Source organism: Campylobacter sp. 110 (assembly GCF_002383965.1).
Lineage (GTDB): Bacteria > Campylobacterota > Campylobacteria > Campylobacterales > Campylobacteraceae > Campylobacter_D > Campylobacter_D coli.
Genome location: NZ_NXBD01000042.1, coordinates 1 through 57,671, shown reverse-complemented (window position 1 = coordinate 57,671; position 57,671 = coordinate 1). Strand labels below are relative to the sequence as shown.

Here is a 57,671-nt window from a genome sequence, read left to right as displayed (position 1 = left end):
CCAAGGTGCGTGCTCTCTTGAAGAGCCACTACCAAAATTTTCAAAACTCACTAAGATAGAAGCGTTTTGGTATTCTTTTTTATTGAGATTAAAATCCATATTTAAAATACTTTCTTTATCATCTAAATAACGCAAATCATGGAACAAATGCTTGCCAAAACCCTGCTTAGACACTGCAAGTAAAAATTGCTTAGGTATAATTTGATCTGTGTCGATATTGGCATATTCTAAAGGACAAGCTATACCTTTATGAGTAGTAAATTTTTGCATATTAAACTCCTAAATATTTTCTATTATCACAAATAAAGCCTTCTATGGCACAGGCTGCTGCGCTTGCAGGACTCATTAAGTGGGTGATAGAACCCTTACCTTGTCTGCCTACAAAATTACGATTTGAAGTTGAAGCAACTCTTTGTCCCGCACTTGCTTTATCATCATTCATACCAAGACACATTGAACACCCTGCATATCTCCACTCACACCCTGCTTCGATAAAAATTTTATCAAGTCCTAAATTTTCAGCTTCTTTTCTCACTTGCATAGAACCAGGCACGATTAAAGCTTTAACATCCTTGTGAATTTTACGCCCTTTTAAAATATCCGCAGCTATCTTAAGATCTTCTAAACGCCCATTTGTACAAGAACCTATGAAAACAATATCGATTTTTACCCCTTCTAAGCTTTGATCTTGCTCCAAATTCACATAATCTAAAGCATCAAGTAAAGATTTTTGATCGCTTGGATTGCTAAAATCACTGACTTTTGGAATTCTTTCATTTATAGCAATAACTTGAGAAGGATTAGTTCCATAGCTGATTTGCGGTTGAATTTGGCTTGCATCAAGGACTATACTTTCATCATATTGTGCACCCTCATCGCTTTTTAAACTCTTCCAATACTCACAATGCTTTTCAAATTCTTCTCCCTTTGGAGCAAATTCTTTCCCTTTTATATACTCAAAAGTAATCTCATCAGGAGCTATCATACCGACTTTTGCTCCAAATTCTATAGCCATATTACAAAGAGTCATTCTAGCTTCCATGCTCAAACTTTCTATCAACTCTCCACAAAATTCTATAGCATAGCCTGTACCTTTTGCGGTACCGTATTTTGATATAAGATATAAAATCAAATCCTTAGCATAAACACCCTTTTGAAACTGACCCTTACATTCTATTTTCATAGTTTTAAGTTTGGCTTGTTTTAAAGTTTGCGTAGCCATTACATGCTCGACCTCGCTTGTGCCTATACCAAAAGCCAAAGCTCCAAAGGCCCCGTGTGTTGCAGTGTGAGAATCCCCACAAACCAAAGTTACACCCGGTAAAGTAAAACCAAGCTCGGGACTTACTATATGTACTATACCTTGATTTTTATCGCCTAGGCCTAAAAGTCTGACTCCAAATTCTTTAGTATTTTGCATCAAAGTCGTAATTTGCTCTTTTGCCATACCTGAACAAGCATCCAAATCTGTGCTTTTAGTCGATACATCATGATCTATAGTTGCTAAAGTCAAATCTGATCTTGCCATTTTGCGATTTGCCATTTTAAGACCTGAAAAAGCTTGAGGGCTTGTTACTTCGTGGATTAAATGTCTATCGATATAAAGTATAGGAAGTTCATTTTCCTTTTGATAAACCACATGAGAATCAAACACTTTTTCATATAAAGTTTTAGCCATTGTTATTCTCCTTTAAAATTTCTACTATACAATCCCCCATTTCATCGGTACTTAAATAAGAATTCGCATTTAAATCCTTAGTCATTTTTCCACGCTCTAAAGCTATGGCTATGGCATTTTCTATATCCCTTGCAGCTTTTTCTTCTTTAAAGCTATATTTTAACATCAAAGCAGCACTTAAAATTTGAGCTATAGGATTGGCTATATTTAAATGAGCTATATCAGGAGCCGAGCCACCTGCTGGCTCATAAAGTCCAAAACCTTTATCGTTTAAACTTGCTGAACTTAACAAACCCAAAGATCCATTAATGGCAGCTAACTCATCACTCAAAATATCACCAAAAAGATTTGAACAAAGCATAACATCAAAAATGCTAGGATTTTTTACAATCTGCATCGCAGCATTATCCACATACATGTACTCTAAGTTTATATCTTGATAATCTTTTGCAACATTTGCCACCACTTCTCGCCACAAAATAGAACTTGCTAAAACATTCGCCTTGTCGATTAAATGCACTTTTTTCTTTCTTATTCTTGCACTTTCAAAAGCAAGGCGTGTGATCCTTTCTATCTCTGCTTTAGTGTAAATTTCAGTATCATAAGCACTTTCTTTGCCCAATTCTTGCTTACCAAAATAAATCCCGCCTGTAAGCTCTCTAACGCACAAGATATCCACACCTTTTTGGATAATTTCATCTTTTAAAGGCGAAGCATGTCTTAAGCTTTCATAAATTTTACAAGGACGCAAATTTGCAAATAAATTAAAATGCTTTCTTAAAGGTAAAAGCGAAGCTCTTTCAGGTCTTTGATCTATAGGTAGATTGTCCCACTTAGGCCCTCCTACCGAACCAAACAAAATAGCATCGCTTTGCTCACAAAGCTTTAAAGTCTCATCGCTTAATGCTACCCCATACGCATCTATACTTGCCCCGCCTATTTTTGCTTCTTTTGTTTCTAATTTAAAGCCATGTTTTTGAGCGACAAAATTTAAAATTTTTAAAGCCTCTTTCATCACTGAAGACCCTATGCCATCTCCTGGCAAAACTGCTATTTTATAAGTATTCATACTGCTTTCCTTTCTTCAACTTTCAAAGATCGATAAATTGCATTGTAAGCACTGATAAAGGCTTGAGCTGATGCTTCTATAACATCTGTTGAAAGCCCTTTGCCATGAAATTTTCTCCCTTTAAATTCTAAATCCACATCCACTTGCCCTTGTGCGTCCACGCCTGAACTTTTTGCATTAATGCTATATGCTTTTAAAACAGGGTTTAAGCCTGTGATTCTAGAGATGCAATTAAACACCGCTTCTATAGGCCCATTTCCGGTACAAGCTTCAGTTTTTAATTCTTCTTTTATACGCACACAAACACAAGCTGTTGGGATAGTGCCGCTGATTACGCTTAATTTTTCAAGTACTAATTCATTCTCTTCATCATTTTCATAACTTAAAAACATTAAAGCCTCTAAGTCATAATCATAAACCTGTCCTTTTTTATCCGCAAGGCGTAAAAAACTCTCATAAACTTCATCTAAATTATAAGTTTTTTCATCATATCCTAAATTATCAAGACAAGTTTTAATCATAGCCCTACCGCTTCTTGCAGTCATAAGCATACGATTTTCATGAAGCCCTATGCTGCTAGGGCTTATAATTTCATAAGTTTGTCTATTTTTAAGTACTCCATCTTGATGAATTCCAGAACTATGAGAAAAGGCGTTACTTCCTACTATGGCTTTATGTGAAGGTATGCTTTCATTAGTGATAGCTGAAACTAATTTTGAAGTTTTAGAAATATTTTCACACTTGATATCTGTATAAAAACCTTTTAAATAATCGCTTCTTGTTTTTATCGCCATTACAACTTCTTCCAAAGCGCAATTTCCAGCCCTTTCACCAAGCCCATTCATAGTACATTCTATCTGTCTTGCGCCTTGTAAAATAGCACTTAAGCTATTGCCTGTTGCCATACCTAAGTCATTGTGACAATGCACAGAAATAACAGCCTTGTCTATATTTGGCACTTTGTTAAATAAAATTTTGATGATATTAGCAAATTCACTTGGCAAAGTATAACCCACAGTATCAGGTATATTGATAGTTCTAGCCCCTGCTTTGATAGCATTTTCTACCATAAAACAAAGATTATCAATAGGAGTTCTTCCTGCATCTTCACATGAAAATTCCACATCATCAGTATAGTTTCTAGCTCTTGCAATCGCTCTTTGCGCCATAGCTAAAATTTCATCAAAATCTTTTTTTAATTTATCTTGTATGTGCAAAGTTGAAGTGGCTATAAAAGTATGAATTCTAAAAGAATCCGCCACTTTTAAAGCCTCATAAGCTGTATCTATGTCTTTATCCAAAGCTCTAGAAAGCGCACAAATGGTTGAATTTTTTACTTTTGAGGCTATATTTTTTACCGCTTCAAAATCTCCTTGTGAAGATACAGGAAAACCTGCTTCTATCACATCAACACCTAAATTTTCAAGCGCTAAGGCAATCTGTAATTTTTGATTTATATTTAAAGAACTGCCTAAGGCTTGTTCACCATCGCGTAAAGTTGTATCAAAAATGATAATTTTATTATTCTTCATATTTTAATCCTTAAAAAACGAGATAAACCGAATGAATTTTATTAAAAATTCAAAAACTTAAAAACAATAGTAAAATAAAAAATTTTAGAAATGATTAAAAAAAATAAAAATTTTAGTTTAGGGTGAGTGAGAGTTGCAGCATCAGGTTAAAGTGATTTTCTTTATTTTTTTGCTCTTTGACTTGAATTGAATTTGAATTTTTAAAAACCTGTGTCATTGTCGCCTCCTTCATAAAATTATATAGTTTTGAATTTAGCATATTTTTAGTTAATACACAAAATAAAAATTTACAAATTAAGAAATTTATTGTTATAATTGTAATTTTAAATAACAAAAAGGATGTTGATGTTAAAAGAGCTTTTAGAGATCAAAAAAGAAATGGAGCCTGTTATCCATGAAGCTAATGTAAAATTAAATGTATTGGCTCGTGAAGTAATAGTTCGTAGAAAAGAGTATGAAATTTACGGACCTATGGTAGATCGTGTCTATCTTGATAATGCAATTTATGTTAAAGTTATGGCAAGTGGGCGCGATGTCAAAACTGATAATGTCCCAATCAAAACAGGTTTTTACATGGTTTTTGTTGCTCCTGAAAAAGAAAGTACAAAAGACATCAAAAATAAACTTAAAGTAGCTTATGAAGGACTTGATAATACATTCATTTCAACGCTCATCCGCTCTTGCCAAAGATTTAAAGAAATCATATCTAAAACCCAAACTACCCTCTCTAAAGCTTCTAAAATGAATGTGGTGGTAAAAACGAATTTAGGTGAAGCAAGTGCAGCTCTTAAATTTAACATCACTATAGAATATACTAAAGAGAATCAAAAACTCACTCGTGAAAATTCAAAATCGGCAGGAAGTTTTAGAGATACTAGAACTTATATCAATCTTGTAGTAGATAAAAATACTGATTCTCAAATTTGTGAAAAATTGCTAGATGATGTAGAAAGATATTTTATCGGCGGGGGTTGAAATCCTGCCGATAAAATACTTCATTAGAATTTGTAAGTATAACCTAAATATAAACCATAATTTGTTTGTCTTGGATCATAAAAATTCGACCCTATAATTTCTTGGTAATAATTTCTAGTATTATATTCGATTTTTTCTGCTTTAAAACCTACTTCGATTTCATTAGAAGTGCCTAATTCAAATATAGCACCTATTTTTGCTCCGTAAACAAAACCATCAAAATCTTGAGATAAAGACAATAAAGATGTTTTTAAATCAATACTTGTTTTTGCATAGCCTAAATATCCACCCGCAACGGCTCTTACTCTTTTAAAAATTTCTGGAGTAAAATCATAGCCTAGCAAGAATTTATGTGTGTTAAAATCACTCTCTATTCTAAGATTAGGAGTTCTTATAATATCACTGAATTCATCAGAATAATTATAAGCAACATACAATCTATGTAAATCATTAAAACGATAACCCATTCTTAAACCTAAAATAGGAATACTACTAGATAAATCACCATTAAAAACAGCACCGGTTTTATTATGTTTTAAATCTCCTTTAACTTTAGTTTGAACATAAGCTGCATCCGCACCTATAAAAAAACCTGATTCTTCCGCAGCTAAAGCTGAACTTGAAAATAACGCAATACCCACAATTACACTTAAAAACTTTTTATTCATAATTTTTCCTTTAAATTGGTTTTGCAAAACGCATTATATTATATTGATAATTAATATAGTATTATTTTTGTTACTTTGTCATTTTTTTTCTAAAATATGTAAGTATTCTATGGTTTAATCTTGTTTGCAAATTCGAGAAGAATCAGCCTTAAAACGCTTATAAATTTGACTTTTTAAATCATATTTTCATATTTTTCAAAAATTTGTTTTTCAAGGAAAGCAAGCTCAACATAAACCACTTAACATCTAAAAGTATTAGACTTTTTGCCTCAACGATAGACAACTAATATCAAAATATATAACTTGTATTTAAAAAATTGTGCAATTATAATATAAATTTATCTAAAAAAGAATAAAAAACACAAAGAGTAAATTTACTCTTTGTAAAAAAGTTTCAATCAAAAGTGATTAATCATCAAATTTTTATCCCAAAAAATTGCCATTGCGATCAAAATAAAGCTCCATGTAGTTATTAAGCTTAACCTCATAACCATACTCTTCCCAATCCACATCAACGATAAAAGCACCTGGATGTAGATTTTGAATTTGGCTGTTGATATTTTTTGGTAAGCCATTAAAATAATCTTGTGGTGGCATAGCTTGTTGTGGGTATGCAGGATATGGATGAAGTGGAGCAGGTGCGACTGCAGGAGTTTGAGTCGAAGCAGGGACCATGTTCGCACTTGCAAGAATTGCAGAGCATGCTAGAATAGCAGGGATAAATTTTGTTTTCATTATCTAACTCCTTAAAATGTTTTAACAAGCGTAAGTTTATGTTTTTTTATGTGAAGCGAGCGTGAAAGATAAGATAAAAAATATTTAGAAAATAGCTCTATAAATTTAGAATATTGAAAAAATTTTGAAGCTTTTGCACTTTAAAGCTATTTTTTATAAAGCTTTATTTCATTTTGGCACTACCATATCACTACGACATTCTATCACTGTGTGCACATTTCCACGTGGATTAAAATCCCCTACCACCTTAATCCATTTTGGCTTGAGCTTATCTTTTAAGGTATTATAAATTTCATTGATACTTGCTTCATGTGAAACATTTCTATGCATAAAAGTATTGATATAAAGTTTTATCGCTTTAAGTTCAACTACAAATTGATCAGGTATATACTCAAGATAAATCGTCGCAAAATCAGGATAACCCGAACGCGGACAACAACACATAAATTCAGGTAAAGTGATTTTTATAATATAATCATTCTTCGCATCATTAGGCCAAATTTCCATATTTTCTACATCAAATTCTTTGATTTCTTTTTCACCATAACGCATGAGCTTTCCTTATTGAAAAATTTTTAGAAAATTATATAAAAAATTACTTTTAGAGCAATTGAAAAATAAACATTTTTAACAAATTGTATAAAAAAGATCGATATTAGATTAAATAAAGCTTTTTATACTAGAATAAGACAAATTTTTAAAAAGGAAAAAAATGAGAAAATCAATTGCAATTATAGGCGGTAGCATCGCAGGACTTAGCACGGCTTTATTTTTCGCTTCAGCTAAAAATGACGAGCTTGACTTTGATATCACTGTTTTTGATGAGGGTAAAGCAGATTTAAAAGCAGCAGCAATTTACAATGTTCCTTTTTTCCCAAAAGGTGCAAAAGCAGATGAAATTTACACTCATATAAAAGCACAAATTGCTTCTATGCTCGAAGTAAAATATATCGATTCAAAAGTAGTAAGCATAAGCGGAGAAAAAGGCGATTTTACGGTTAATGATGAGCAAGGCTTGGGTATAAAAGCAGATTATATCATCGTAGCAACAGGAGCAAGTAAAAGTGAAATCAAAGGACTTGAAGACTTTGTCATACCTCATGAACTTATGCCAAAGCCAAACAAATTTTGCTTCAAACATCATGGAAGACAAATGATCAAAGAAGGAATTTATGCAGCAGGGCTTGCTTCAGGTGTTACGACTATGGTAGCTTGCGCGATGGGAAGTGCCAATGAAGCAGCATGCGCCATTTTGAGTGATATCAAAGGTGTAGTAAGCGTATATCATGATACCCCTACTACAAGAAATTAAATCATCAAAGCACAAAAGGTGTGCTTTGATACACATCATAATTGAGCCAATTTGCAAAGATGATGTTCGCATTTGAACGCCAATTGTATTTTATATTGCCCTTTTTATCGTAATAATTTTTAGCTTTTTGTATGAAATTATCTCTTACATATTCTTGGTGTAAAGTATCTTTAAAATACTCTAAATGGCCTAAAATAAAAATATTCTTTTCATCTCTTAACAAAGCCGAGCCGATTTTTTTATTTCTAAGCAAAACTTTCAATTTCCCTTGTTTTTGTAGTGCTAAAATTTGCTCTTCATCCATACTAGAATGTCTTGAATGAGGCATTAAAACCTTTTCATCTAAATTCGTTAAAAGTAAATCAGGTGAAATTTTATCATGCTTATAAATTCCAAAAATTTTCTTATCTAAAGCGATTTTATCTACGCCATGAAAATGTTTTAAAGCAGCCATAGCACCCCAACAAATATACATAGAACTTGTTACATTTTGCTGTAAAAAATCAAAAATTTCTAACAATTCTTTCCAGTAAGCAACTTTTTCAAAATCCATTTGTTCCACAGGAGCTCCCGTAACAATAGCACCATCAAATTTGCGTTTTTTAACCTCATCAAGACCTTTATAAAATTTTTCTAAATGAGTAAAAGGAGTGTTTTTACCTACATAGCTAGTAGTAGCTAAAAGTGTGATATTTACTTGCAAAGGAGAATTTGCAAGTAAGCTTAAAATTTGATTTTCTGTTTCAATTTTTTTTGGCATAAGATTGATGATTAAAATCTCTTGCGGACGGATATCTTGATGTTTTGCCCTCCTTGATCCCATGATAAAAGCATGCTCTTTTAAAAGCTCATAAGCGGGTATATTTTCTGGAATAATAAGTGGCATTTTTTCTCCTTTATTTTTTAATAAGCTTTATTCTCCATTCTGCATCGCCTAAAAGTTCAAAATCAACGATCTCATGTCCTTCTTCAGCAGCCCATTGTGGGATTGTTTCTGTAGCTTGTGTACAATCAAAAAGAATTTCTAATTCTTCACCGCTTTTTAAAGTTTGAACCAAATTCTTTGCTTCAACGAGTGGAAAGGGACAAACCTTTCCTCTAGTATCTAAAGTTACCATATCTTACCCTTGTATTTTTTGTGTTGCCTTACGCGTAGGCAATATAATTGTATAAAAAGTAGCTATATAAGCACCTATTAAGAAAAATACCGTAGCAACCCAACCTTTATACGAAAAAAGCGATGTTTCTACCAATCCATTACCTATGGTACAGCCTCCAGCAAGAGAAGCTCCAACCCCCATTAAAATTCCTCCTATGCTTGCATAAGCTAGAGTTTTTTTATCAGGAAGACGAAATCTAAATTCCCCTGATAATTTAGCACCTAAAAAAGATCCAAGTGCGATTCCAAGAACCAAAAAAACTCCCCAATCAACAAACTGAACATCACCTGTGCTAAGGTATTGTACAAGATTTGCCGAAGGAGTTGTAATCCCTAAACCATGATTTCTTCCACTTAAGCTTGAAAGAGGCCAAGCTAAAATGGCGATCAATGCAACCAAAACAGCCGTAACAAAAGGATGCCACGATTTTTCAAACAATATGTGTGAAATTCCTTGCTTTCTAGGCTTTAATCTTGCAACTTTAAGGCGTGGCTTGCGTAATTCTCTAATCACAAAAAAGCCAACAACCAAACTCAAGGCAAGCACCAAAATCCAAGGAGAAATTCCCAAGCTTTGATAAAAAGTTCCATCAGAAATTTTAAAAGTATTTAAATTATCCTGCAAAGGCAAAAGAACTCCATATTTTACAGCACTTGCACTAAAAGCATAAAACAATAAAGCTGCGATAGAACCGATCAAGCCCTCTCCTGCTCTATACCAAGTTCCTGTGGCACAACCACCTGCGATTACCATACCAAAACCAAAAACAATCCCACCAATAATCGTTGAAAGCCAATAAAACTCTTGAGGCTTTATCGAAATATATCCTAAAGAATGAAGAGCCCAAACACCAATGCTTTGCAATGCAACGACGATAAAAAGTGCTATAAAAATTGTAAATTTTTTACTTAAAAATACATCTCTATAAGCTCCTACAACGCAAAATCGTCCCCTTTGTAAAACAAAGCCTAATAACAAACCAACTACAATTCCACTTAACATAAACACACTCTTTAACTTTCTATAGCTTGTTTTAAATCCGCTATCAAATCATCGCTATTTTCAAGCCCTATGCTTAAACGCACAGTGGTTTTCTTAATGCCTGCTTTTTGAAGTTCTTCTTCACTTAGTTGTGAATGAGTAGTAGAAGCAGGATGAATGATCAAAGACTTGCTATCGCCCAAATTTGCAGCAAGTAAGAAAAGTTGAGTTTTATCACAAATTCTTCTAGCATGCTCATAATCCCTAGCTTCAAAACTTAAAAGTCCACTAGCAAAATTTTTATCAAAATATTTTTTAAATAAATTATGATAAGCATTACTTGCTAAAGTAGGATAATTTACGCCCTTGATATCAGGATGAGAATTTAAAAAATTTGCAACTTTTTCAGCATTTTGGCTGTGTTTTTCTATACGCACTGCTAAAGTTTCAAGTCCTTGTAAAAGCAACCAAGCATTTTGAGGCGCTAAACTAGCTCCTAAATCTCTAAGCCAAGTGATGATGATTCTAATGCTAAAAATTGGCAAATCAAGTGTATTTAAATTCAGTCCATGATAACTTGGATCAGGAGTGTTAAAAGCTTTATATCTATCGTTATTTTTAAGCAAGTCGTTTAAATCTTTTCTTTCTATAAGTGCTCCACCCAAAGCACTGCCTTGACCGCTTACATATTTACTTAAACTATGCACGATTACATCCACGCCATGTTTAAAAGGTTGGAGTAAGAAAGGAGTAGCAACGGTATTATCACAAATGGTAGCGATTTTATGTTTTTTTGCTATTTGGGTTATTTTTTCTATATCAGCTATGGCAATTTGAGGATTTGAAAGACTTTCGAAAAAAATCGCTTTTGTATTTTGATCTATAACTTTTTCTAAGCTATCTAAATCATCGATATCAAATTCCCTAGCTTCTATGCCAAAATTTTTAAGTGTGTGAGAAATTAAAGTTTGAGTCCCACCATAAATTTTATTTGAATACGCGACATTATCTCCCGAACTTGCTAAATTCACAAGGGCATAAAAACAAGCTGCCATACCGCTAGAAACAGGAATTCCAAAAGCCCCACCCTCGACATTAGCAAGTCTTTGTCCTAAAACATCGCTTGTAGGATTGCCTATCCTTGAGTAAATATTGCCAAGTTCTTGAAGATTAAATCTCGCTGCAGCCTGATCTAAATTTTCAAAATTATACGCAGTATTTTGATATATAGGCACACTAATACTTCTTTGAGTGTCAAAATTATAAGCTCCATGTAATGCTAAAGTTTCTTTATTAAAATTCATTTTTTATCCTTTTTTGTTAATTAAAAAAATACTAAAAAGCCTTTTATCAGCTTTAAACTAGATTGTTTGGAAATGTAAATTTATAGAATATGAGTATATACGAGTAGATTAAGCGTGCCAAGCACGCATACAGAAAGAAGAAAGCATTAAGTTAAAACTAATATAAGACATTTTTTCTCCTTTCTAAAAAATTATTGGCTATTTTATCTTTAAAAAATAAAAATAAAATTAAATTTTAAAAAATTTATATCACATTGCTTAAAATTTTATTGCAACTCACCCCTAGCAAGAGTGAGTTAGCAATAAATTGAAGGCAGTTCAAGCCTAAGCCTAGTATTACAAGACTACCAAGATAGGCTTGCAAAGCAAGGCTTGCTCCCTTTAAGGGAGCAAAAAACAATATTTTATAGAATACTAAGCTTAAATTATTGTTTAAGCTGGATTAGAGTTTGGAGCATTTGATCACTCGTTGAAATGGTTTTTGAGTTTGCTTGATAACCTCTTTGAATGATAATAAGCTCTGTTAAAGAACGACTTAAATCCACATTTGACATTTCAAGAGCTGAGGTTTTCATCTCACCACGACCTCCTGTTCCTGCTTCACCTACTACGATATTACCACTATTTGCAGTGACTTTAAAAAGATTTCCGCCGATTTCTTCAAGACCTGAGTTATTTGCCACTGAAGCCATCGCCATTTTTGCAACAGCGAAGGTTTTACCATTGGTAAATTCGCCTAAGATATTACCTTTGTCATCCACACGGATAGCATCAGGTTTTAAGTTGCCTGAAGTATAACCATCGGTTGCTTGTCCTGTTAGAGTTGAAGCAGAATTTGAGCTTACAAGGCCGTCATTGCTTCCACTTGTTCCAAAGGAAAGTTTGATTTGTTGATTTGGAGCGGCACCGTTATTGGGTGAAAAATTTATCGTTCTTGGATTATAATTTGACAAAGATCCATCATTGTTAAATCTTGCTGTTCCTACGATGATATTGTTTGGTCCTTCGCCTGTAGTGTTGATCTCTGCAGGTTCGGGTACACGGATGATCATTTGCCATTCATTACCCCCATCTTGAGTGGTGCTTTGCTTAACAAACTGCACTTCTAAAGTGTGTTTTGAACCTAAGGAATCATAAATTTCAAGTCCTGCTGAAAAAGCAGAAAGTTTTAGAAGTTCACTTTGCTTAACCTGATTGCCTGCAGGGAAAGAACCATCAAGTCCTTTAAAGATTTTAGTAAAAGCATCATTAGTGCTTACTGTTCCTCTTTCATCTGTATAAGCAGTGATATTGAAATTCATATTATGAGGGCCAAAAGTCAATACTCCCTGACCACCTGTAACAAGTGTTGGACTATTTGAATTTTCATTAACATTTGTAAGAGAAAAAGCTCCTGAAGAATTGACTACAACTTTAACATTTTCATTGACATCTGCTGCAGCAAAAGTTCCACTTCCATCATAATCAACCCCATATCTAGCATCTCTTTGTAAAAGCTCTCTTAAATCTTCAGTAGTGTGAAAAGTCCTTATATTGGTATTTAAAAAAGAACCATTTATTACCGCATTATAATAATTTTGCGAACCTATAGTAGCAGCATCTGTACCATTCCAAACAGGAGGTTGTGTATTTGTACCTGGAATATAATTAAAACCTCCATCGGGATTATACATAGGAGGAAGAGTTTGAGGCGAAGAACTATAGATATATTTATGCGCTGTTATTATTTGGGCATTTGCTGGACCTGTCAATTGAATTTGGGTAATTGGCCCGGCAGCAGGTGGAGCTGGAGTCAAATTCTGTCTAGCAGCAGTCCATAAAGAAGAACCATTTTTATTAATAGTAGGCTGCTGAGCACCGTTACCTTGGTTAAAACTAAATGTTTGAGTATTATTATCCCATACAGCATTCCAAAGTTCACCTGCTGTATTGTTAGCATTAACTACAAGATTGATATTTTTCATATTATCTGTAGTGCCATCGGCATTATCATTGACAAAATCTATACCCGAGCCATCTGCATTTTTAACCGCTCTTACTCCTGTTCCCTCTCTTGCATCCGTTGGTACGGTAAAGGTATTGATATAAGCGATAGCCTCATCTATACTGCCTATAGTATCATTTTGAATAACAACTCCATTAATCACTATATCTAATCTTGTCTTTTGATTACCATTGCCCCAAAAAGCAGCAGTTTGATTTTGTTGTAAATTTGAATTAAAAGCATTATAACCTAAAGAATTTGTAGAATATTTAGCATCCGCATAAGATACCCAAATCCCTTGTCCATCTCTAAGATTTAAACCTGTACCATTAGCATTAAAAAGTGATCCTGCATCTACACCCTTTTCAGTAACTTCTACAGCATTTTTAGAAGTCGTATAAAACTGAGTGGTTCCTGTATCATTTTCATCTTTAGTTTCACTTGTTTTTTGATTAAAACCATGCACAGAATCAAGAGAATACAAAGGACGACTTGCTGTTCCTATATTTAAACCACTATTTAAATTCGCTTTGATGGCTACTTCGGTTGATTTTGCTGCAGGGATATGCATACCGGGATCGATAAAAATATTTTGTGGAGTTCTTGAGCTATCTATACTTTGAGTATCCCAGTTGATATTCCACCCTTGGACAACAAAACCTGCATTATTAACAAAATTTCCATAAGCATCGAGTTTAAAATCCCCACTCCTTGTAAGATAGCGAGTAAGCCCCCCATCATCACTCACCATAAAAAAACCATCACCATTTATAGCCACATCAGTGTTTTTATCTGTGGTTTGAACTGAACCTTGAGAATGAATTCTAGTTGTAGAACTTACTGAAACGCCAAGACCGATTTGAAGTGGATTAGATCCACCTCTTCCATCAGTTGGAGCTGTAGCGATTTTCACAGTTTGGCTAAACATAGTCCCAAAATCTGCACGGGAGTATTTAAAACCAGTGGTATTAACATTTGAAATGTTATTACCTTCAACATCCATCGCAACTTGATGTGCTTGTAGTCCGCTTACGCCAGACCAAAGTGATCTCATCATCTTAAATCCTTTATAAAATATTGCTTTAAAAAATTTAACGCTTTGGCTTTAAAAAACTTTTGCGTTTATGTGAAGTTTACAAGCAAGTTCTGTTCCAACTTTTGAAATTTTTTATGAATTTTTTAAAAATTTATAGAAAAAATTTAAAGGTATTTTGGGAGTTTATGAAGCTTTGGTCTTTTGTGTAATGAAAATTACCAAAATCACACCCTAACTCTTAAATTTGCTGCATGGGTTAAAGCCACTGCGATAGCATCTGTGATATCCAAAGGCTTGATATCTTTACTAAGTCCTAAAAGCCTTTTTACCATAAAAGCAACTTGTTCTTTAGTTGCTTTGGCTTTTCCTGTAACGGCTTTTTTCACTTGTAAGGGAGTGTATTCTGCAAAGTCTCCATGAATTTGAAGAATTTTTAAAGATAGGGCTCCGCGAAATTGTGCGAGTTTTAAAACGGTTTTTGGATTGTAAGCAAAAAAGATATCTTCTATAGCTATCTCATCAAAAGAATGATTTTTAAAAATCAAGTCCAAACCCTCGCAAAGCTCTGTGATTTGATACTGTAAGGTACTTGGCTTTATCTTTATAAGTCCTGCTTCTATGAGAATGTTTTTTCCTTTGTTGGCTTCTATGATAGCATAACCACAATTTCTTGAACCTGGATCTATACCTAAAATTTTCAAATTCATACCTTTTGAAAAATAAAATACAAAAGCGGATTTTAACCTTTTTTTATAAAATTTAAGATAAAATTTATAAGCTTACAAAGACTAAAGAGAGATTATGAATCCAAGCCAAATACTTGAAAATTTAAAAAAAGAACTCAATGAAAACGAATACGAAAACTATTTATCAAATTTAAAATTCAACGAAAAACAAAGCAAAGCAGATTTTCTAGTCTTTAACGCTCCTAATGAGCTTTTAGCCAAATTCATACAAACAAAATACGGCAAAAAAATAGCGCATTTTTATGAAGTGCAAAGTGGAAATAAAGCCATCATAAATATACAAGCACAAAGTGCTAAACAAAGTAACAAAAGCACAAAAATCGACATAGCTCATATAAAAGCACAAAGCACGATTTTAAATCCTTCTTTTACTTTTGAAAGTTTTGTTGTAGGGGATTCTAACAAATACGCTTATGGAGCATGTAAAGCTATAGCACATAAAGACAAGCTTGGAAAACTTTATAATCCAATCTTTGTTTATGGGCCTACAGGACTTGGAAAAACACATTTACTTCAAGCAGTTGGAAATGCAAGCTTAGAAATGGGAAAAAAAGTTATTTACGCTACCAGTGAAAATTTTATCAATGATTTTACTTCAAATTTAAAAAATGGTTCTTTAGATAAATTTCATGAAAAATATAGAAATTGTGATGTTTTACTCATAGATGATGTGCAGTTTTTAGGAAAAACCGATAAAATTCAAGAAGAATTTTTCTTTATATTTAATGAAATCAAAAATAACGATGGACAAATCATCATGACTTCAGACAATCCACCCAATATGCTAAAAGGTATAACCGAACGCTTAAAAAGTCGTTTTGCACATGGGATCATAGCTGATATAACTCCACCTCAACTAGATACAAAAATAGCCATCATAAGAAAAAAATGTGAATTTAACGATATCAATCTTTCTAATGATATCATAAACTATATCGCCACTTCTTTAGGGGATAATATAAGAGAAATCGAAGGTATCATCATAAGTTTAAATGCTTATGCAACCATACTAGGACAAGAAATCACACTCGAACTTGCCAAAAGTGTGATGAAAGATCATATCAAAGAAAAGAAAGAAAATATCACTATAGATGACATTTTATCTTTGGTATGTAAAGAATTTAACATCAAACCAAGCGATGTGAAATCCAATAAAAAAACTCAAAATATAGTCACAGCAAGACGCATTGTGATTTACCTAGCTAGGGCACTTACGGCTTTGACTATGCCACAACTTGCAAATTATTTTGAAATGAAAGATCATACAGCTATTTCACATAATGTTAAAAAAATCACAGAAATGATAGAAAATGATGGTTCTTTAAAAGCAAAAATCGAAGAACTTAAAAACAAAATTCTTGTTAAAAGTCAAAGTTAAGTGAAAGGATGTGAAAAATAAATTCTAGAGTGTGAAAAAAAGAAATTAAGCAAAGTATGATAAAATACAAATTTGATTATTTTGCTTTGAAGAATTTCACAATTTCAACAAGCTTATTATTACAACGAATTTAAAATTAAAATAAACCAAGGAGAAAAAATGAAGTTAAGTATCAATAAAAATACTTTAGAATCTGCAGTGATTTTATGTAATGCTTATGTAGAAAAAAAAGACTCAAGCACCATTACTTCTCATCTTTTTTTTCATGCTGATGAAGATAAACTTCTTATTAGAGCTAGTGATTATGAAATAGGTATCAACTATAAAATAAAAAAAATCCGCGTAGAATCAAGTGGTTTTGCTACTGCAAATGCAAAAAGTATTGCAGATGTTATTAAAAGCTTAAACAATGAAGAAGTTGTTTTAGAAACCATTGATAATTTTTTATTTATAAGACAAAAAAGCACAAAATACAAACTTCCTATGTTTAATCATGAAGATTTTCCAAATTTTCCAAATACAGAAGGAAAAAACCAATTTGACATTGATTCAAGTGATTTAAGCCGTTCTCTTAAAAAGATATTACCAAGTATTGATACAAATAACCCAAAATACTCCTTAAATGGTGCATTTTTAGATATAAAAACAGATAAAATTAACTTCGTAGGAACTGATACAAAACGCCTTGCAATCTATACTTTAGAAAAAGCAAATAATCAAGAATTTAGTTTTAGTATCCCTAAAAAAGCTATTATGGAAATGCAAAAACTTTTCTATGAAAAAATAGAAATTTTTTATGATCAAAATATGCTTATTGCCAAAAATGAAAATTTTGAATTCTTTACAAAACTTATCAATGATAAATTCCCTGATTATGAAAAAGTTATCCCAAAAACTTTCAAACAAGAACTTAAATTTTCAACTGAAGATTTTATAGATAGTCTTAAAAAAATCAGTGTTGTAACTGAAAAAATGAAACTTCATTTCAACAAAGATAAAATCATCTTTGAAGGTATAAGCTTAGACAATATGGAAGCAAAAACCGAACTTGAAATCGAAACAGGAGTAAGTGAAGAATTTAATCTTAATATCAAGATAAAATACCTACTTGATTTCTTAACTTCAATCGAAGAAGAACAATTCACTTTAAGTGTAAATGAACCTAACTTAGCCTTTGTAGTAAATTCTCAAGGCTTATCTATGGTTATCATGCCTATGATTTTATAAAAACTTAAAATCTTGAGTTAAAAGGAAAAATATGCAAGAAAATTATGGTGCGAGTAATATTAAAGTTTTAAAAGGCTTAGAAGCTGTTAGAAAACGCCCAGGTATGTATATAGGAGATACCAATATAGGCGGACTTCATCATATGATTTATGAAGTAGTGGATAATTCTATCGATGAAGCAATGGCAGGACATTGTGATACTATAGATATAGAAATCACTACCGAAGGAAGCTGCATCGTTAGCGATAATGGTCGTGGAATTCCTGTAGATATGCACCCTACTGAAAATATGCCAACCCTAACCGTCGTTTTAACCGTTCTTCATGCAGGGGGAAAATTCGATAAAGACACTTATAAGGTTTCAGGAGGTTTGCATGGTGTGGGCGTTTCAGTTGTAAATGCACTTTCTAAAAAACTTATAGCTACGGTTGAAAGAAATGGAGAAATTTATCGCCAAGAATTTTCAGAAGGTAAAGTCATCAGTGAATTTGGTGTTATAGGAAAGAGCAAAAAAACAGGAACTACCATAGAATTTTGGCCTGATGATACAATTTTTGAAGTAACAGAATTTGATTATGATATTTTGGCTAAAAGATTTCGTGAACTTGCATATTTAAATCCAAAAATCACTATAAATTTTAAAGATAATCGTGTAGGCAAAAGTGAAAGTTTTCATTTTGAGGGCGGAATTTCACAATTTGTTAGTGATTTAAATAAAAAAGAAGCTTTAACCAAACCTATATTTTTTAGCGTAGATGAAGAAGATGTAAATGTAGAAGTAGCTTTGCTTTATAATGATACTTATAGCGAAAACTTGCTTTCTTTTGTAAACAATATCAAAACCCCTGATGGTGGAACGCATGAAGCTGGATTTAGAATGGGTTTAACAAGAGTGATTAGCAACTACATAGAAGCAAATGCTAGTGCTAGGGAAAAAGACTCTAAAATCACAGGCGATGATGTGCGTGAAGGACTTATCGCTGTAGTAAGTGTAAAAGTGCCTGAACCTCAATTTGAAGGACAAACCAAAGGAAAACTTGGCTCTTCTTATGTGCGTCCTATAGTTTCAAAAGCAAGTTTTGAATATCTTAGTAAATATTTTGAAGAAAATCCTATCGAAGCAAAAGCTATTATGAATAAAGCTTTAATGGCAGCTAGAGGAAGAGAAGCAGCAAAAAAAGCAAGAGAATTAACGCGTAAAAAAGAAAGCTTGAGTGTAGGAACTTTACCAGGGAAATTAGCTGATTGTCAAAGTAAAGATCCGAGTGAAAGTGAAATTTATCTTGTGGAAGGGGATTCTGCAGGAGGTTCTGCAAAACAAGGTAGAGAAAGATCTTTCCAAGCTATACTGCCTTTGCGTGGTAAAATTTTAAATGTTGAAAAAGCAAGATTAGATAAAATTTTAAAATCTGAGCAAATTCAAAATATGATTACCGCTTTTGGCTGTGGTATAGGTGAGGATTTTGATCTTTCAAAACTAAGATATCATAAAATCATCATCATGACAGATGCGGATGTTGATGGATCACATATACAAACCTTGCTTTTAACTTTCTTCTTCCGTTTTATGAATGAACTTGTGGCTAATGGACACATTTATCTTGCCCAACCACCGCTTTACCGCTATAAAAAAGGTCAAAAGAAAGAAATTTATCTCAAAGATGAAAAAGCTTTGAATGATTATCTTATCGAAACAGGTATTGAAAGTTCTAATTATGAAGGAATTGGCTTAAATGATTTAAAAGATTTTCTAAAAATCGTTGCCGCTTATCGCTCGGTATTAAATGAGCTTAAAAAGCGTTTCAATGTGATTTCTGTGATTAGATATTTGATCGAAAACCCTGACTTTATCAAAGAAAATAATGAAGAACTTTTTAAAATCGTTAAAGCTTTTTTGGAAAAAGAAGGGCATAATATTTTAAATCATTATATCAATGAAAATGAAATTCGCATTTATGTGCAAACTGAAAATGGTTTGGAAGAACTTATCATCAATGATGATTTATTTTCACACCCTCTTTATGAAGAGGCAAATTATATCTTTAATAAAATAAAAGATCGTGATTTGAGCTTTGAAAAAGATATTTTAGATATCTTAGATGAAGTAGAAAAAAATGCCAAAAAAGGTGCTTATATCCAACGCTATAAAGGTTTGGGTGAAATGAACCCTGAACAACTTTGGGAAACAACTATGGATCCAAGCGTAAGAAGACTTTTAAAAATCACTATCGAAGATGCACAAAGTGCTAATGATACTTTTAATCTCTTCATGGGCGATGAGGTTGAACCAAGACGCGATTATATCCAAACACATGCTAAAGATGTAAAACATTTGGATGTGTAAAAATTTTTTAGTGTCAGATTGTAAATTTGACACTAAATTCTATCTTTTTGTTTAAAAATTTCACACTTTGTTACAATAATTCATATTTTATCTTTACTCAAATTATTTTTTAAATATTTTTTAAGTTTATAGATTTATAATTTGTAATACTAAATACTTAAAACGATTAATTCATGTTAGAAGTTTCGCGTAGAAATTTTTTAAAAGCTACGGCTTTAAGTGCTGTTTGTCTTTCTGGTTTGAATGCTTCTTTTTTGGAATTTTCTCAAGCTAAACAAGTGAAATATTTTATCAAAGATAGTGAAATTCCTCATCAAGGAAATTTCATTAACGCGGATGAAATTTTACTTATTGAAAAAGATATCAGCAATATTTACTCACAACTTAAAGAAGCTTTTGAAAATAAAGCACTCATTGGAAGTGTGAGTAGTGGGACAACTTTTTTTGTGATCCGCACTATGGCGGCGGATTATGGTATGTGTGTTGCGTATGAAAAAAAACAAGGTGATTTTTATACTTGGATTTTGGCACCAAAAGGAGTTAAATTATAATTTTACCAAAAAATGTTTCGCAAAGTGATTTTACAGCTGCAGTAGCAAAATTTGAAAAAGCTTTGGGTAAAGAGTGGGTATTTAAAACCCAAGAGGATTTAGATCTTTATAGAGATGCGTATAGCCCGCAATGGGATGATGATGACGAACCTATCCCTTCTTTTTGGCTCGCATTGTGGGATGGAAGTTGTTTTGGCTAATGGAGAAATTTTACGCACGGGTATGGGTGCTTTACCAAAAGCTAAGACTTTCGCAGAAAATAAATACGGCTATGGTCCTTATGTAGATGGACTTTTTTCACAATCTAACTTTGGTATCGTTACAAAAATGGGCTTTTGGATGCGGTTGAAATTTTAAATTATCTTGAGGATAGTTTTATTGTGGGTTGGCCGCAGTATTTTAGTCCATTAAATCCACCTTATGGAAAACCGATGAATGCGGAGTTAAAAGGCTATCTTACAAGTAAAAATGGCTTACCTGATATGGATAAAATTCAAAATTATGCTTTGAAAAATAAAATCCCTTATTGGAATATCGATGTTTCAGTTTATGGCTGTAAAGAAGTGTGCTATGCAAATTTAGAATATATCAAGCAAAGATTTAAAATCATTGAAGGTGTAGATATTTCTATCGTTCAAGAATTTAGCTTACCTTTGAATTTGGAGCAAAAAAAGCAGCTTAAACATAAGGTTACTCTTGGAATTCCAAATATGGAAATTTTTTGGCTTAGCACAAGAGGTGAGGTTTTAGAACCAAGTGATGGGCATGTATGGTTTTCACCTATTATTCCACGCGATGGTAAAGAACTTTTAAAATGCCAAGAAGTGTATATGAATTTATTTAGAGAATTTGGGGAAGAATCTCCTATAACACCTTTTTCGCATCCTAGAAGTTGGATGTATCGTGCATTTTGCTTTATATTAGCCTTTAATAACTCAAGAACCGATAAAGCACACAATAAAAGTGCGTAAAATGTATCGTCAAATGGTTCAAACTGCTACAGAACATGGATGGGGAGATTATCGCGCAGCTTAAAGATTGTATTGATCCAAATGGAATTTTAGCACCTGGTCGTGGAGGCATTTGGCCTAAAAATTTAAGAGATGAGCGTTTTGTTAATAATAAACGCGACGCATTAAGAATGAAAGAAGGTAAAGAAAAATGAAAAAAATCGCTTTATTTTTTGTTTTATTTGTTTGCTTGCTGAATTTAAATGCTAAGGATAAAGAATTGCAGTATTTAGGTGAGTATTTGGGTAGAAACTACAAATAAAGATAAACTTTAAAGGACTTTATGTTAAGTAAAGTCCTAAAATACTTTTCTAATGAGAATATTTACTGGTTTAAATTTAAAAAAGCTTCTGTGCTAAATGCAAAGAAGCTTTTTTTGTTTAATGCACCACAGCTTCACTTACTCCCACACCGCTTTGAGCTCTAAAATCTTGTGCTTCAAAACCTTCTTTATCTTTTTTAGCTCTTTTAGAATTATCCAATTTTGAAATGATATAAATGAGTATAAAACTTAAAGGCATTGAAAATAAAGCAGGATGATCATAAGGAAAAATAGCTTCACTAAAACCAAAACTTTTTACCCATATACTAGGGCTTAAAATCACAAGAGCAAGAACGACTATAAGTCCTATAAGTCCACCCCAAAAAGCGCCTTTAGTGGTAAGATTTTTCCAATAAATACAGAGTAAAAGTATAGGAAAATTTACACTCGCAGCAATAGCAAAAGCAAGTCCTACGGTAAAAGCAACATTTTGTTTTTCAAAGACAATGCCTAGCAAAATAGCAAAAATTCCTATAGCTATAGTTGCGATTTTTGTAACTCTCATTTCATCTTCATGTTTGACATCACCCTTTTTGATAACATTGACATATAAATCATGACTTATAGCTCCTGCACCTGAAATCGCAAGTCCTGCAACGACTGCTAAAATAGTAGCAAAAGCTACTGCTGAAATAAATCCTAAAAAGACATCTCCACCCAAAACATCAGCTAAGGTAACTGCTATCATATTACTAGCCCCATTAAAACTTCCATCAGCGTTAGTAAATTGAGGATTACCAAGTAAGAGCGCTATAGCACCAAAGCCTATGATGAAAGTAAGTATGTAAAAATACCCTATAAATCCTGTTGCATAAAATACTGACTTTCTAGCTTCTTTAGCATCTTTTACGGTAAAAAATCGGATAAGTATATGAGGTAAACCCGCAGTTCCAAACATAAGAGCCAAGCCTAAAGAAAGAGCTGATACGGTATCAGGCAAAAAAGTCCCTGGTTTCATTATGTTTTCACCTTTTGGATGATGAGAAATGGCTAAATCAAAATAATATTTTAAATCAAATTTCGTAAGGTATAAAATCATAACAGCCATAAAAGTAGCCCCTGCTAGAAGTAAAATGGCTTTGATGATTTGCACCCAAGTGGTTGCGTGCATTCCTCCAAAGGTTACATAACAAATCATTAAAATTCCGACCAAAACAACCGCAAAAGTGTAAGGTAAACCAAAAAGCAATTGTATGAGTTGTCCTGCTCCTACCATTTGAGCAATAAGATAAAAGATAATAACGCTTAAAGCAGAAATAGCTGATATAACGCGTATAGGCTTAGCTTCTAAACGATAAGCGGTAATATCTGCAAAGGTAAATTTGCCAAGATTTCTAAATTTTTCTGCAATTAAAAATAAAATAATAGGCCAACCCACTAAAAATCCTATAGAATAAATAAGCCCATCAAAGCCATTAGTAAAAACTAAAGCGGTAATTCCAAGAAAGCTTGCCGCACTCATATAATCCCCCGCTATAGCTACACCATTTTGCATTCCTGTGATATTTCCTCCGGCGGTATAAAATCCACTTTTGGATTTGGATTTTTTGTTAGAATAATAGGTGATAAACAAAGTAGCTAAAACAAAGACTAAAAACATACTAACAGCAGTTATATTTATAGGTTTTTGATGAACTTCTCCTAGATCAAAACCGGCGCTTAAGGCTAAATTAAAGATTAAACTTAAAAATATAAAGACTTTCATACTAGCTCCTTATAATTGATTTTTCCATCTTTTAACGCATCAAGCAATCCTTCATTTTCCAAGCTTTTAATCACTTCTTCTTGCTCTTTATCAAGAAAATAATTTGCGATAAAAGTATAAATTCCTGTAGAAATAATACACAATAAAATCAGGCCAATGCCTACCATAATACCAAGCGTGATGGAACTAGGACCCAGTTTATACCCTAAAATTTCAGGCATAAGTCCTATACCTAAAACAAAGATATAGTAACAAATAAGCACTATCAAAGATAGGTTAAGAGATATTTTGTTTCTAAAAGAAACAAACTTTTTAAATCTCAAAACAGCATTTTTTTGCTCCGCATTTAAATTCATGGGTACTCCTTTCAATGTTTATAATTCAATATAACAAAAAATTCAATGAATTGAGACTTTTTATTTTAAAAATTTGTGTAATAATAGAATTTTTATCTTAAATATGAAAAAAAAGTAACATATATTTATCAATGTTACTAAAATTTACATATTAATTCATTGATAATTTTTATCTCATTTTAAAAAATTTTTCTTTAGAATTAAGCTTTTATAAATTCACAAGGAAAAATTTTGACCCTGCTTACAAATCCTATCATCATCAGTGTAGTTTTGATGACTTTACTTTGTTTATTTCGTTTTAATGTACTTTTGAGTCTTTTGATTTCTGCTTTAGTTGCGGGAATTTTTTCTCATATTGAGATTATGGAGACTATGAGTATTTTAATCGACGGAATGAAGGGAAATTTAAAAACCGCTTTAAGTTATATACTTTTAGGTGCTATTGCTGCTGCGATTTCAAGGACAAATTTAACAGCTTATTTGATTAAGGTAGTCAGTCGTTTTATCTCTCACAAAAAATATCTTTTGCTTTTATCTATAGCTTTGATTTCTTGTTTTTCACAGAATTTAATTCCTATCCATGTGGCGTTTATTCCTTTGCTAATCCCACCACTTCTAAGTCTTTTTAATAAATTAAAAATCGATCGTAGGGCTGTTGCTTGTGCTTTAACCTTTGGACTTACGACACCTTATATGGTTTTGCCTATAGGTTTTGGACTTAACTTCCAAGATCTTTTAAGAGAAAATTTGGAAAAAAATGGGGTTAATGTCAACTTAGCAGATGTAACAAATGCGATGTATTATGCTGCTATTTGTATGGTGTTAGGACTTTTTTTAGCGCTTTTTGTATTTTATAGAAAACCAAGAGAATATCAAGAAATAGAAATTCAAAAAATGGATTTTGATAATATCAAAATGGGACGCAAAGAATGGGGCGTTTTAGTAGGGCTTATTTTGACTTTGGTTTTACAAATTTTTACGATGAATTTACCTTTATCAGGGCTTTTGGGCTTTATTTCTATGGTGATTTTGGGCGGAGTTGAATATAAAAGTGTCAATGATATTTTTGATGATGGACTTAAATTAATGGGCTTTATCGCTTTTGTTATGCTTGTAGCAGCGGGTTATGGAGAAGTTTTAAAACAAAGCGGTGCTGTAAATGAGCTTGTAAATTCCGTAGTGCCTTGGATGCAAGAAAATAAATTTTTAGCGGTATTTTTAATGCTTTTAATAGGTCTTATTATTACCATGGGTATAGGTACTTCTTTTGGGACTATTCCTATCATAGCTACACTTTTTTGTCCTATTTGTTTAGAACTTGGTTTTAGCGCAGCTCTTATTATATTTATCTTAGGAGTAGCAGGGGCCTTAGGAGATGCAGGAAGTCCAGCAAGTGAAACGACGATGGGAACGAGTGTGGGATTAAGCGTAGATAAGCAACACGATCATATAAAAGATACTTGTATTCCTACTTTTATTTTTTATAATGGGCCTTTGCTGATTTTAGGAAGTATCATAGCGATGTTTTTATAATTTTTATAAATCCATTGAAATATTTTTTAATTTATTTATTTTTAAGATAAAAAATATCTCGATATTAAAAAAATATATGTTATAATCCTTAACAAGCTATCAAATTTAAAATCAATCTTATAAGGAGAATAAAATGGATTTGGAAAATATCTTAGAAAACAATCAAAGCGTAGGTTTATATCACCCTAAAAATGAACACGATGCCTGTGGTATTGCCGCAGTTGCCAATATACGCGGTATTGCTTCTTATAAGGTTATTTGTGACGCTTTAGAAATTTTGATGAATCTTGAACACAGAGGCGGTGCGGGAGCTGAAGAAAATTCAGGCGATGGAGCGGGAATTTTGATTCAGATTCCTCATGATTTTTTTATGACTCAAGAGCTTGGTTTTGAGCTTCCTCAAAAAGGTGATTATGCTGTAGCGCAAATGTTTTTATCGCCTAATGCAGATGCTAAAGAAGAAGCAAAAGCGATATTTTTACAAGGTTTAAAAGATAAAAATTTAGAATTTTTAGGTTTTAGAGAAGTGCCTTTTAATCCTAGCGATATAGGAGCAAGCGCTTTAAAAGCTATGCCTTATTTTTTACAAGCTTTTGTAAAAAAACCAAGCACGGTTAATGCAGGACTTGAGTTTGAAAGAGTGCTTTATGCTTGTCGTCGTCTTATAGAAAAAAGAGCTTTGCATGTGCCTAAATTTTATTTTTCAAGCTTTTCTTCACGCACTATAGTTTATAAAGGAATGCTTCTTTCTACTCAATTGAGTGATTTTTATCTTGATTTTAAAGATGTCAATATGAAATCCGCCATTGCTTTGGTGCATTCTCGTTTTTCGACTAATACCTTCCCAAGCTGGGAAAGAGCTCATCCAAACCGCTATATGGTGCATAATGGAGAGATTAACACTATACGAGGAAATGTCGATAGCATAAGAGCTAGAGAAGGTTTGATGCAAAGTGAGTATTTTGAAAATTTAGATGAAATTTTTCCCATCATAGCAAAACCAAGTAGTGATTCTGCTATGTTTGATAATACTTTAGAATTTTTAGCTTTAAATGGACGCACTTTAGAAGAAGCTTTTATGATGATGGTGCCAGAACCATGGCATAAAAATGAGAACATGGGAAGTAAAAAGCGTGCTTTTTATGAGTATCATTCTTTATTGATGGAGCCTTGGGATGGACCTGCTGCTATAGTTTTTACTGATGGGGTTATCATGGGGGCGAGTTTAGATAGAAATGGTTTTCGTCCTTCAAGATATTATCTTACAAAAGATGATATGCTCATACTTTCAAGCGAAACAGGAGCTTTAAAACTTGATGAAAACAATATCAAAGCTAAAAAACGCCTAGAACCTGGAAAACTTTTACTTGTAGATACTGCAAGAGGCAGAGTAATAGCTGATAATGAAATCAAAGAGCATTATGCTAATGCGAAGCCTTATAAACAATGGCTTAAAAATTTAGTAGAGCTTGAAAAACAACACAGCGGGGTTTATAAACATAAATTTTTAAAAGAAGATGAGGTTTTAAAACTTCAAAAAGCTTTTGGATGGAGCTATGATGAGCTTAAAATGAGTGTAGCAAGTATGGCACAAAATGGCAAAGAAGCTTTAGCGGCTATGGGTGTGGATACTCCTTTGGCTATACTTTCTAAAACTTATCAGCCTTTGTATAATTATTTTAAACAACTTTTTGCTCAAGTGACTAATCCACCTTTAGATGCTATAAGAGAAGAGATTGTTACTTCTACAAGGATATATTTAGGAAGCGAAGGGAATTTGCTAAAACCAGATGAAAACAATGCAAAGCGTGTTAAAATTTCTTTGCCTATTATTAGCAATGAAGAGCTTTTTGAGGTTAAAGCCTTAAACAATTTCCAAGTTAAAGAATTTTCTATACTTTATGAATATTCTAAAGTAACTTTAGAACAAGCTTTAGATAATCTTTGTGTAAAAATAGAAGAAGAGATTAAAAAAGGTGTTTCTATCATCATTTTAAGTGATAAAGGCGTGGATGATAAAAATGCTTATATCCCTGCTTTACTTGCGGTTTCGGGCGTGCATAATTATTTAGTAAGAAAGAATTTAAGAACTCATACAAGTATTATCATAGAAAGTGGTGAGCCAAGAGAAATTCATCATTTTGCTTGTCTTTTGGGTTATGGTGCAACGGTTATAAATCCTTATTTGGTTTATGAAAGCATACAAAAACTTATAGAAAATAAAGACTTAAATGTAAGTTATGATAAAGCGGTAGAAAATTTCATCAAAGCAAGTTCAAGTGGTATAGTAAAAATTGCTTCTAAAATGGGGGTTTCTACCTTGCAAAGTTATAATGGCTCTGCACTTTTTGAATGTCTGGGCTTAAGCTCTAAGGTGATTGATAAATACTTTACTTCTACAACTTCACGCATTGAGGGTATGGATTTAGAAGATTTTGAAAAAGAACTGATCGCTTTACATAAACATGCTTTTAATGATACGCATAAGGCTTTAGATTCTAAAGGAATTCACAGCTTTAGAAGTGCTAAAGAAGAACACTTAATCGATCCACTTGTGATTTTTAATCTTCAGCAAGCTTGTCGCAATAAAGACTATAAAAGCTTTAAAAAATACTCGGCTTTAGTTGATGAAAAACAAGTGAATTTGCGTTCTTTAATGGAATTTGATTTTAGCGAGGCTATCAGCATTGACAAGGTTGAAAGTACTGAAAGTATAGTTAAACGCTTTAGAACAGGTGCTATGAGTTATGGTTCTATTTCTAAAGAAGCTCATGAGTGCTTAGCAGAAGCGATGAATAAAATAGGCGCAAAATCAAATTCAGGCGAGGGCGGTGAAGATGAGGAACGCTATGAAATCAAAGATGGAGTCAATAAAAATTCCGCTATCAAACAAGTAGCAAGTGGGCGTTTTGGGGTGGATTTAAATTATTTAACCCATGCAAAAGAATTACAAATCAAAGTCGCTCAAGGTGCAAAACCAGGCGAGGGCGGACAATTAATGGGCTTTAAAGTTTATCCTTGGATAGCTAAGGCTAGACATTCTACAGCGGGTGTGACGCTGATTTCTCCACCACCTCATCATGATATTTATTCTATTGAGGATTTGGCTCAACTCATTTATGATTTAAAAAATGCGAATAAAGACGCCAAAATTTCAGTAAAACTTGTAAGCGAAAATGGTATAGGAACAGTTGCTGCAGGTGTGGCAAAAGCAGGAGCGAATTTAATCCTTGTTTCAGGTTATGATGGAGGAACAGGAGCAAGCCCTAGAACTTCTATACCGCATGCGGGAATTCCTTGGGAGTTAGGCTTAGCTGAAACGCATCAAACTTTGATCTTAAACAAGCTTAGAGATAGAGTAAGATTAGAAACTGATGGAAAGCTGATGAATGGACGCGATTTAGCTATAGCTGCACTTTTAGGAGCTGAAGAATTTGGCTTTGCTACTGCGCCTTTAATTGTTATGGGCTGTACGATGATGAGAGTTTGTCATCTTAATACTTGTCCTTTTGGTATTGCCACTCAAGATAAAGAACTTAGAGATCGTTTTAAAGGCAAAGTAGATGATGTGGTTAATTTCATGTATTTTATAGCTGAAGAGCTTAGAGAATATATGGCAAGACTTGGTTTTGAACGCCTTGATGATATGATAGGAAGAGTTGATAAACTCCGTCAAAAACCTATGCAAGGTAAAGCAGGTAAAGTGAATTTAGATAAAATTTTAAAATCCTTACCTACTTATAACAGAACCGCTGTGCATTTTAAAGACTATAAAGACAATAAACTTGAAAAAACGATTGATTATAGAATTTTACTCCCACTTTGTAAAAATGCTGTGGAGAAAAAAGAGCCTATCAAACTTTCTTTAGAGGTAGGAAATCAAAGCCGTACTTTTGCTACTATGCTTTCAAGTGAAATTCTAAAAACTTATGGCAAAGACGCTTTAAGCGAAGATAGCATACAAATTAAAGCCATAGGAAATGCAGGCAATAGCTTTGGAGCATTTTTGTTAAAGGGCATTAAGCTTGAGATTATAGGCGATAGCAATGATTATCTAGGTAAAGGTTTAAGCGGAGGTAAGATCATTGCTAAAATTTCAAATGATGCTACTTTCTCACCTGAAGAAAATATCATCGCAGGAAATGCTTGTTTGTATGGAGCAACTGAGGGTGAAGTGTATTTAGATGGTATAGCAGGAGAAAGATTTTGCGTAAGAAATTCAGGAGCTAAAGCGGTAGTTTTAGGAACAGGCGTGCATGGTTGTGAGTATATGACAGGGGGGCTTGTCGTAGTGCTTGGCGATGTGGGTGCAAACTTTGCTGCAGGTATGAGTGGGGGTGTGGTTTATATCTTTGGAAGATACAATGAAGCCCATGTAAATACCGAGCTTGTGGATATTAAAGATCTTAGCACTAAGGATGAAAAAGAATTAAAAACGATGATAGAAAATCATATCGCTTATACCAATTCTAAAAAGGCTAAGGACATACTCGAAAAATTTGACAAAAAAGACTTTTTTAAAGTTATGCCAAGAGATTATGAAAAAATGTTAGAGATGATCGAACTTTGCAAAGATGAAGAAGATCCAAGTTTGGCAGCATTTTTGAAAATCACACAAAAATAAGGAGTAAAAATGGGAAATGCAAGAGGTTTTTTAGATTTTAAAAGGGTAGATTTTAAAAAAGTTGCTGCTAAAGAAAGAGTTTTAAATTTCAAAGAATTTACAACGCTTTTAGACAAGAAAGAACAAGAAATTCAGGGCGGACGATGTATGGATTGTGGGGTAGCATTTTGCCATACGGGTGTGATGAGTGAAGGCAAGGATGTAGGCTGTCCTTTAAACAATCTCATCCCTGAATGGAATGATCTTATTTATCGTTCTTTATGGAAAGAAGCTTATGAAAGACTTGATCTTACCAATCCTTTTCCTGAATTTACTGGCCGTGTTTGTCCGGCTCCTTGTGAGGATTCTTGTGTGTGTGCGATTAATGGAAAAAGCGTAAGTATCAAAAATAACGAGCTAGCCATCATAGAAAATGCTTTTAAAGAAAATTTAGTAAGTCCAAATAAACCTAAACAATACAATGGCAAAAAAATCGCCGTCATAGGAAGTGGGCCTGCTGGACTTGCTTGTGCTAATACCTTAAATTCACTTGGCTACAAGGTAAGTGTTTTTGAAAGAAGCGATAAAGTAGGCGGGCTTTTAATGTATGGAATTCCTGATATGAAGCTTGATAAAAGTATAGTTCAAAGACGGGTGGATTTGCTTAAAAAAAGTGGGATTGAATTTAAAGTGAATGAAAATATAGACAGCAAAGATAAGGTTTCTAAACTTTTAAAAGAATTTGATGCTTTAGTACTTTGCACAGGAGCGAGCAAGCCTATCGATCTTGATATAGAGGGTAGAAAACTAAAGGGCGTTGAATTTGCTCTTGATTTCTTAACGCAAAATACCAAAACCTTGCTAAAAACAGGTAAGGGTGCTGATACAGCAAAGGGTAAAAATGTCTTGGTTATAGGAAGTGGGGACACAAGTGTTGATTGTATCGCTGTAGCTACAAGACAAGGAGCTAAGTCCATAGTGCGTTTTGAAAGAAGCCCAAAAAGACCTTTACAAAGAAGCCAAAGCAATCCTTGGCCTTTAAAAGCTGATATCTTTACGACAGATTATGGTTTAGAAGAAGCCATTGCTGTATATGGCAAAGATCCTAGAGAATATCAAAAAATGACAAAAAAATTCTTAGGTAAAGACAAAGTAGAAAGCGTAGAAGCATGTGATTTAAAACGCGAATTCAAAGAAGGTAAGGCTATAAATGTCGAACTTCCAAATTCTAATCAAAACTATAAAGCAGATTTAGTACTTTTGGCTATGGGTTTTAGCGGAAGTGAAGATGCTATCGCTAGTAATTTTGGAGTAAGTTTGGATGAGAAAAACAATGTCAAAACAAAGAATTTCCAAACCACACATGAAAAAATCTTTGCTTGCGGAGATGCTAGAAAAGGACAATCTTTAGTCGTTTGGGCTATAAAAGATGGTATAGAGTGTGCTTTAAATATACATGAGAATTTAGCAAAATAGTCATAAAAGTTTAAAACTTTTGCGATGAAGCTTGCAAATTCCAAATTTTGCTATCAATTCCTTATGGGCTTTTGTCCCATAAGCCTTATTTTTTTCAAACTCATAACAAGGAAAATTTTTAGCTAAAAAATTCATCACTCTATCTTTACTTACCTTTGCAAGTATACTTGCTGCACTTACTTGTTTGATATTGGCATCGGCTTTGATTTGAGTTTTTATACCGCTAATGCCTAAATTTGTATTGCCATCGTATAAGAAATTATTTTCTGTTTTAAAGTGTTTTTTTATGAGTGTTAAACCCATTTTTAAACAAGCGCTAAGCCCTATTTCATCAATTTTTTCTGAAGAAAAAGCAAGGATGAGGTAATCTGAATGAAGTAAGATAATTTCATAAAGTTCTTCGCGTCTTTTTTCGCTCAATTTTTTAGAATCACAAAGCCCCTCAAGATCTTTATGCAGTTTACAAGCTGCCATCATCATAGGACCTGCTAAGGCACCTCGTCCTGCTTCATCAATGCCGATTAAGTTAATATCAAATGGAGTTAAAAGTTCGTTTTCTTCAAATAAAGTTTTCAAATTTTCTCTAAGAAAGGGCGAAAAATCGCCCAAGGATTTAGCCTAAAAATTCACGCTTAAAGTATTCTTTAGGTGCTTTACATAAAGGACAGGCTGCAGGAGCTTTTTTGCCACGATGGATATGTCCACAAACCTCACAAACCCATAGTTCTTCTACTTCGCTATTAAAGAATTCTTCTTCTTCAAGCATTTTTTTAAGAGCTAGGTATTCTCTTTCGTGTTCTATTTCTACTTTTCCAATCGCAGTAAATAATCTTGCTATAGCTTTTTTACCCTCATCTTCAGCGATTTTAGCAAAATTTGGATACATAGTTGTGTGCTCATAGTTTTCACCTTCTGCAGCAGTTACTAGGTTTTTTGTAGTTACTTCTAAAGGTTTGCCATCAACGATTTCATGATAAGCTTTAAATTCTGCTATTGCATGCCATTTTTCATTTTCAGCCGCTTCTCTAAAATGTCTAGCAACCGCATGCCAACCTTCTTCTTCAGCTACATCCGCAAATAAATCGTATTTATTTCTAGCCATTGATTCTCCAGCAAAAGCTTTCATCAAATTTATTGCAGTTAAATCTTGAGTGATACACTCCATCTCAACACCACAACAGCTAAGTTTTCCACCGCCTACATTTTGAACTTCTACTTCATTGCCGCATTTTGGACATTTATAGGATTCATATTGTCTCATTTTGTACTCCTTTTTGATAATCAAAAAGCATTGTATTATAAAAAAATACTTTTGTCAATTGATGAAAATTATACACAGAAAGCTTACTTCTTGCAAGTAAATTTTATAAAAATTAAGTTATAATATTAAAAAAATATTAAGGAGTTTTTAGTGAGAAGTGATGCGATTAAAAAAGGGCATTTAAAAGCACCCAACCGCTCTTTACTTAGAGCATGTGGCTTAAAAGATGAGGATTTTGACAAGCCTTTTATAGGTGTGGCAAATAGCTATATTGATATTATTCCAGGGCATTATTTTTTAAATGAATATGCAAAAATTATAAAAGATGAAATTCGAAAAAATGGCTGTATCCCTTTTGAATTTAACACTATAGGCGTGGATGATGGCATAGCTATGGGTCATGAGGGTATGCTTTATTCTTTGCCGAGTCGTGAAATCATTGCAAATTCAGTTGAAAGCGTTATGAATGCGCATCAGTTAGATGCTTTAATTTGTATTCCAAATTGTGATAAAATCACTCCAGGTATGCTAATGGGTGCTTTAAGGGTTAATGTACCGACTATTTTTGTAAGCGGTGGTCCTATGCGTTCGGGTGTGACTAAAAAGGGTGAAAAAATAAGTCTTAGTTCAGTTTTTGAAGCTGTAGGAGCATATGAGGCCAATAAAATCAGCGAAGAAGAATTTAAAGATATAGAATGTTCGGCTTGCCCAAGTGGAGGCTCTTGCTCGGGTATGTTTACTGCAAATTCTATGAATACTTTATGTGAAGCTATGGGTATAGCTTTAGAAGGAAATGGTACGATCTTAGCACTTAGTAAAGAAAGAGAAGAGCTTTTAAGAAAGGCTGCAAGAAGAATTTGTGAAATCGCTTTAGATGAAAGATTTAAAATCAAAAATATTATCACCCAAAAAGCTATAAGAAATGCTATGGTGGTAGATATGGCAATGGGTGGAAGCACAAATACAATCTTACATATGCTAGCTATTTCAAGAGAAGCGGGAGTTGCGCTTGATATCAAGGATTTAAATTTTATTTCAAGCAAGGTTGCACATATTGCAAAAATCGCTCCATCACTTAATACTGTTTATATGGATGATATCCATAAAGCAGGGGGTGTAAGTGCTGTAATGGCTGAAATTTCAAGCAGAGAAGGACATATTTTAGAGCTTGATGCCTTAACCATCACAGGAGAAAGTTTACAAGATCGTTTAAAAAATGCTAAAATCAAAGATGAAACCATCATTCGTAAGGTAGATAATGCTTACTCTAAAGTAGGGGGGCTTGCGGTTTTATTTGGAAATTTAGCTGAACAAGGCTGTGTTGTAAAAACTGCAGGTATTACAGGAGAGAGAAAATTCAAGGGCAAAGCTGTTTGTTTTAATTCGCAAGATGAAGCTATTAAAGGTATCATTAAAGGTAAAGTGCAAAAAGGCGATGTTTGCGTGATCCGTTATGAAGGGCCAAAGGGTGGCCCAGGTATGCAAGAGATGTTAAGTCCAACTTCACTTATCATGGGTATGGGGCTTGGTGCAGATGTGGCTTTGATTACCGATGGAAGATTTAGCGGTGCAACAAGGGGTTTAAGCATAGGTCATGTTTCTCCTGAAGCTGCTGAGGGTGGGCTTATAGGGCTTTTAAAAGATGGTGATGAGATAGAAATCGATGTAGATGCTTATACCATCAATGCAAATTTAAGCGATGAAGAAATCACAAAACGCAAAAATGACTTTGTAATGCCTCAAAAAGAAGTAAAATCCAGATGGCTTAGAATGTATCAAAAACTTGTAACAAATGCTAGCAAGGGTGCGGTTTTAGATATGGAATGAAAGAGTTTCTTTCATTCCGTTCTTGGAGTTTATAATCAAAATAAGATTAAATTTTAAAATAATCCCTAAATTCTCTACAAATTTCGAGGAAATTTACTCCATCGATTGTAGGGCTTTCGTTGAAAAATCTAAACATATCTTCAAAACCGTTTTCAAGTTCTTTAGACTTTACTCCATAGCTTATGCTAAGCCCTGCTTCGATAAAAGCAGCGATTTTATCGCAGTATTTTAAAGCCTTGCCATCAATTGCTCCAAATTCGTTTTGATTAAAAGAGCTTAAACTTCCGCTACAAAGCTCTATTTTAGCATTTTTATAGGTGCGATTTTCAAATTCATTTTTGACAAAACTTGCTTCATTGCTTCTGCCCTCTCTAATGCCTAAGATATAAGAAAATTCAGCCCTTAGGTTTTCAGGCACAAAGGGTAAAATTCTATCATTGATCAGTTTCATTTCATAATCATTGATGATAGTGTGAAGTCCGTCTATGCCGTATTTTACAGGGCTTATGATATCACGCGTTAAAGATTCAGGTAAATCATGAAATAAAGCGCAATAAAAATTGTTTTCAAGTCTTTTATCGCAAGCTTTGATTTTAAGTGAATAAAAATATCCTAAAATCGCCACTACAAGCATATGTCCTAAAACCGCGGTTTCTGGTATGCGTGGAGTTTGAGCCCAACGTTTTTGAAAGCGAAGTCTTCCGCTAAGATCAATAATTTTGGCTATTTTTTGATTTAAAGCGATTTTTCTAGCTCCTATAAGCTCATAGTAATCTTCTAATTCTTCTTCAACTTTGTTTTTAATCTCATCAATATCATTTAAAAAAGCTGAGGTTTGATAAACTATGTTAAATTCCCATCTTGTAGCAAAATATGAAGCTGCTTTTAAGATAAGTCTTTCTTTAGCATAAGCATTACCGTTTAAATACGCTTCAAAACGCTTTAGAAATTCCCCATCTTCTATATCTTCTATCATAGGTTCGATTTTGCTTAAAACCCAAGCATTCACTTCTGCTTTTTTTTGACGCACGATTTCATGATACACATCAGGGCGTATATCAGTTACCACAACACGACTTAAAAACTCAAAAATTCCCCCTTCTATAATCACTCTTATATCCACATCTTTTTCCATTTTTGCAATGAAATAAGCTATGATAAATTTATGCGCTTGTTTGTCAAGTTCAACCAAATTTGCCATTCTTGGATAATCATTCCAACGACTGATAGAAGCGGCTTTAAAAATGTGTTCTATGAGTTTTATGTTTATCATGCTTTTGCCTTTTTGCAATTTAAATTTAAAAATTTTCGTTAAAATTGTGAAATTATAGCAAATTTAAGGATAAAAATGAGTAAAAAAGCACTTTGTATCATAAGTGGCGGTATGGATAGTACTTTGTGTGCTTATCTGGCCAAAAAAGAAGGTTATGAAATCATCGCTTTGCATTTTGACTATGAACAACGCACTCAAGAAAAAGAAAAAGAATGTTTTAAGCAAATTTGCAAGGCTTTAAAAGTAGAAAAATCTTATATTTTAGATGTGAGTTTTATCAAAGATATAGGGGGCAATGCCTTAACCGATAAAAGTATAGACATCCCTAAAAATGAGCTTTGTACAAGCGATACTCCACCTATCACTTATGTGCCTTTTCGCAATGGAATTTTCTTAAGTATAGCAGGATCTTTGGCTGAAAAGGAAAATTGTGAGAGTGTTTTTATAGGGGTGGTAGAAGAAGATGGCAGTGGTTATCCTGACTGTACTGATGAGTTTATACAAAAGGCACAAGAATTTATCAATGAAGGTACGAGTAAGAATTTCAAAGTTTGTATAAAAACTCCGCTTGTTAGACTAAATAAAGCTAAAATTGTAGAACTAGCCTTAAAAGAAAATGTACCTTTAGAACTTACTTGGTCTTGTTATGAGAGTGAAGATGAAGCTTGTGGGGAGTGTGATAGTTGTTTGCTTCGTTTAAGAGGTTTTGAAAAAGCAGGATTTAAAGATAAGATTAAATATAAGTCCTAGTTTTCACTAGGACTTAAAGCTTAGTTTAAAGTATAAAGCTTGTTTGCTCCATCTTGATAAGAAAGAATATTGATTTTTCCATCTTTAAAGAAAATGCTTCTAGCATTAGTGATAGAGCTTGGGAAAGCGATAGTTTTCACTACTTCTTCTTTAACTGGATCAATTACGGCAATCACATTGTGATTTTTGCTAAGTGCATAAATTTCCCCATCTTTAAAAGTCATAGAAGTTACATAAAGATCGCCTAAAGTTTTACCTTCTTTAAGATTTGCTTTTGGAGTAAATTCTCCTGAAAGAACACGATCTTTTAAAGAAACTTTAGAGATTACAAAAGTTTTAGCGTCTTTGTTGTTTGGAACAGTTGCAAGATAAAGATAATTTCCATCTGTAGTCATACTTGCTACATGGTTAAATTTTGCTCTAACTGTATCAAGTCTTCCACGACCTAAATCTTTTCCTTGACCTTCAAATTTATCATTGCCTTTTACAAAGTCAGCGTATTGTTTAGCGATATCTTCTTCACTTGCATTAGGATTTTTTGCAAATCTTAAGAAAGATTTGTTTGAGCCCATAAGAATGAATTTATCGTTCATATAAGGTATGATACCGATGATTGGATCGATAGAAGCTGAAAAATAAGGATCAAGTTCAAAACCTTCTTTAACGCTAAAATTATTATCTAAGAAAGCTACATCCCATTTAGAACTTGCTACAAATTCATCATTGATATAATCAAGAGTATTGATCGCTTTGTCAAAATTTATGGTTTGTTCGTTGATGATTTTAAGCTCATCATTGATTTTTGCAAATGGAGCATTGTTGATATCATTATCAAATTTTATGCCAAGTTTTTCACTTGCAGGTGCAAAAGCATAATCAGGAGCTTTAACATCGCGTTTTCCTAGGAAAGAAATGTTTTGCCATAAACCATTCCAACCCCCTGTGCTCCAAATGATATATTTTGGATTAAGACTAAATCTTACAGGATCACCTTGTCCTACATAAGGAGGAATTCCTGTGCTTACAAAAGCTTGAAAAACATTAGATGCAACGATAAGGGTGCTGATTAAAAATGCTGCAAAGCTAAATTTAGTAAATTTTCTAAATTTTTCGCCATTTAATTCTTTATCAAAAGATCCAAATTTAGGAGCAAAAGCAAACATCACGCCTAAAAGCAAGACTACAGCCCAAAAGACTACTTCAGCCCAAAAATAAGTATGGATACCAAAAACTGCTAAACCAAAACCTTGATCTAAATCTCTATGAGCGTGATTGCCATAGTGAGCAAAAGATTGATAAAGTCCTACTGCTGTCATGATTAAAAGAGCAGCAAGGTATTTACCTTTCATACCATAACGCACGATAAAAAGTGCTATAACTCCGATAAAAATCATCGCTTCTCTTTGTCCCCAACAAAGAGTGCATGGGCTATCACCCAACATATAACCAAATACAAAATTTGCAATCCCTACAGGCAAAAGAATAATCAAAAAGCCTGCTAAACACATAAGAGTGTAGAAATTTTTTGTTTTATTTATTTCGTTCATTCTCTAGCCTTTCTTTACAGATTCATTATCGTTAAAAGCGCACCTGTTTTGTGGCCAACATAGAAAAAAACCATTAAAAGCCAAGCTACCATTACCAAACCAAAAGCCAAATTTTCTTTTTCTGGTTTTTTGATAATCAGTATCAAGGCGATTAAAACTAATAAAAGCTCTAAGAACTCCATAATTTCTCCTTTTGATTGAACTTATTAAAAATTGTTTTAATAAGAGTTTATGATATTATATTACAAATTTCTCCTAAATTTTCTATCACACAGCGCACTTCATCACCTTTTTTAAGAAAAACGGGTGGGTTTAAGCCCATTCCTACACCGCTTGGAGTTCCCATTGATACGATAGTACCAGCTTTTAAAAGCATTCCCGAGCTTAGTTCTTCTAAGACATATCCGATGTCAAAAATAAAAAATTTTGTATTGGAATTTTGTCGTAATTCTTTATTGACATAACTTTGCAAATTAAGCTCGGGCGGATAAGCTATCTCATCAACACTTGTGATATAAGGTCCCATTATAGTGCTTCCCTCAAGGCTTTTTGCGCGGTAAAATTGCTTGTGGCGTTTTTGGAGATCTCGTGCTGAAATTTCATTGATGATGGTATAACCAAAAATATAATCCTTTGCATCTTCAGCTTTGATTTTATAAGCATCTTTACTTAAAATGAAAGCAAGCTCGCATTCATAGTCTAATTGAGAAGTAACATCAGCATGTAAAGATATGCTGCCAAAAGGAGCTGTGGCTTGATTGCAGCGTTTTCCAAAATATACAGGATATTCTCTTTCTTCAAATTTTTCACCTTTAAATTGTGCAGATTCTTTGGCATGATCTAAAAAATTGATCCCAAGACATATGATATCTTGTCGAGGTTCTATGATAGGAGCTAGATAATCTTCTTTTGGAATTTCATAAGCTGTTTTAGAGTCTAAATCTTTAAACTTATGTTTAAATTCATCAAAATTTATAATCAGCTCATTCATATCACGAACATTGATATCAAGATCGGCCAAATTTACGACCTTTCCACTTGAGTTAAACACCCCTAGAGTAGCTTTTTGATTAAATTTAAAATTAACAAATTTCATTTATAAAATCCTATATTTTTATTTTTTGATTATACTAAATTTTTAACAAAAAGTAAATTTTTATTTTAAAAATTTTTATTAAAAATGATAGCTTGTTAGATATGAAGTATCGCCTTTATTTTAAAATGCTGCTAAAATTTTTTCCATACCCTTTTTTGAAAAAATATCAAAATTTTCTCCGTTATAGTTAAATTTTAAACGATAAGAATGCAAGCACAAGCGTTTAGCACCGCTTAGTTTTATGCGTTCTTCTATGTCCATTTTGTCATCTAAAATTTTTTCTATATCTTTTTTTTCAAGGCCATAGAGTGGATCGCCTAAAATTTTGTGGTTTTTATAAAATAAATGCACTCTAATTTGGTGTTGTCTGCCTGTGAGTGGTTTGCAAAGCAAAAGTGTAGCATTGAGCTTAGGATAAAAGCTCAAAACCTCAAACTCTGTGATTGCTTTTTTTCCATTTTCACAAATTTGCATTCTAGTTTTAACATCATCATAATCCTTTGTTAAATCCATCGCTTGATCGACTATAAAATTTACTTTAATTTCTCCACTTGCAAAGGCAAGGTATTCTTTTTGAATTTGTTTTTTTTCAAACATAGTTTTAAGTTCAATTTGTGCTTTTTTGTGTTTGGCTACGAGTATGAGTCCACTTGTTTCTTTATCAAGCCTATGGGCTACGCACGCTTTTTTACCCCAAAGGTACCAAATTTCATCACTAAGGCTGTATTTGCAGTGTCTACCATTAGGATGGCTTAAAATTCCACTTTCTTTTTCAAGTACCGCAAAATCTTCATTTTCAAAAACAATTTCTACTCCCTTGGGGTTGTTTTCATAGACTATTAATTCTACATCGCCTTTTAAGATTTTATTTTTTTCTTCTACTAAAATTCCATCACAAAAAAGCCTTTTTTTGTCTATGAGTTTTTGGGCTTCATTTATATTGATTTTCAAATTATCTATAAGGACTTGAAACGCCTTTTTTCCATTGTTTGATAGTTTTATTTTTGTGTAAGCCAAACTTAACCTTTCTCTAAATTTTTTTAGATAAAATTCCATTTTCATTTTTAAAAAAAATTATAGCTAAAAAGGTTTCAAAGATGGTTGAAAGATATAGCAGAGAAATCATGGCCAAAAAATGGGATATGCAAGCAAAATATGATGCATGGCTAAAAGTAGAGCTAGCTGCTGTAAAAGCTTGGAATAAACTAGGCCTTATAAATGATACAGATTGTGAAAAAATTCTTAAAAATGCTAAATTTGATATAGCTAGAATTGATGAGATAGAAAAAACTACCAAGCATGATGTGATTGCTTTTCTTACAAGTGTAAGTGAAAGTTTAGGAGAGGAAAGCCGCTTTGTACATTATGCGATGACAAGTTCTGATTGTATCGACACCGCTGTAGCTTTACAGATGAAAGAAAGTTTGGATTTGATTTTAGAAGATGTTTCTTTGCTTTTAGAAGTGATTAAAAAACGCGCTTTGGAACATAAAAATACTTTAATGGTAGGTAGAAGTCATGGAATTCATGGAGAGCCTATCACTTTTGGTTTAGTGTTAGCTATTTGGTATGATGAAATTTTGCATGCAAAAGAGCTTTTAGAGCATGCAAGAGAAGTGATAAGTTATGGAAAAATTAGTGGTGCAATGGGAAATTTTGCTCATGCTCCTTTAGAATTTGAAGAAGAAGTATGTAAAAATTTAGACCTTAAGCCTGCACCTGTTTCAAATCAAGTTATCCAAAGAGATCGTTACGCACAAGTGATTTCAGCCATTGCGATTTTGGCTTCATCGTGCGAGCAAATTGCTGTTGCGATAAGACATTTTCAAAGAACAGAAGTATATGAGACTGAAGAGTATTTTAGCGTGGGGCAAAAAGGAAGTTCGGCTATGCCACATAAAAGAAATCCGGTTTTAAGTGAAAATATCACAGGGCTTTGCCGTGTGCTTAGATCCTTTGTAACTCCTGCTTTAGAAAATGTAGCTTTATGGCACGAAAGAGATATATCGCATTCAAGTGTTGAAAGATTTATCTTGCCTGATGCCTTTGTTACAGCTGATTTTATGCTCATGCGTCTTACAAATTTGATCGATAAGCTTTTGGTTTATCCTGAAAATATGATGAAAAATTTAAATCTTACAGGTGGACTCGTATTTTCACAACGCGTTTTATTAGAGCTTCCATTTAAGGGCATTAGTCGTGAAGAAGCTTATAAAATAGTCCAAAGAAATGCGATGAAAGTTTGGGCTGATTTGCAAAATGGCAAAGCTGCTATCAATGAAAAAAATGAAAGCTTATTTTTACTTGCACTTTTAGCTGATGAGGATTTGAGAAAAAGCTTGAGTGAAGAGGATATAAGAAAATGTTTCGATTATAATTATTACACAAAAAATGTTGATGCAATCTTTGCAAGAACTTTTAAATAAGGACAAGGAATACAATGAAAGTTATTAAAAGAAATGGTCGCACAGAAGAATTAGACGTTTCTAAGATCAAAAAATGCACCTTTGATGCTATAAAAGATTTAGAAGGCGTTAATCTAAGCGAGCTCGAGCTTGATGCTAAAATTCAATTTCGAGATGGAATTTCAACTGAAGAAATTCAAAAAACATTGATTAAAACTGCTGTAGATAAAATCGATATTGATTGTCCAAACTGGACCTTTGTCGCAGCTAGACTTTTTTTGTTTGACTTGTATAAAAAAGTGAATGGAATGAATCGCTATAATCATTTGCGTGAGTATTTTGAAAAGGGCGAAAAGGAAGGTAGAATTTTACTTGGGCTTAAAGAAAAATATGATTTAGATGATTTAAATGATTATATTAAGCCTGAACGCGATATGCAATTTACTTATCTTGGCATTAAAACTCTATATGATAGATATTTGATTAAAGATAGCAAGGGTATGCCTATAGAGCTTCCTCAGCAAATGTTTATGGCTATTGCTATGTTTTTAGCACAGAATGAATTTAATCCTCAAGAATGGGCAAAGAAATTTTATGATCTCATCTCTAAATTTGAACTCATGCTTGCAACTCCTACTTTATCAAATGCAAGAACAACACGCCATCAGCTTAGCTCTTGTTATATAGGCTCAACTCCTGATAATATCGAGGGAATTTTTGATTCTTACCAAGAAATGGCATTATTGTCTAAATTTGGCGGAGGTATAGGCTGGGATTGGTCTAAAGTTCGCGCAATGGGTGGAAGCATAGACGGGCATAAAAATGCCGCAGGAGGTATCATTCCTTTTTTAAAAATCACCAATGATATAGCTGTGGCTGTAGATCAGCTTGGCACAAGAAAGGGTGCGATCGCTGTTTATATCGAACCTTGGCATATGGATGTGGGTGATTTTATCGATTTGCGTAAAAATTCAGGCGAAGAAAGACGCCGTGCACACGAGCTTTTCCCTGCTTTGTGGATCAATGATCTTTTTATGAAAAGAGTTAGAGCAAACGATAAATGGACTCTTTTTGATCCTGCAGATACACAAGATTTGTGTGATTTATATGGAGAAGCTTTTGAAAAGCGTTATGAAGAATACGAAAAAGATGAAAGTATAGCTAAAGAAATAGTAGAGGCTAAAGAGCTTTGGAAAAAGATTTTGCTTAATTATTTTGAAACAGGCTTGCCTTTTTTATGCTTTAAAGATAATGCAAATAAAGCCAATCCAAATGCGCATGTAGGGATTATCAGAAGTTCAAATTTATGTACAGAAATTTTTCAAAATACAGAGCCAAATTATTATAAGATCAAAGTTGTATTTGAAAATGGTGATGAAAAACATTTTGATGAAGAAGAACGCGTTATTATCGATGGAGGATATGAAAAACCTGCTAAGAAAATTTCAACGCTTGATAGTTTTAATGGAAACAAGGTTTATATCGTAGAAAAATACAAAAGCGATGGAAAAACTGCAGTTTGTAATCTAGCCAGTATAAATCTTAGCAAAGTATATACTAAAGAAGATATAGAACGCGTGGTGCCAACTGCTATTCGTATGCTTGATAATGTTATTGATTTAAATTTTTATCCTCATAGAAAAGTAAAGGATACCAATTTAAAATCTCGCGCCATAGGACTTGGCGTTATGGGTGAGGCACAAATGCTCGCTGAGGCAAGAATTCATTGGGGTAGTGATGAGCATTTAAATAAAATTGATGAAATTATGGAAAAAATTAGCTACGAAGCTATTAATGCAAGCTCAAATTTAGCGATAGAAAAAGGCTCTTACCCTGATTTTGAAGGATCAAATTGGAGTAAGGGGATTTTTCCTATTGATGTAGCAAGTGAAAAAGCCAAAGCTTTAACCCTAAGAGAAGGGTTGTTTAATCAAAGCGAATGTGATTGGGATAAGCTTAGGGAAAAAGTAAAAGAAGATGGTATGAGAAATGGTTATTTGATGGCCATTGCTCCTACTTCTTCTATTTCTATTTTGGTGGGTACTACGCAGACTATAGAACCTGTTTACAAAAGAAAGTGGTTTGAGCAAAATTTAAGCGGTATGATACCTGTTGTAGTGCCTAATTTAAGCCTTGAAACTTGGCAATATTATACCCCAGCTTACGAACTTGATCAAAGAATTCTTGTTAAAGCTGCAGCAGTGCGTGGAAAATGGATAGATCAAGGGCAAAGTTTAAATATCTTTTTATCACTCGATAAAGCAAGCGGGGGTTACTTAAATGATATATATCAATTAGCTTGGGAGCTTGGAGTAAAATCGACTTATTATCTAAGAAGTGAAAGCCCTGATAGCGAAAAGATAAATATTGCTGATCGTAGCATAGAATGTGAAGGTTGCCAATAAAGATTTAAACCTATATTAGGTTTAAATCTTTTTAAGAATTATAAATTTCTTTATCTATGGCTTTTAAATTTTTTGCAGTGCAAAGCGCTGAGGTCATAGCCCCTGAAACATTACTGGCTGTTCTTGCCATATCAATGATAGGATCAATAGCTAAAATAAGGCTAAGCATAACAAAATTATCCCCAAATCCAATTCCTGCGAGCATAATAGAAGCTGCCATAGTTGCACTTCCAGGAACTCCAGCAATACCTAAAGATCCAATAACCGCTACTAATACTATCATCAAAGCAAAAGTAAAATCTATAGGCGTGTGTGTAGCAAATGCCACAAAGATTGCTGCCATAGCTGGGAAATAACCCGCGCAACCATTAAGTCCCGTTGTTGTTCCTATAGAGGCAACAAAGTTAGCCACGGCAGGATTTACTCCAAATTTGTTTTGCAAAGTTGAAGTCGTCATCGGTAAAGTCCCTAAAGAAGATCTTGAACTGAATGCAAACAGCCATACAGGAAAAGCTTTTTTTGCGTATTTTATAGGATTTAGTCCTTGAGAAGCAAGAAATAAAAAATGCACACCAAACATTATAAACATTGCTATATAGGTAAGAATGATAAAAAGTCCTGCAGTTTTGATTGCTTCAAAACCATTGCTTAGTAAAACATTTGCCATCATACAAACTACAGCATAAGGCATAAATCGAATCACTGCAGCCGTCATATTCATCATAATATTATAAAAAACTAAGACAAAATTTTCAAAAGTTTGAAAAGCTTGTGCATATTCTTCTTTTTTTGAAACTTTTTTTGCGCAAATTCCCACAAAAAAAGCAAAAATTACAATGGCTATGATATTTTCTTTATTCATAACAGAAATGATATTGCTAGGAATTAAACCTAAAATAATACTTGAAAAAGTTTGAATTTCGCGAATTTGTCTCGTTCCTTCATAAGCAGTAAAATTATCACCTAATTGAAAATTGTAAGCCAATAATATACCCAAAGAAGCAGCTATAGCAGTACTAAAAAGTATCCAAAAGAGGCTTATGCTAAGCAAGGAAGAAATTTTTATATTTTTATCAATTTCTATAATCACTTTAATGATACAAATACCCACAAGCGGAATAACTAGCATTTTTATAAAAGCTACAAAAACAGAGCTTACAAAACCAAACCAATGTTTTGCTTCATTGTACCAAATGATAGCACTTGCTTCTTTGCTATCTGGAAATTGAGCTAGATATTGCAAAGCAAAACCAAAGCCTAGGCCTATAAAAAGAGCAAAAAGCATACGAAGGGAGAAATTTACCTTTTTATCTCGCATTTTTTTAAGAATGTAAAAAATTACAAAAAGCACAGCAATAATAGCTACAGTTTGTATTTGCGAGAACATTAAAAACATTTGAAAAAATTGTTTATCCATAAAAAGTCCTTTAAGAAACTATATCAAGTATGAAATATATTTAAAGTATATCCATAAAATCTTGATCTTATGGATGATACCATAAAAATATTATAAATAAGATAAAATTAGTATGATTTAATGAATATCTTTATGCAAACAATGCTCAAAAATAAATTGATGATCTTGTGGCAAGGCTTCAAATAAAGCATTAGCCAAATTTCGAATCTCCCAAAGAGCAGATTTTGAGCTACGCAAAGAAATAAAATTTTGCAAACTTCTTGCATTAATCGTTAGTGTAAGTTCAGTTTTATAGCTTTCTGGTAAGCAGTATTTGGCTATATCTAGACTAATGCTTTTTTGTAAAATAGTGCGTAAATTTTCTAAAGCTTGAATGCTAGCGTTATCAACCTCTTCATTACCACAAAGAACAAGATATCGGCTTGCATTTTCAAAATCTCCTATTTTAAATTCACCCTCATTGCGAAGTTCTTTTAGGGTATAGCGTGTACTCTTAACACTAGGGCTTGTATGACGATGTCTAGCAACTTCTTGTAAGCAAGCCCTTGAAATTCCTTGAATATAAAAAGTATAATTTAAATGCTCTAAGGTTGAGGCATGTTTAAATTTATTTCCTACGCGATCGATGAGTTCTTTATCTTTTTCTCCACCACAATCTCCTTTATCAAAACTTTGCCAACAAGTTCTTGTTGCATGCGAACATACAGAAAGAGGGGTATGAAAAAGTAAAGTGATTTGCATGCTTATTCCTTTTTTGATAAAAATATTTTTTGTAATTCTTGCATTTTTTACTTAAAATTCTAATGAAATAAAAAGTTTTATCAAGCTATAATTAGATAAAAAAATAAGGCTTATTATCAATGAAACAAACAAAATATATTTTTGTAACAGGTGGAGTTTTAAGTTCTTTGGGTAAAGGGATAGCAGCTGCAAGTATTGCAACTTTATTGAAAAATTCAGGACTTAAAGTAAGTATTTTAAAAGCAGATCCTTATATAAATGTTGATCCTGGCACCATGAGTCCATTTGAGCATGGAGAAGTTTTTGTTACAGATGATGGAGCAGAAACGGATCTTGATTTGGGGCATTATGAGCGTTTTTTGGATGAGAGTTTATCGCAAGATAACAATTTCACCACAGGACGCGTTTATCAAAGCGTGATTGAAAAAGAAAGACGCGGAGAATATCTTGGCAAAACCATTCAAGTTATCCCTCATATAGTAGGAGAAATCAAAGATCGCATTAAAAAAGCAGGAGAAGGCAAAGATATACTTATCGTTGAAATAGGCGGAACTGTTGGGGATATAGAAGGCTTGCCTTTTTTAGAAGCTATTCGTGCTTTGCGTTTGGAAGTGGGTAAAAATAATGCTATGAATATTCATCTTACTCTAGTACCTTTTATTAAGGCTGCAGGGGAATTAAAAACAAAGCCAACTCAACATAGTGTAGGCGAGTTAAGGCGCATAGGCATTAGTCCTGATATGATTATTTGTCGTAGTGAAAAAGCTCTTGATAGAGATTTAAAAGATAAAATTGCTATTTCTTGCGGGGTGGAAAAAAATTGCGTGATAGAAAGTGTTGATGCGGCTAGTATTTATCAAATTCCACTTAATTTTTTAAAGCAAGATATTTTAAGCCCTATTGTTGAAATTTTGGATTTGAAAAATTTAAAACCTAATATGGAAAATTGGGACTCTTTGGTAAAAAGAGTTATAGCTCCAAGCAATGAAGTTAAAATCGCTTTTGTAGGCAAATATGTGGATTTAAAAGAAAGTTATAAAAGCCTTACTGAAGCTATTATACACGCAGGTGCAGCCCTAGATACTAAAGTGGAGTTAAAATGGGTAGATAGTGAAAAACTTGAAAATATGGAAAGTTTTGAAGTATTTAAAGATGTGAGTGGAATTTTGGTTGCTGGGGGATTTGGATATCGTGGTGTAGAAGGTAAGATAAAAGCCATTCAATACGCAAGAGAAAATAAAATTCCTTTTTTAGGAATTTGTTTAGGTATGCAGCTTACTTTGGTGGAATTTGCTAGAAATGTATTAAAACTTAAAGATGCAAATTCAAGTGAATTTAATGAAAAATGCCAAAATCCTGTGGTTTATTTGATTGATGAATTTATGGATACAAATGGAGAAAAACAAATTCGTACTGCAAAAACTCCTTTAGGTGGAACTATGCGTTTAGGGGCTTATAAATGTGATATCAAGGAAAAATCCCTTTTGGCTAAGGTTTATAATGAAGCAAAGAGTGTAAAAGAACGCCATCGTCATCGCTATGAAGCAAATCCAAAATATAGAGCAGATTTTGAAAAACACGGTTTGATTGTAAGTGGTGAAAGCAAAGGATTGATTGAAGCAGTTGAGCTTAACTGTCATCCTTTTTTCTTGGCTGTGCAGTTTCATCCAGAATTTACATCAAGACTTGAGCATGTTAATCCTGTGATTTGCAGTTTTATCAAGGCGGCTATAAACTATGAAGATAATTAATAAAAATGAAATTAAAAAAATTTTAGCTTCACGCTTTGAAAAAGATTTGCATACCAAACTTTGTGATCTGCCTTTGCCATGCTGTTTAAAGGATGCATATAAAGCAGCTAATCGCATCAAAGAAGCTGTAGAAAAAAATGAGAAAGTTGCCATAGTAGGAGATTATGATGTTGATGGAATCATTTCTTGTGTTATTATGGCAGAATTTTTCGATGATATAGGTTTTGATTATATTATAAGAATTCCGAATCGTTTTAAAGATGGATATGGATTAAATGCTGAGATCATCAACGAACTTGATGTAAATTTAATAATAACAGTAGACAATGGAATAGCTGCTCTTGAAGCAGCCAAACTCTGTAAAGAAAAAAATATAGATTTGATTATCACTGATCATCATATGCCTCAAGATGTTTTACCTGATGCTTTTGCCATTATCAATCCAAAGCAAAAAGATTGTGATTTTCCAGAAATTGAAATTTGTGGAGCTCAAGTCGCATGGTATTTGATAGCGGCTTTAAAAGAGGTGTGCAAGCTTAAATATGACATGTGTAAATTTTTAGAACTTTTGGCGATTGCAATTGTTGCAGATATGATGGAACTTAGAGATTTAAATCGTGCTTTAGTAAGGCGTGGTATAGATCATATTAACAAATCTAAAAGGGCTGCTTTTAGGGCTATTAAGCATTATTATCAAAAGGATAAATTTGCTCTTGATAATATAGGATTTTTAATTGCTCCGCTTATAAATAGTGCTGGAAGAATGGATGATGCAAGTATTTCTTATGAATTTTTACACACTAAAGATTTTAATAAAGCTTTAGAATATCTAGAGCAAATTGTTAGTTTTAATGAAAGTCGTAAAGATGAAGAAAAACAGCTTTTTGAAGATAGTTTAAACCAAATCAATGAAAACGATTCTTGTATTGTGGTATCGGGTTTAAATTGGCATGAAGGTGTTTTAGGGATTGTGGCAAGTCGTTTAGCTAAACATTTTAATAAACCTGCTTTTGTATTTTCTCAAAATGAAGAACACTTAAAAGGCAGTGCAAGAAGTGTTGGCAAGATTGATATTTTAGCTTTAATTTCTAAGACAAATTCTATATTAAGCAATTATGGTGGCCATAAAGGTGCTGCTGGAATCAGTTTAAACTCTGAAAATTTTGAACAATTTAAAAATAAAATCAAAAAAGAATGTTCGCAAATTTCTGAAAGTGAATTTTTGGATACAGATGAAATTTTAGGAATCTTAGAACCTAGCGAAATTGATTTTGAAATGCTTGAAATTTTAGAATCTTTTGAACCTTTTGGACATAAAAATCCACGACCTTTTTTTGTTTTAGAAAATCTTTGTGTAAAAAATAAAAAACTTCTAGGTAAAGATGAAAAACACTTAAAGCTTGTTTTAACTAAGGAAAATAAAACCATAGAAGCTTTATTTTTTAATTTTGATAAAGAGCCAGAATTGAATCAAAATATTTCTTTGCTTGGAAGTATTTCTAAGAATGAATTTAGGGGAATGGTAACTCCACAGTTTGTTGTTAAAGAGATTTTATAAAAATTTTTACTTATAATTTGCATTAATAACATTAAAAAATTAATATACAAGAGATTAAAAAATTATTTATATGTTGTCTTTTTATAGGAGTATGTATGAAAAAAGCTAAATCAAGGATTGCTATTTTAGGAACAGGCGGAACGATAGCAGGCTTCATTGATAGCACTATTGCTACAACAGGATATACGGCCGGAGCCATTGATATAGATGTATTAATTAAAGCAGTTCCGCAAATTAGAGATTTAGCAGATATTAGTTGGGAGCAAATAGCAAATATTGATAGTTCAAATATGTGTGATGAAATTTGGTTAAGGCTTGCTAAAAAAATTGCTAAGCTTTTTGCTGAGGGGATAGACGGTGTGGTGATAACTCATGGTACTGATACTATGGAAGAAACTGCTTATTTTTTAAATTTAACCATTAAAAGTGATAAGCCCGTAGTTCTAGTTGGTGCTATGCGTCCATCAACTGCTATAAGTGCGGATGGTCCGAAAAATCTTTATAATGCAGTGGCATTAGTTGCCAATAAAGAAGCTAAGAATAAGGGTGTTATGGTAGCTATAAATGATAAAATTTTAAGCGCTAGAGGTGTAGTAAAAACTCATAGTTTAAATGTTGATGCTTTCTCTTCTCCTGATTTTGGGGATTTGGGTTATATAGTAGATGGTAAAGTCTTTTTCTATAATAATATTACTAAAGCTCACACAAAAAACGCTCCTTTTGATGTAAGCAAACTCACAAGTTTGCCAAAAGTAGATATTCTTTATAGCTATTCAAATGATGGTAGTGGTGTCGCTGCAAAAGCTTTATTTGAACATGGAACTAAGGGCATAGTTGTTGCAGGAAGTGGAGCAGGAAGTATACACAAAAATCAAAAAGATGTTTTAAAAGAGCTTTTAAAAAAAGGGCTTAAGGTTGTTGTAAGTTCAAGGGTTGTAGCAGGTTGTGTTGCTGTGAGTGATTCAGATGAAAAATTAGGTTTTATTAGTGCTGAAGATTTAAATCCTCAAAAAGCAAGAGTTTTGCTTATGTTAGCACTTGCAAAAACAAGTGATCCTAAAAAAATTCAAGAGTATTTTTTAAAATATTAAAATTTTTTAAATATTTCTAAACTTGGGGAACTTATCTTCCCTAAGTCAAGCCTTTCAATCCTATTAATAGTATATTATATCTTGTATTTTTTATTATCATTTAAAATTCCCCCCCCCCATTTTTAAACCCACCAAATACTTATATAAATACTTACACAAATATTTATACTATTTAATCCTTTGTTTAATACACTTTTAAGCTTAATTGGTTATACTTTCATTTCCTTTTTCAGAAAAGGACTTAAGATCTTTAAATTATAGTCTAAAGTTAACTAAAGTTAAATTAAGATTTTATAAACACTATGTTTCTAGTTTTAAATTAATCTTTAATCCTAGTTAAAGCAATTTAAGTTTATAAAACTTTATTATTACTAAACTTTATTTACATATAATAAATGATTTTTTGTTTTGTTCTTTTAACTTAGTATTGTTATTCAAATCTTATTAGTCAATCTTTGAAATCTAAATAAGTGATCGATTGAGCCAGAAAGATTTAGGCATAAGTAATTATGTAAAATCTATTCAATCTAATAATTAAAAAGATTAAAAGTTTTTCTTTTAATCTTTCATAACTTTTTCTTTGAAGAAAAAGATTAAACTATCTATAATTTTTATGGAGAGTTTGATCCTGGCTCAGAGTGAACGCTGGCGGCGTGCCTAATACATGCAAGTCGAACGATGAAGCTTCTAGCTTGCTAGAAGTGGATTAGTGGCGCACGGGTGAGTAAGGTATAGTTAATCTGCCCTACACAAGAGGACAACAGTTGGAAACGACTGCTAATACTCTATACTCCTGCTTAACACAAGTTGAGTAGGGAAAGTTTTTCGGTGTAGGATGAGACTATATAGTATCAGCTAGTTGGTAAGGTAATGGCTTACCAAGGCTATGACGCTTAACTGGTCTGAGAGGATGATCAGTCACACTGGAACTGAGACACGGTCCAGACTCCTACGGGAGGCAGCAGTAGGGAATATTGCGCAATGGGGGAAACCCTGACGCAGCAACGCCGCGTGGAGGATGACACTTTTCGGAGCGTAAACTCCTTTTCTTAGGGAAGAATTCTGACGGTACCTAAGGAATAAGCACCGGCTAACTCCGTGCCAGCAGCCGCGGTAATACGGAGGGTGCAAGCGTTACTCGGAATCACTGGGCGTAAAGGGCGCGTAGGCGGATTATCAAGTCTCTTGTGAAATCTAATGGCTTAACCATTAAACTGCTTGGGAAACTGATAGTCTAGAGTGAGGGAGAGGCAGATGGAATTGGTGGTGTAGGGGTAAAATCCGTAGATATCACCAAGAATACCCATTGCGAAGGCGATCTGCTGGAACTCAACTGACGCTAAGGCGCGAAAGCGTGGGGAGCAAACAGGATTAGATACCCTGGTAGTCCACGCCCTAAACGATGTACACTAGTTGTTGGGGTGCTAGTCATCTCAGTAATGCAGCTAACGCATTAAGTGTACCGCCTGGGGAGTACGGTCGCAAGATTAAAACTCAAAGGAATAGACGGGGACCCGCACAAGCGGTGGAGCATGTGGTTTAATTCGAAGATACGCGAAGAACCTTACCTGGGCTTGATATCCTAAGAACCTTTTAGAGATAAGAGGGTGCTAGCTTGCTAGAACTTAGAGACAGGTGCTGCACGGCTGTCGTCAGCTCGTGTCGTGAGATGTTGGGTTAAGTCCCGCAACGAGCGCAACCCACGTATTTAGTTGCTAACGGTTCGGCCGAGCACTCTAAATAGACTGCCTTCGTAAGGAGGAGGAAGGTGTGGACGACGTCAAGTCATCATGGCCCTTATGCCCAGGGCGACACACGTGCTACAATGGCATATACAATGAGACGCAATACCGCGAGGTGGAGCAAATCTATAAAATATGTCCCAGTTCGGATTGTTCTCTGCAACTCGAGAGCATGAAGCCGGAATCGCTAGTAATCGTAGATCAGCCATGCTACGGTGAATACGTTCCCGGGTCTTGTACTCACCGCCCGTCACACCATGGGAGTTGATTTCACTCGAAGCCGGAATACTAAACTAGTTACCGTCCACAGTGGAATCAGCGACTGGGGTGAAGTCGTAACAAGGTAACCGTAGGAGAACCTGCGGTTGGATCACCTCCTTTCTAGAGTACAGAGTAATAAGTCTCACAACTATTACTTCAATATATAAACTCAATTGATTCTTGTTTAGATTTCAAAGATTGATGATAAAGCTAATTATTTATGGGGAATTAGCTCAGCTGGGAGAGCGCCTGCTTTGCACGCAGGAGGTCAGCGGTTCGATCCCGCTATTCTCCACCATTTATTAAGGGCCTATAGCTCAGCTGGTTAGAGTGCACCCCTGATAAGGGTGAGGTCACAAGTTCAAGTCTTGTTAGGCCCACCATAAAAAAGATTTGAATAAAGAAGCTTTAAAATCTAAAGCAAGTATATAAAATAGATTAAATATAAACTCTATACTTAGATTTATTTTTATCTTTAACTATAAAAGAATATACTTTAATAGATATAAGTAGCATATACATTATGCATTTATATTTATAATGATTATGTTAATATATATACTTCCTTTAGGTTTTAAACCTAAATGTTCTTTATAATTATCATTGTTAAGAGTCACAAGCAAGTTTTAATAAAAACAATTTTACAGGACTTGTTAAAGGATAAAACTCAATTATCTTTTCTTTGGTTTTATTTATATCTTTTAACTATCTTTATTTTTTATAATAAAGAGAATATTAGATTTAAGGATTATAAATTAAAGACAAGTTTCAAACTCACTGCTTAGTTGAGACTAAATCATTTAGTTTTATATTAAGTGTTTGAATGCTTTCCGTCTTAAGATAATGAAGTCTTATCATAAAAACTTTAACAAGGAAGTGATGCGTTTTAGAATCAATAAAAAAGGTAGAAGTTAGATTATATCTAACTTTTATGCATATTCTTAGCAGAAGAAGCAAGAAAGACTATTAGTCTTTAACTTACTTTATCAGCCTAATATCTTTTAGGTTGGCGGGGTAGGCCTTTAGCTTGCTTCTTAGTCAAGGCTTTGCCTTGACGCTAAAGAAGGTAAAAAAGGTAAGCTACTAAGAGCGAATGGTGGATGCCTTGACTGGTAAAGGCGATGAAGGACGTACTAGACTGCGATAAGCTACGGGGAGCTGTCAAGAAGCTTTGATCCGTAGATTTCCGAATGGGGCAACCCAATGTATAGAGATATACATTACCTATATAGGAGCGAACGAGGGGAATTGAAACATCTTAGTACCCTCAGGAAAAGAAATCAATAGAGATTGCGTCAGTAGCGGCGAGCGAAAGCGCAAGAGGGCAAACCCAGTGCTTGCACTGGGGGTTGTAGGACTGCAATGTGCAAGAGGTAAGTTTAGCAGAACATTCTGGAAAGTATAACCATAGAGGGTGATAGTCCCGTATGCGAAAAACAAACCTTAGCCAGCAGTATCCTGAGTAGGGCGGGACACGAGGAATCCTGTCTGAATCTGGGTCGACCACGATCCAACCCTAAATACTAATACCAGATCGATAGTGCACAAGTACCGTGAGGGAAAGGTGAAAAGAACTGAGGTGATCAGAGTGAAATAGAACCTGAAACCATTTGCTTACAATCATTCAGAGCCCTATGTAGCAATACAGGGTGATGGACTGCCTTTTGCATAATGAGCCTGCGAGTTGTGGTGTCTGGCAAGGTTAAGCAAACGCGAAGCCGTAGCGAAAGCGAGTCTGAATAGGGCGCTTAGTCAGATGCTGCAGACCCGAAACGAAGTGATCTATCCATGAGCAAGTTGAAGCTAGTGTAAGAACTAGTGGAGGACTGAACCCATAGGCGTTGAAAAGCCCCGGGATGACTTGTGGATAGGGGTGAAAGGCCAATCAAACTTCGTGATAGCTGGTTCTCTCCGAAATATATTTAGGTATAGCGTTGTGTCGTAATATAAGGGGGTAGAGCACTGAATGGGCTAGGGCATACACCAATGTACCAAACCCTATCAAACTCCGAATACCTTATATGTAATCACAGCAGTCAGGCGGCGAGTGATAAAATCCGTCGTCAAGAGGGAAACAACCCAGACTACCAGCTAAGGTCCCTAAATCTTACTTAAGTGGAAAACGATGTGAAGTTACTTAAACAACCAGGAGGTTGGCTTAGAAGCAGCCATCCTTTAAAGAAAGCGTAATAGCTCACTGGTCTAGTGATTTTGCGCGGAAAATATAACGGGGCTAAAGTAAGTACCGAAGCTGTAGACTTAGTTTACTAAGTGGTAGGAGAGCGTTCTATTTGCGTCGAAGGTATACCGGTAAGGAGTGCTGGAGCGAATAGAAGTGAGCATGCAGGCATGAGTAGCGATAATTAATGTGAGAATCATTAACGCCGTAAACCCAAGGTTTCCTACGCGATGCTCGTCATCGTAGGGTTAGTCGGGTCCTAAGTCGAGTCCGAAAGGGGTAGACGATGGCAAATTGGTTAATATTCCAATACCAACATTAGTGTGCGATGGAAGGACGCTTAGGGCTAAGGGGGCTAGCGGATGGAAGTGCTAGTCTAAGGTCGTAGGAGGTTATACAGGCAAATCCGTATAACAATACTCCGAGAACTGAAAGGCTTTTTGAAGTCTTCGGATGGATAGAAGAACCCCTGATGCCGTCGAGCCAAGAAAAGTTTCTAAGTTTAGCTAATGTTGCCCGTACCGTAAACCGACACAGGTGGGTGGGATGAGTATTCTAAGGCGCGTGGAAGAACTCTCTTTAAGGAACTCTGCAAAATAGCACCGTATCTTCGGTATAAGGTGTGGTTAGCTTTGTATTAGGATTTACTCCGAAAGCAAGGAAACTTACAACAAAGAGTCCCTCCCGACTGTTTACCAAAAACACAGCACTCTGCTAACTCGTAAGAGGATGTATAGGGTGTGACGCCTGCCCGGTGCTCGAAGGTTAATTGATGGGGTTAGCATTAGCGAAGCTCTTGATCGAAGCCCGAGTAAACGGCGGCCGTAACTATAACGGTCCTAAGGTAGCGAAATTCCTTGTCGGTTAAATACCGACCTGCATGAATGGCGTAACGAGATGGGAGCTGTCTCAAAGAGGGATCCAGTGAAATTGTAGTGGAGGTGAAAATTCCTCCTACCCGCGGCAAGACGGAAAGACCCCGTGGACCTTTACTACAGCTTGACACTGCTACTTGGATAAGAATGTGCAGGATAGGTGGGAGGCTTTGAGTATATGACGCCAGTTGTATATGAGCCATTGTTGAGATACCACTCTTTCTTATTTGGGTAGCTAACCAGCTTGAGTTATCCTCAAGTGGGACAATGTCTGGTGGGTAGTTTGACTGGGGCGGTCGCCTCCCAAATAATAACGGAGGCTTACAAAGGTTGGCTCAGAACGGTTGGAAATCGTTCGTAGAGTATAAAGGTATAAGCCAGCTTAACTGCAAGACATACAAGTCAAGCAGAGACGAAAGTCGGTCTTAGTGATCCGGTGGTTCTGTGTGGAAGGGCCATCGCTCAAAGGATAAAAGGTACCCCGGGGATAACAGGCTGATCTCCCCCAAGAGCTCACATCGACGGGGAGGTTTGGCACCTCGATGTCGGCTCATCGCATCCTGGGGCTGGAGCAGGTCCCAAGGGTATGGCTGTTCGCCATTTAAAGCGGTACGCGAGCTGGGTTCAGAACGTCGTGAGACAGTTCGGTCCCTATCTGCCGTGGGCGTAAGAAGATTGAAGAGATTTGACCCTAGTACGAGAGGACCGGGTTGAACAAACCACTGGTGTAGCTGTTGTTCTGCCAAGAGCATCGCAGCGTAGCTAAGTTTGGAAAGGATAAACGCTGAAAGCATCTAAGCGTGAAGCCAACTCTAAGATGAATCTTCTCTAAGCTCTCTAGAAGACTACTAGTTTGATAGGCTGGGTGTGTAATGGATGAAAGTCCTTTAGCTGACCAGTACTAATAGAGCGTTTGGCTTATCTTTAATAAAGCATCACTTCCTTGTTAAGGTTTTTACTAAAGCTTTAAATAGTAATATTGATTTAAAGTGATATAGAAATCTTTCAAGTAGGGTTTATATTAGAACTTGCTCTTAACATTGTTTTTTAAGTATTCTATATAAAAACTTATCAAAGAGAGTAAAGATTTGATTCATTGACAAGATGAAAGATAAGATTTAAAAGATAAAAGTAAAAATTAAAAAACAAAAAAAGAAAAATAAAAAAGAATAGAAGAAAAGCAAAAAAATAAAACAATAGAATAAAAAATAAAAGCTTTATTCTTAAGTTAAATCTTTCAAAGAATATTTAAATAACAATGTCCGTGATTATACAGATGTGGAAACGCCTTGCTCCATCCCGAACCAAGAAGCTAAGCACATCGTGGGTGATGATACTACGCCTTACTGGCAGGGGGAAAGTAGCTCATTGCGGACTTGTTAATTCTTCTTTATCTTATTCTTATAGATTTAAAATCTTAGTTTTTATATGTCAATCGTTGTTTTTATATTTAATTATTTTTTTATGTTTATTAAATCTATTATTGTATTAATTATTTTTTTATTGATTGAATTTGTTTTTATGCTAATTAAATATGTTTTTGTATTCATTGTTCTTTTATGTTTATGTTTAATTGGCTTGGATTGATTTATGCTTTAGTTCTAATTGTATTTAATCAGCTTAGAATGCTTTGTATAATGCTTTTACTTATCTACAACTTATTATTTTTATATTCAATCATTAGTTTAATTGATTTATGCTTTTGTTGGTTTAGTTAAACACTTTATCAGTCGTTGCTTGATTAGTTTATTAATTTATTTAATTTAATCAGTTAGGTTATATTCATTGGTTTGTTTGAGTTGGTTAG

The 57,671-nt window shown here is 33.9% G+C and carries 43 protein-coding genes, 2 tRNA genes, 3 rRNA genes and 1 pseudogene (1 of these 49 running past the window's edge); 25 read left to right on the top strand and 24 right to left on the bottom strand.

What is annotated here, in order from left to right:
* The 4 genes in view from leuD to leuA are tightly spaced (at most 1 nt apart) and all read right to left on the bottom strand, a layout consistent with a single transcriptional unit that may run on beyond the window.
* Positions 1-270: the start of a 3-isopropylmalate dehydratase small subunit gene (leuD, locus tag BGS43_RS05320; protein WP_060786265.1), read on the bottom strand. It extends 333 nt beyond the left edge of the window; the window shows 270 of its 603 coding nt (coding positions 1-270); the start codon lies at positions 268-270; the stop codon falls past the left edge of the window.
* A gap of 1 nt (position 271) precedes the next feature.
* The gene (gene leuC / locus BGS43_RS05315; RefSeq protein ID WP_096569126.1) at positions 272-1,684 is read right to left on the bottom strand and encodes a 3-isopropylmalate dehydratase large subunit; all 1,413 of its coding nucleotides are present in this window, start codon (positions 1,682-1,684) and stop codon (positions 272-274) included.
* Positions 1,671-2,747: a 3-isopropylmalate dehydrogenase gene (leuB, locus tag BGS43_RS05310; protein WP_096569123.1), complete on the bottom strand. Its 1,077-nt coding sequence runs from the start codon at positions 2,745-2,747 to the stop codon at positions 1,671-1,673. The genes leuC and leuB overlap by 14 nt, the downstream gene beginning before the upstream one ends.
* A complete protein-coding gene (gene leuA / locus BGS43_RS05305) occupies positions 2,744-4,279 on the bottom strand; it encodes a 2-isopropylmalate synthase (protein WP_002799916.1) in 1,536 nt (511 codons plus the stop codon). The genes leuB and leuA overlap by 4 nt, the downstream gene beginning before the upstream one ends.
* A gap of 345 nt (positions 4,280-4,624) precedes the next feature.
* Here leuA and BGS43_RS05300 point away from each other — a divergent pair, with 345 nt between their 5' ends.
* Positions 4,625-5,254: a hypothetical protein gene (locus tag BGS43_RS05300; RefSeq protein WP_052783371.1), complete on the top strand. Its 630-nt coding sequence runs from the start codon at positions 4,625-4,627 to the stop codon at positions 5,252-5,254.
* Between the two features lie 23 nt (positions 5,255-5,277).
* Here BGS43_RS05300 and BGS43_RS05295 read toward each other — a convergent pair whose 3' ends face one another.
* The 3 genes from BGS43_RS05295 to queF form a co-directional block, all read right to left on the bottom strand.
* Positions 5,278-5,922: an outer membrane beta-barrel protein gene (locus BGS43_RS05295; protein WP_052783372.1), complete on the bottom strand. Its 645-nt coding sequence runs from the start codon at positions 5,920-5,922 to the stop codon at positions 5,278-5,280.
* A gap of 423 nt (positions 5,923-6,345) precedes the next feature.
* On the bottom strand, positions 6,346-6,657 hold the full coding sequence (locus tag BGS43_RS05290) for a PepSY-like domain-containing protein (protein ID WP_002825485.1): 312 nt from the start codon (positions 6,655-6,657) through the stop codon (positions 6,346-6,348).
* 168 nt (positions 6,658-6,825) lie between these two features.
* A complete protein-coding gene (queF, locus tag BGS43_RS05285) occupies positions 6,826-7,209 on the bottom strand; it encodes a preQ(1) synthase (RefSeq protein WP_002779368.1) in 384 nt (127 codons plus the stop codon).
* A 160-nt stretch (positions 7,210-7,369) separates the two neighbouring features.
* Here queF and BGS43_RS05280 point away from each other — a divergent pair, with 160 nt between their 5' ends.
* Complete coding sequence (locus BGS43_RS05280; RefSeq protein ID WP_096569120.1) at positions 7,370-7,969, top strand: NAD(P)/FAD-dependent oxidoreductase; 600 nt, start codon at positions 7,370-7,372, stop codon at positions 7,967-7,969.
* 4 nt (positions 7,970-7,973) lie between these two features.
* Here the strand turns inward: BGS43_RS05280 and BGS43_RS05275 are convergent, their stop codons facing one another.
* The 6 genes from BGS43_RS05275 to ruvC form a co-directional block, all read right to left on the bottom strand.
* A complete protein-coding gene (locus BGS43_RS05275) occupies positions 7,974-8,855 on the bottom strand; it encodes a homoserine O-acetyltransferase/O-succinyltransferase family protein (protein WP_042962466.1) in 882 nt (293 codons plus the stop codon).
* 10 nt (positions 8,856-8,865) lie between these two features.
* Positions 8,866-9,087 (bottom strand): sulfurtransferase TusA family protein, encoded by a 222-nt coding sequence (locus tag BGS43_RS05270; RefSeq protein ID WP_002779371.1) that lies wholly within the window; start codon positions 9,085-9,087, stop codon positions 8,866-8,868.
* A 3-nt stretch (positions 9,088-9,090) separates the two neighbouring features.
* A complete protein-coding gene (locus tag BGS43_RS05265; protein WP_002791624.1) occupies positions 9,091-10,131 on the bottom strand; it encodes a YeeE/YedE family protein in 1,041 nt (346 codons plus the stop codon).
* Between the two features lie 11 nt (positions 10,132-10,142).
* Positions 10,143-11,414 (bottom strand): bifunctional O-acetylhomoserine aminocarboxypropyltransferase/cysteine synthase, encoded by a 1,272-nt coding sequence (locus tag BGS43_RS05260; protein ID WP_002803015.1) that lies wholly within the window; start codon positions 11,412-11,414, stop codon positions 10,143-10,145.
* A 425-nt stretch (positions 11,415-11,839) separates the two neighbouring features.
* The gene (gene flgE / locus BGS43_RS05255) at positions 11,840-14,455 is read right to left on the bottom strand and encodes a flagellar hook protein FlgE (protein ID WP_096569117.1); all 2,616 of its coding nucleotides are present in this window, start codon (positions 14,453-14,455) and stop codon (positions 11,840-11,842) included.
* Between the two features lie 203 nt (positions 14,456-14,658).
* Positions 14,659-15,141 (bottom strand): crossover junction endodeoxyribonuclease RuvC, encoded by a 483-nt coding sequence (gene ruvC / locus BGS43_RS05250; protein ID WP_072225818.1) that lies wholly within the window; start codon positions 15,139-15,141, stop codon positions 14,659-14,661.
* Positions 15,142-15,235: 94 nt separating this feature from the next.
* Here ruvC and dnaA point away from each other — a divergent pair, with 94 nt between their 5' ends.
* The 8 genes and pseudogenes from dnaA to BGS43_RS09860 all read left to right on the top strand — a co-directional run.
* A complete protein-coding gene (gene dnaA / locus BGS43_RS05245) occupies positions 15,236-16,558 on the top strand; it encodes a chromosomal replication initiator protein DnaA (protein ID WP_096569114.1) in 1,323 nt (440 codons plus the stop codon).
* 159 nt (positions 16,559-16,717) lie between these two features.
* A complete protein-coding gene (gene dnaN / locus BGS43_RS05240; RefSeq protein ID WP_096569110.1) occupies positions 16,718-17,785 on the top strand; it encodes a DNA polymerase III subunit beta in 1,068 nt (355 codons plus the stop codon).
* A gap of 31 nt (positions 17,786-17,816) precedes the next feature.
* Positions 17,817-20,129, top strand: a complete 2,313-nt coding sequence (gyrB, locus tag BGS43_RS05235) for a DNA topoisomerase (ATP-hydrolyzing) subunit B (RefSeq protein WP_002791617.1) — start codon at positions 17,817-17,819, stop codon at positions 20,127-20,129.
* 173 nt (positions 20,130-20,302) lie between these two features.
* A complete protein-coding gene (locus BGS43_RS05230) occupies positions 20,303-20,680 on the top strand; it encodes a twin-arginine translocation signal domain-containing protein (RefSeq protein ID WP_002779381.1) in 378 nt (125 codons plus the stop codon).
* A 114-nt stretch (positions 20,681-20,794) separates the two neighbouring features.
* Positions 20,795-21,037, top strand: coding sequence for a hypothetical protein (locus BGS43_RS10130; protein ID WP_223207190.1), 243 nt, complete (start codon positions 20,795-20,797; stop codon positions 21,035-21,037).
* The gene (locus tag BGS43_RS05225; protein WP_223207191.1) at positions 21,016-21,651 is read left to right on the top strand and encodes a p-cresol methylhydroxylase; all 636 of its coding nucleotides are present in this window, start codon (positions 21,016-21,018) and stop codon (positions 21,649-21,651) included. Before BGS43_RS10130 ends, BGS43_RS05225 begins: the two co-directional genes overlap by 22 nt.
* 35 nt (positions 21,652-21,686) lie before the next feature.
* Positions 21,687-21,845 carry a hypothetical protein gene (locus BGS43_RS05220; RefSeq protein ID WP_002779923.1) on the top strand — a complete coding sequence of 53 codons (159 nt, stop codon included), beginning with the start codon at positions 21,687-21,689 and terminating at the stop codon, positions 21,843-21,845.
* Positions 21,842-21,928, top strand: a pseudogene (locus BGS43_RS09860) (c-type cytochrome); the annotation flags it as partial. The gene BGS43_RS05220 and the pseudogene BGS43_RS09860, both read left to right, overlap by 4 nt.
* Positions 21,929-22,070: 142 nt before the next feature.
* On the opposite strand, the gene BGS43_RS05215 reads toward BGS43_RS09860, so the two are convergent.
* Together BGS43_RS05215 and BGS43_RS05210 are read right to left on the bottom strand one after the other, a co-directional pair.
* The gene (locus tag BGS43_RS05215) at positions 22,071-23,717 is read right to left on the bottom strand and encodes a cation acetate symporter (RefSeq protein WP_002787442.1); all 1,647 of its coding nucleotides are present in this window, start codon (positions 23,715-23,717) and stop codon (positions 22,071-22,073) included.
* Positions 23,714-24,073, bottom strand: coding sequence for a DUF485 domain-containing protein (locus BGS43_RS05210; RefSeq protein WP_002787440.1), 360 nt, complete (start codon positions 24,071-24,073; stop codon positions 23,714-23,716). Before BGS43_RS05210 ends, BGS43_RS05215 begins: the two co-directional genes overlap by 4 nt.
* 231 nt (positions 24,074-24,304) lie before the next feature.
* Between BGS43_RS05210 and BGS43_RS05205 the strand changes: the two genes are divergently transcribed.
* From BGS43_RS05205 to BGS43_RS05195, 3 genes are all read left to right on the top strand, one after another.
* Positions 24,305-25,606: a Na+/H+ antiporter family protein gene (locus tag BGS43_RS05205; RefSeq protein WP_002790485.1), complete on the top strand. Its 1,302-nt coding sequence runs from the start codon at positions 24,305-24,307 to the stop codon at positions 25,604-25,606.
* Between the two features lie 133 nt (positions 25,607-25,739).
* Positions 25,740-30,230, top strand: coding sequence for a glutamate synthase large subunit (gene gltB / locus BGS43_RS05200; protein ID WP_096569107.1), 4,491 nt, complete (start codon positions 25,740-25,742; stop codon positions 30,228-30,230).
* A 9-nt stretch (positions 30,231-30,239) separates the two neighbouring features.
* Positions 30,240-31,685, top strand: coding sequence for a glutamate synthase subunit beta (locus tag BGS43_RS05195; protein ID WP_096569104.1), 1,446 nt, complete (start codon positions 30,240-30,242; stop codon positions 31,683-31,685).
* Here BGS43_RS05195 and BGS43_RS05190 read toward each other — a convergent pair whose 3' ends face one another.
* Both BGS43_RS05190 and BGS43_RS05185 read right to left on the bottom strand, forming a co-directional pair.
* Entirely contained in the window at positions 31,686-32,261 is a 576-nt protein-coding gene (locus BGS43_RS05190; protein WP_002825464.1) for a ribonuclease HII, read from the bottom strand.
* Between the two features lie 37 nt (positions 32,262-32,298).
* On the bottom strand, positions 32,299-32,946 hold the full coding sequence (locus BGS43_RS05185; RefSeq protein WP_096569100.1) for a ferritin family protein: 648 nt from the start codon (positions 32,944-32,946) through the stop codon (positions 32,299-32,301).
* A gap of 150 nt (positions 32,947-33,096) precedes the next feature.
* Here BGS43_RS05185 and ilvD point away from each other — a divergent pair, with 150 nt between their 5' ends.
* Positions 33,097-34,773 carry a dihydroxy-acid dehydratase gene (gene ilvD / locus BGS43_RS05180; RefSeq protein WP_002797287.1) on the top strand — a complete coding sequence of 559 codons (1,677 nt, stop codon included), beginning with the start codon at positions 33,097-33,099 and terminating at the stop codon, positions 34,771-34,773.
* Positions 34,774-34,819: 46 nt separating this feature from the next.
* Here ilvD and BGS43_RS05175 read toward each other — a convergent pair whose 3' ends face one another.
* The gene (locus BGS43_RS05175) at positions 34,820-36,046 is read right to left on the bottom strand and encodes an HD domain-containing protein (protein WP_052780677.1); all 1,227 of its coding nucleotides are present in this window, start codon (positions 36,044-36,046) and stop codon (positions 34,820-34,822) included.
* A 75-nt stretch (positions 36,047-36,121) separates the two neighbouring features.
* Between BGS43_RS05175 and queC the strand changes: the two genes are divergently transcribed.
* Positions 36,122-36,796, top strand: coding sequence for a 7-cyano-7-deazaguanine synthase QueC (gene queC / locus BGS43_RS05170; RefSeq protein ID WP_002858807.1), 675 nt, complete (start codon positions 36,122-36,124; stop codon positions 36,794-36,796).
* Positions 36,797-36,816: 20 nt separating this feature from the next.
* Here queC and dsbI read toward each other — a convergent pair whose 3' ends face one another.
* From dsbI to BGS43_RS05150, 4 genes are all read right to left on the bottom strand, one after another.
* On the bottom strand, positions 36,817-38,343 hold the full coding sequence (dsbI, locus tag BGS43_RS05165; RefSeq protein WP_096569097.1) for a disulfide bond formation protein DsbI: 1,527 nt from the start codon (positions 38,341-38,343) through the stop codon (positions 36,817-36,819).
* A gap of 14 nt (positions 38,344-38,357) precedes the next feature.
* A complete protein-coding gene (gene dba, locus BGS43_RS05160) occupies positions 38,358-38,525 on the bottom strand; it encodes a disulfide bond formation protein Dba (RefSeq protein ID WP_002779270.1) in 168 nt (55 codons plus the stop codon).
* 47 nt (positions 38,526-38,572) lie between these two features.
* Positions 38,573-39,439: a fumarylacetoacetate hydrolase family protein gene (locus tag BGS43_RS05155; RefSeq protein WP_002790477.1), complete on the bottom strand. Its 867-nt coding sequence runs from the start codon at positions 39,437-39,439 to the stop codon at positions 38,573-38,575.
* 120 nt (positions 39,440-39,559) lie between these two features.
* Entirely contained in the window at positions 39,560-40,456 is an 897-nt protein-coding gene (locus BGS43_RS05150; RefSeq protein WP_096569094.1) for an RluA family pseudouridine synthase, read from the bottom strand.
* A gap of 80 nt (positions 40,457-40,536) precedes the next feature.
* Here BGS43_RS05150 and purB point away from each other — a divergent pair, with 80 nt between their 5' ends.
* Positions 40,537-41,865, top strand: a complete 1,329-nt coding sequence (gene purB, locus BGS43_RS05145; protein ID WP_002831549.1) for an adenylosuccinate lyase — start codon at positions 40,537-40,539, stop codon at positions 41,863-41,865.
* A 14-nt stretch (positions 41,866-41,879) separates the two neighbouring features.
* Complete coding sequence (locus BGS43_RS05140) at positions 41,880-44,249, top strand: ribonucleoside-diphosphate reductase subunit alpha (RefSeq protein WP_042963632.1); 2,370 nt, start codon at positions 41,880-41,882, stop codon at positions 44,247-44,249.
* A 31-nt stretch (positions 44,250-44,280) separates the two neighbouring features.
* Here BGS43_RS05140 and BGS43_RS05135 read toward each other — a convergent pair whose 3' ends face one another.
* A complete protein-coding gene (locus BGS43_RS05135; RefSeq protein WP_002779896.1) occupies positions 44,281-45,666 on the bottom strand; it encodes a cation:dicarboxylate symporter family transporter in 1,386 nt (461 codons plus the stop codon).
* A gap of 117 nt (positions 45,667-45,783) precedes the next feature.
* Positions 45,784-46,407, bottom strand: coding sequence for an FAD-dependent thymidylate synthase (gene thyX / locus BGS43_RS05130; RefSeq protein WP_002825456.1), 624 nt, complete (start codon positions 46,405-46,407; stop codon positions 45,784-45,786).
* A 119-nt stretch (positions 46,408-46,526) separates the two neighbouring features.
* On the opposite strand from thyX, the gene BGS43_RS05125 reads away from it, so the two are divergent.
* The 8 genes from BGS43_RS05125 to rrf all read left to right on the top strand — a co-directional run bounded on the left by BGS43_RS05125 (position 46,527) and on the right by rrf (position 57,241).
* A complete protein-coding gene (locus tag BGS43_RS05125) occupies positions 46,527-48,158 on the top strand; it encodes a CTP synthase (protein WP_096569091.1) in 1,632 nt (543 codons plus the stop codon).
* Positions 48,145-49,716, top strand: a complete 1,572-nt coding sequence (gene recJ / locus BGS43_RS05120; protein ID WP_057980149.1) for a single-stranded-DNA-specific exonuclease RecJ — start codon at positions 48,145-48,147, stop codon at positions 49,714-49,716. The genes BGS43_RS05125 and recJ overlap by 14 nt, the downstream gene beginning before the upstream one ends.
* An 83-nt stretch (positions 49,717-49,799) precedes the next feature.
* Entirely contained in the window at positions 49,800-50,807 is a 1,008-nt protein-coding gene (locus tag BGS43_RS05115; RefSeq protein WP_257841439.1) for a type II asparaginase, read from the top strand.
* 610 nt (positions 50,808-51,417) lie between these two features.
* Positions 51,418-52,930: ribosomal RNA gene (locus tag BGS43_RS05110) — 16S ribosomal RNA — on the top strand.
* A gap of 102 nt (positions 52,931-53,032) precedes the next feature.
* Positions 53,033-53,108 (top strand) — tRNA-Ala (locus BGS43_RS05105).
* Positions 53,109-53,116: 8 nt separating this feature from the next.
* A tRNA-Ile gene (locus tag BGS43_RS05100) sits at positions 53,117-53,193 on the top strand.
* Between the two features lie 690 nt (positions 53,194-53,883).
* Positions 53,884-56,790: ribosomal RNA gene (locus tag BGS43_RS05090) — 23S ribosomal RNA — on the top strand.
* A 334-nt stretch (positions 56,791-57,124) separates the two neighbouring features.
* A 5S ribosomal RNA gene (gene rrf, locus BGS43_RS05085) occupies positions 57,125-57,241 on the top strand.
* Together the 16S, 23S and 5S rRNA genes with 2 tRNA genes alongside form the textbook arrangement of a ribosomal RNA operon.
* The last annotated feature ends 430 nt before the right edge of the window (positions 57,242-57,671 follow it).

Coding starts and splice junctions, on each gene's coding strand:
- leuB (WP_096569123.1), bottom strand. CDS start 2,747: ATGAATACTTATAAAATAGCAGTTTTGCCAGGAGATGGCATAGGGTCT.
- leuA (WP_002799916.1), bottom strand. CDS start 4,279: ATGAAGAATAATAAAATTATCATTTTTGATACAACTTTACGCGATGGT.
- BGS43_RS05300 (WP_052783371.1), top strand. CDS start 4,625: ATGTTAAAAGAGCTTTTAGAGATCAAAAAAGAAATGGAGCCTGTTATC.
- BGS43_RS05295 (WP_052783372.1), bottom strand. CDS start 5,922: ATGAATAAAAAGTTTTTAAGTGTAATTGTGGGTATTGCGTTATTTTCA.
- BGS43_RS05290 (WP_002825485.1), bottom strand. CDS start 6,657: ATGAAAACAAAATTTATCCCTGCTATTCTAGCATGCTCTGCAATTCTT.
- queF (WP_002779368.1), bottom strand. CDS start 7,209: ATGCGTTATGGTGAAAAAGAAATCAAAGAATTTGATGTAGAAAATATG.
- BGS43_RS05280 (WP_096569120.1), top strand. CDS start 7,370: ATGAGAAAATCAATTGCAATTATAGGCGGTAGCATCGCAGGACTTAGC.
- BGS43_RS05275 (WP_042962466.1), bottom strand. CDS start 8,855: ATGCCACTTATTATTCCAGAAAATATACCCGCTTATGAGCTTTTAAAA.
- BGS43_RS05270 (WP_002779371.1), bottom strand. CDS start 9,087: ATGGTAACTTTAGATACTAGAGGAAAGGTTTGTCCCTTTCCACTCGTT.
- BGS43_RS05265 (WP_002791624.1), bottom strand. CDS start 10,131: ATGTTAAGTGGAATTGTAGTTGGTTTGTTATTAGGCTTTGTTTTACAA.
- BGS43_RS05260 (WP_002803015.1), bottom strand. CDS start 11,414: ATGAATTTTAATAAAGAAACTTTAGCATTACATGGAGCTTATAATTTT.
- flgE (WP_096569117.1), bottom strand. CDS start 14,455: ATGATGAGATCACTTTGGTCTGGCGTAAGCGGACTACAAGCACATCAA.
- ruvC (WP_072225818.1), bottom strand. CDS start 15,141: ATGAATTTGAAAATTTTAGGTATAGATCCAGGTTCAAGAAATTGTGGT.
- dnaA (WP_096569114.1), top strand. CDS start 15,236: ATGAATCCAAGCCAAATACTTGAAAATTTAAAAAAAGAACTCAATGAA.
- dnaN (WP_096569110.1), top strand. CDS start 16,718: ATGAAGTTAAGTATCAATAAAAATACTTTAGAATCTGCAGTGATTTTA.
- gyrB (WP_002791617.1), top strand. CDS start 17,817: ATGCAAGAAAATTATGGTGCGAGTAATATTAAAGTTTTAAAAGGCTTA.
- BGS43_RS05230 (WP_002779381.1), top strand. CDS start 20,303: ATGTTAGAAGTTTCGCGTAGAAATTTTTTAAAAGCTACGGCTTTAAGT.
- BGS43_RS10130 (WP_223207190.1), top strand. CDS start 20,795: ATGCGTATAGCCCGCAATGGGATGATGATGACGAACCTATCCCTTCTT.
- BGS43_RS05220 (WP_002779923.1), top strand. CDS start 21,687: ATGGATGGGGAGATTATCGCGCAGCTTAAAGATTGTATTGATCCAAAT.
- BGS43_RS05215 (WP_002787442.1), bottom strand. CDS start 23,717: ATGAAAGTCTTTATATTTTTAAGTTTAATCTTTAATTTAGCCTTAAGC.
- BGS43_RS05210 (WP_002787440.1), bottom strand. CDS start 24,073: ATGAATTTAAATGCGGAGCAAAAAAATGCTGTTTTGAGATTTAAAAAG.
- gltB (WP_096569107.1), top strand. CDS start 25,740: ATGGATTTGGAAAATATCTTAGAAAACAATCAAAGCGTAGGTTTATAT.
- BGS43_RS05195 (WP_096569104.1), top strand. CDS start 30,240: ATGGGAAATGCAAGAGGTTTTTTAGATTTTAAAAGGGTAGATTTTAAA.
- BGS43_RS05185 (WP_096569100.1), bottom strand. CDS start 32,946: ATGAGACAATATGAATCCTATAAATGTCCAAAATGCGGCAATGAAGTA.
- BGS43_RS05175 (WP_052780677.1), bottom strand. CDS start 36,046: ATGATAAACATAAAACTCATAGAACACATTTTTAAAGCCGCTTCTATC.
- queC (WP_002858807.1), top strand. CDS start 36,122: ATGAGTAAAAAAGCACTTTGTATCATAAGTGGCGGTATGGATAGTACT.
- dsbI (WP_096569097.1), bottom strand. CDS start 38,343: ATGAACGAAATAAATAAAACAAAAAATTTCTACACTCTTATGTGTTTA.
- dba (WP_002779270.1), bottom strand. CDS start 38,525: ATGGAGTTCTTAGAGCTTTTATTAGTTTTAATCGCCTTGATACTGATT.
- BGS43_RS05155 (WP_002790477.1), bottom strand. CDS start 39,439: ATGAAATTTGTTAATTTTAAATTTAATCAAAAAGCTACTCTAGGGGTG.
- purB (WP_002831549.1), top strand. CDS start 40,537: ATGGTTGAAAGATATAGCAGAGAAATCATGGCCAAAAAATGGGATATG.
- BGS43_RS05140 (WP_042963632.1), top strand. CDS start 41,880: ATGAAAGTTATTAAAAGAAATGGTCGCACAGAAGAATTAGACGTTTCT.
- BGS43_RS05135 (WP_002779896.1), bottom strand. CDS start 45,666: ATGGATAAACAATTTTTTCAAATGTTTTTAATGTTCTCGCAAATACAA.
- thyX (WP_002825456.1), bottom strand. CDS start 46,407: ATGCAAATCACTTTACTTTTTCATACCCCTCTTTCTGTATGTTCGCAT.
- BGS43_RS05125 (WP_096569091.1), top strand. CDS start 46,527: ATGAAACAAACAAAATATATTTTTGTAACAGGTGGAGTTTTAAGTTCT.
- recJ (WP_057980149.1), top strand. CDS start 48,145: ATGAAGATAATTAATAAAAATGAAATTAAAAAAATTTTAGCTTCACGC.